Origin of the sequence: Pseudomonas sp. LS-2, from assembly GCF_003605735.1 — a bacterium.
In the GTDB taxonomy this organism is placed as follows: Bacteria; Pseudomonadota; Gammaproteobacteria; order Pseudomonadales; family Pseudomonadaceae; genus Aquipseudomonas.
In genome coordinates this window covers 771,837-828,911 of sequence record NZ_QXTJ01000039.1, presented here as the reverse complement: position 1 = coordinate 828,911, position 57,075 = coordinate 771,837, and the positions used below count along the sequence as shown (strand labels likewise).

The window sequence follows — 57,075 nt, the reverse complement described above, 5'->3', positions numbered from 1 at the left end:
GGGAAATCCACCACGCACCTCGTGCCTGTTAAATGGGGGGAATAGGAAATTGGCGGCAAGTATAGGGACTTCGCCCCCCTGAAAGGAACCTTTTGCGCAAAATTTAACCAGCTGTGGATGAGTGGCGGTTAAAGAAATTAAAAAGAAAGAAATTTATAAAATCTTTGTTTTTATGTTTATGTATGGTGAGCATGATTTCTGTGGATAGATTTACCTAGACCTTTATTTACATGATGTACAGAGGTTTAAAAGTCTGTGGTCATGTGTGGATGAGGCCCTTGGATAACCCGTTTAAGCCTGTGGATTAAAAGGGTAGTTGTCCACAGGGCGGATTATCCTCAGGACCAGGCCCCACTTATCAACTGACCTTAATTGAGGTTATGCACAGGGCTCATTTAATGGTTTGGAGGCGTAGGGCGAGAAAATGCGCACGCGCAGCTGTGTCCCGGCGAGCAGATCGAGCCATTGATTGGATGTCAGAGAAGGAGAGAGCAGGCAGGTCGGGGTTAAGAATGACCTGCCTGTGGACAGCGTAAATGCCTACTTACCGATGCAGAAGCTCGAGAAGATCCGACCGAGCAGGTCGTCGGAGCTGAAAGCGCCGGTGATTTCGCCCAGGGACTGCTGAGCTTGACGCAGATCTTCTGCGAGCAGTTCTCCAGCCCCCGCCAAGGTGAGCTGCGACCGGCCATGCTCAAGCGAAGTGCTGGCCTTGTGCAAAGCCTCCAGATGCCGGCGTCGAGAGCTGAAGCTGCTTTCAGAGGTCTGTTGATAACCCATGCACGCTTTCAGATGATCGCGCAACAGCTCGAGTCCTTCGCCACCCGCCTTGGCACTCAGATTGATAGTGACGTGGCCATCTCCACTGATTTCGAGCCCTACTGAATCGCCGCTGAGATCCGCTTTGTTTCGAATCAATGTCACGCGGGACGGATCGGGACGCTGTTCGAGGAATTCCGGCCACAGCGCAAAGGGGTCTCTGGCTTCGGGAGCCGTTGCATCAACGACAAGCAATATCCGGTCAGCTTCACCAATGGCTTTCAGTGCACGCTCGACACCGATTCTTTCTACCTGATCTTCGGTATCGCGAAGGCCGGCTGTGTCCACGACATGAAGCGGCATGCCGTCGATGTGGATATGTTCGCGGAGGACGTCGCGGGTGGTACCCGCAATTTCTGTCACGATGGCGGCTTCCCTTCCCGCCAGTGCATTGAGCAGACTGGATTTACCAGCATTGGGTCGACCGGCGATCACCACCGTCATGCCGTCGCGCAACAACGCGCCCTGATTGGCTTCTCGCAATACCGTGGATAACTGTTCGCGTACATCGTCGAGCATGCTCAGTACATGGCCATCGGCAAGAAAGTCGATCTCTTCTTCGGGAAAATCGATGGCCGCTTCCACATAGATTCGCAGCCTGATCAATTTCTCGGTGAGGCTATCTACACGTTGAGAAAAAGCACCCTGCAGAGAGCGCAGCGCATTGCGGGCCGCTTGTGCAGAACTGGCTTCAATCAGATCGGCAATCGCTTCAGCCTGGGCAAGGTCGAGCTTGTCGTTCAAGAAAGCACGCTCGCTGAACTCGCCGGGCCGAGCCAAGCGGCTGCCGAGCTGTACAGAGCGTTGCAGCAGCATGTCGAGTACGATCGGTCCGCCGTGTCCCTGTAGCTCGAGGACATCTTCTCCGGTAAACGAATTGGGGCCCGGGAAGTACAGCGCGATCCCTTCATCGATGACCTGGCCGTTTTCATCCTGAAAAGGGCCGTAGTGGGCGAATCGCGGCTGTGGTTGCTTGCCGATGATCGCCTTGGCAGCAGCACTCGCCAACGGGCCGGAGATGCGCACAATGCCGACGCCGCCTCGACCTTGGGCGGTGGCGATGGCGGCGATGGTTTCACGAGGGACGTTCATGGTCCGGCTCCTGAATAACTGACGGATAGCAAAACGCCCCACGAGGGGGCGTTTTGAATTACTTGTTCACAGGGTAGATCATGCAGCCGCTTTCTTGGCCTTGGCCTCGATGCTGCGAGTGATGTACCACTGCTGGGTGATGGACAGGGTGTTGTTAACAACCCAGTACAGCACAAGACCAGCTGGGAACCACAAGAAGAAGAAGGTGAAGATGATCGGCATCAGCTTCATGACCTTCGCCTGCATCGGATCCGGCGGTGTAGGATTCAGACGCTGCTGGATGAACATGGTCGCGCCCATGATGATCGGCAGGATGAAGAACGGATCCTTGATCGACAGGTCGGTTATCCACAGCAGCCACGGTGCCTGTCGCATTTCGACGCTTTCAAGCAGTACCCAATACAACGACAGAAAAACCGGCATCTGCACCAGAATCGGCAAGCAACCACCCAGCGGGTTGATCTTCTCTTTCTTGTACAGCTCCATCATCGACTGCGACAGCTTCTGACGGTCGTCACCATGCTGTTCTTTCAACGCCGCCAGACGAGGAGCCACTGCTCTCATACGCGCCATGGATTTATAACTGGCTGCGGACAGAGGGAAGAAAAGCCCCTTGATAAGCATGGTCAGGAAGATGATCGACCAGCCCCAGTTACCCACAATGCTGTGGATATGTTGCAGCAACCAGAAAATCGGTTGAGCAATGAACCACAGAATGCCGTAGTCGACAGTCAACTCAAGGCCTGGGGACAACTCTTTGAGTACCGCCTGGCTTTTCGGGCCGGCATACAGGGTTGCAGTGGTCTCAGCCTGGGCACCTGGAGCGACGGTCAGGGCCGGACCGGTAAAACCGATGATGTAGTTGCCGGCACTGTCTTTACGGGTGGTAACGGTATTGCTGTCAGCCTTGTTCGGGATCCATGCGGTCACGAAATAGTGTTGTAGCCAGGCTACCCATCCACCTTGAACGGTGTCTTTGAGCGACGCTTTGTCGATGTCCTTCATTGAAACCTTTTTGTAAGGCTCCGAAGGTGTCCACATTGCCGCACCGAGGTAGGTCGCGGTACCCGTAGCAGTGGTTGAGGACGGATCCGCACTTGCATCACGCTTCAACTGTGCAAACAGGTTGCCGTTCCAGGCTTGTGCGCTTTGGTTATCGATCAGGTAGGAAACGGTCAGGTCATACAGGCCGCGTTTGAAACTGAAACGCTTGATGTAGTTGACGCCGGCATCGCTGAATTTCAGGTCGACGATCAGATCGTTCTGACCGTCGGCCAGTTGATAACTTTTCTGCGTCGCGGCGTAGACAGGACGACCGCCGGCACGCGCATCCGGGCCGTTTATGCCAGTAAGGCCGCTCTGTGCGAGAAAGGTACGCTCGCCACCATTATCGAATAGCTGAAACGGAATCTCTGGATGGTCTTGTCGACGCGGATACAGGGGCAAGCGGAGCTGCACCACGTCACCACCTACCGGGTCGATTTCCAGACTCAATACGTCGGTCTTTACCTGAATCAGGTCTTTGCTGACGGCAACCGGCATTTCTGCTGGCGCGGCAACTTCACCTGTAGCGCTTGGAACGTCTGCATTGGCAGGAGCGGAACCCTGTGGGGTATCAGGTAGAGCGGATGAATTGGTGTTGGCGGCAACATTCTGAGTCGGCAAGGCAGCCTGACCATAGTCCTGGTTCCATTTCAGGACACCGACATAGGTCACGATTGCCAGGGCGACGATCAGGATCGTGCGTTTAATATCCATGATTACTCGGCCATCGAAGAGGAACGGGAGGTGGGAGCTGGTGGAACCGGGTCGAAACCACCGGGATTCCACGGATGACAGCGACCTAAACGACGTAAGGTCAGCCAGCCGCCGCGTACCAGGCCATGATTTTCAATGGCTTCGTACGCGTAGCAGGAGCAACTGGGGTAGAAACGACAGTGATTGGCCATCAGGGGACTAATGGCATAGCGGTAAAACTGGATCGGAACGAGCGCCAGTTTACGCATCAGGACTGTCTACCCCCGCAGTTTCGGTTTTGACTTCTGGAGTTGGCCGGCTGCGCGCCAGACGTTTCCAGAGCTTGCCGAAATGCTGAATCAATTCGGGGTTTTCAATGTCACCCAAGCCTTTTCGCGCGACGACCACGATGTCCCATCCAGCCAGGTTGTCCTGGTTGAGACGAAACGATTCGCGCATCAGGCGTTTCAAGCGATTGCGCTCAACGGAAAGCTTTACGCTTTTCTTACCGATCACCAATCCCAATCGGGCGTGATCCAGGTCGTTGTTGCGCACAAGGAGCAGGAGATTTTTCCCCGGAACCTTGCCGGCGGGGGAGTCAAAGACTGCCTTGAAATGCCGGGGTGTCAGCAAACGCTTTTCCCGACTGAAGTCCTGACTCACCACCTGTGCCGATTAATCAAACTGCCAGACGCTTACGGCCTTTGGCGCGACGACGCGACAGAACTGCACGGCCGTTTTTGGTAGCCATACGAGCACGGAAACCGTGGGTGCGGGCGCGCTTGATGGTGCTCGGTTGGAAAGTACGTTTCATGGTGTGTTACCTGGTTCGTCCACAACGGGCCGGAATGACCCCGTTTTAAGAGACCGGGGATTCTAGAGAAAGCAAGCTCGCAGGTCAATTTCCAACCAACGTTTCCTGCAATTACTTCATATATGAATTTCTGAAGGGGTCAGCGGCATTCCTCGAGACCGCGCTGTGCTGTAGACATAGAAATAAAGAAGGAAAGTATTTAAAGCTTTTTTGTAAAGCTTATAGAAGCTTAGGAAACGATCTTCTGTGGATAACACCCGGAAGCCCGCGTCAATCAACGTGTACAGCGAATTGTAACTCTGTCCAAAAGCCGTGCTGAGCCTGTGCTGCACCGTCGGAAAACCTGTGCGTGGAATGGGCATTTATCCACAGGCGGTTTATCCACAGATTTCAGGTGCGAGTTATGCAAAGGGGTCATCATCAGTTATCCACAGAGCTTATCCGCTCGCCGTCGGTCGGCTTTTAGGTGGGTAACATCCTGTTTTTGAGGTGTCTGTTGATGACCTACATGTGGATAAGTCTTCTGTGGATGGTTACAATGGGCGCTTGTTTTTGCCTCACCGGCTTTCGAAACTTAGGGGATATCCGTGTCAGTGGAACTTTGGCAGCAGTGCGTGGAGCTTTTGCGCGATGAGCTGCCTGCCCAGCAATTCAACACCTGGATCCGTCCGCTACAGGTCGAAGCCGAAGGCGACGAGTTGCGTGTCTATGCGCCCAACCGGTTCGTACTCGACTGGGTGAACGAAAAGTACCTCGGCCGCCTGCTTGAGCTGCTGGGAGAGCACGGCCAGGGGATTGCCCCAGCCCTCTCCTTATTAATAGGCAGCAAGCGGAGTTCGGCCCCTCGCGCTGCACCCAACGCACCGCTAGCCGCGGCCGCGGCTGCCTCGCAGGCGCAAGCGACCCAGAAAGCGGCCAGTAACGGAGCTACGGCTCCTGTGCCCGTCAGTGAACCGACGCAGACACCTGCCCCCATCGTGCAAGCTTCACTGGATGTCGACGACGAGCCTTCGCGTGCCAGCTTCGATCCAATGGCCGGGGCCAGCTCCCAGCAGGCGCCCGCTCGCGCGGAACAGCGCAACGTGCAGGTGGAAGGCGCCCTCAAGCACACCAGTTACCTTAACCGCACGTTCACTTTCGAGAATTTCGTGGAAGGTAAATCCAACCAGCTGGCTCGAGCTGCGGCCTGGCAGGTTGCTGATAATCCCAAGCACGGTTACAACCCGCTCTTTCTATATGGCGGCGTGGGTCTGGGTAAAACTCACTTGATGCATGCTGTGGGTAACCATCTGCTCAAGAAGAACCCGAATGCCAAGGTTGTATATCTCCATTCGGAGCGCTTCGTTGCGGACATGGTCAAGGCGCTGCAGTTGAATGCGATCAACGAGTTCAAGCGCTTCTACCGTTCAGTCGATGCGCTGCTTATTGACGATATTCAGTTTTTCGCTCGCAAAGAGCGTTCTCAGGAAGAGTTTTTCCACACCTTCAACGCCTTGCTTGAAGGCGGTCAGCAGGTGATTCTCACCAGTGACCGTTATCCCAAGGAGATCGAAGGCCTTGAGGAGCGCCTCAAGTCCCGTTTCGGTTGGGGCTTGACCGTTGCGGTCGAACCCCCTGAGCTTGAGACCCGAGTGGCCATTCTCATGAAGAAGGCCGACCAGGCGAAGGTCGATCTTCCACATGATGCAGCGTTCTTCATTGCCCAGCGTATCCGGTCCAACGTGCGAGAGCTCGAAGGTGCGCTCAAGCGCGTTATCGCTCATTCGCACTTCATGGGCCGCGACATCACCATCGAATTGATCCGCGAATCGCTCAAGGACTTGCTGGCATTGCAGGATAAGCTAGTGAGTGTGGATAACATTCAGCGCACCGTCGCTGAGTATTACAAGATCAAAATCTCCGACCTTTTGTCGAAACGTCGCTCCAGATCGGTCGCTCGACCGCGTCAGGTAGCCATGGCGTTGTCCAAAGAATTGACCAACCACAGTCTGCCGGAGATCGGCGACGTGTTTGGGGGACGGGACCATACGACCGTCCTTCACGCCTGTCGCAAGATCAATGAACTTAAAGAATCCGATGCGGACATCCGCGAGGACTACAAGAACCTGCTGCGTACTTTGACGACGTGACGCCAGCGCAGCTTATCAAGGCAAGGGACTAGACCATGCATTTCACCATTCAACGCGAAGCCCTGTTGAAACCGCTGCAACTGGTCGCGGGCGTTGTCGAACGCCGCCAGACCTTGCCGGTTCTGTCGAACGTGCTGCTGGTCGTGGAAGGCCAGCAGTTGTCGCTTACGGGTACCGACCTGGAAGTCGAACTGGTGGGCCGCGTGCAGTTGGAAGAGCCTGCAGAGCCGGGCGAGATCACCGTTCCCGCGCGCAAGCTCATGGACATCTGTAAGAGCCTGCCGAACGACGCGCTGATCGACATCAAACTTGATGAGCAAAAACTGGTCGTCAAAGCCGGTCGCAGTCGCTTTACCCTGTCGACACTCCCGGCCAACGATTTCCCTACGGTAGAAGAAGGCCCGGGCTCGCTGACGTTCAATCTGGTTCAGAGCAAGCTGCGCCGTTTGATTGAACGCACAAGCTTTGCGATGGCCCAGCAAGACGTTCGATACTACCTGAACGGTATGTTGATCGAAGTCCATTCCGGTGTGTTGCGTGCAGTGGCCACTGATGGCCACCGTCTGGCGATGTGCTCGATGGCTGCGGAAATCGAGCAAGCTGATCGCCACCAGGTGATCGTTCCACGTAAAGGCATCCTCGAGCTGGCACGGCTGCTGACCGAGCAAGATGGTTTGGTCAGTATCGTTCTCGGTCAGCATCACATCCGAGCGACCACTGGCGAATTCACCTTCACCTCGAAACTGGTAGACGGCAAATTCCCGGACTACGAGCGGGTTTTGCCTAAAGGCGGAGACAAGTTGGTTGTCGGTGATCGTCAGGCATTGCGTGAAGCCTTCAGCCGTACAGCGATTCTATCGAACGAGAAGTACCGTGGCATTCGTCTGCAATTGGCGAGCGGCCAGCTGAAGATTCAGGCGAATAACCCTGAGCAGGAAGAAGCAGAGGAAGAAATCAGCGTCGATTACAGCGGTAGTTCACTGGAAATTGGATTTAACGTTAGCTACCTGTTGGACGTCTTGGGCGTGATGACCACGGAACAAGTGCGTCTGATCCTGTCTGACTCCAATAGCAGTGCGTTGGTCCAGGAATCCGGCAATGACGATTCGGCTTACGTTGTCATGCCGATGCGCCTGTAATCAGCAGCCATTAGATGTCTCTCAGTCGCGTCTCGGTCACCGGGGTGCGCAATCTGCACCCGGTGACCTTCTCCCCCTCTCCTCGCATCAATATCCTGTATGGCGCCAACGGCAGCGGCAAGACGAGCGTGCTGGAGGCGATCCATCTGCTTGGGCTAGCTCGCTCGTTTCGAAGCGCCCGCCTCCAACCCGTCATTCAATACGAACAACCTGCCTGCACAGTGTTTGGTCAGGTTGAATTGGCTGAGGGGGGGAATAGCAATCTGGGAATTTCTCGTGATCGCCAGGGCGAATTCCAGATTCGCATCGACGGGCAGAACGCGAAGAGTGCCGCTCAGCTTGCAGAGACTTTGCCGCTACAACTGATCAATCCAGACAGCTTTCGTCTTCTTGAGGGTGCGCCGAAGATTCGACGGCAGTTTCTGGATTGGGGAGTGTTCCACGTGGAACCTCGATTCATGGCCACTTGGCAGCGCCTTCAGAAGGCGCTGAGGCAGCGAAACTCGTGGCTTCGACATGGTACACTTGACGCCGCTTCGCAGGCTGCCTGGGACCGCGAGTTGTGTCAGGCCAGTGATGAAATCGATGAATTTCGTCGGGCCTATATCAAGGCTCTGAAACCTGTCTTTGAGCAAACTTTGAGCGAGTTAGTCCAGCTTGAAGGTTTGACCCTCAGTTACTACCGCGGTTGGGACAAAGAAAAAGACTTGAGCACTGTGCTCGCCTCTTCTCTCCATCGCGATCAGCAGATGGGTCATACCCAGGCTGGACCTCAGCGAGCCGACCTAAGGCTCAGGCTGGGTGGTCACAATGCCGCGGATATCCTTTCACGCGGACAGCAGAAATTGGTGGTCTGCGCATTGCGTATTGCTCAGGGGCACTTGGTCAGTCAGGCGCGCCGTGGCCAATGTATTTATCTCGTCGATGATCTGCCATCGGAGCTCGACGAGCATCACCGCAGCGCTCTTTGTCGTCTGCTGGAAGAATTACACTGCCAGGTTTTTATCACCTGTGTAGATCATGAATTGTTGAGGGAAGGCTGGCAGACGGAAACGCCAGTTGCTTTGTTCCACGTGGAACACGGCAGTATCACCCAGACCCACGATCATCGGGAGTGAATGCATGAGCGAAAATCAAACGTACGACTCGTCCAGCATCAAAGTGCTGAAAGGACTTGATGCCGTACGCAAGCGTCCCGGTATGTACATCGGCGATACGGACGATGGCAGCGGTCTTCACCACATGGTATTCGAAGTGGTGGATAACTCGATCGACGAAGCACTGGCCGGCCATTGCGACGACATCAGTATCATCATCCATCCGGACGAGTCCATCACCGTCCGTGACAATGGTCGCGGCATTCCAGTTGATGTCCACAAAGAAGAAGGCGTTTCGGCAGCTGAAGTCATCATGACCGTGCTGCACGCTGGCGGTAAGTTCGACGACAACTCCTACAAGGTTTCCGGTGGTCTGCACGGTGTGGGCGTATCCGTTGTAAACGCGCTTTCCGAAGAACTGAATTTGACGGTTCGTCGCAGCGGCAAGATCTGGGAACAGACTTACGTTCACGGTGTTCCACAAGAGCCGATGAAAATCGTTGGCGACAGCGATACCACCGGTACCGAGATTCACTTCAAACCTTCGGCCGATACCTTCAAGAACATCCACTTCAGCTGGGATATCCTGGCCAAGCGGATCAGAGAGCTGTCATTTCTGAACTCCGGTGTTGGCATCGTGCTGAAGGACGAGCGCAGTGGTAAGGAAGAGCTGTTCAAGTACGAAGGTGGTTTGCGTGCATTCGTGGAATACCTGAATACCAACAAGACTCCGGTCAACCAGGTTTTCCACTTCAACATCCAGCGTGACGATGGCGTGGGTGTCGAGATCGCCCTTCAGTGGAACGATAGCTTCAACGAAAACCTTCTGTGCTTCACCAATAACATTCCCCAGCGCGATGGCGGTACTCACTTGGTGGGTTTCCGTTCGGCGCTGACGCGCAATCTGAACAACTACATCGAGCAGGAAGGCTTGGCGAAGAAGCACAAAGTCGCCACCACCGGTGATGACGCCCGCGAAGGTCTGACCGCAATCATCTCGGTGAAAGTACCTGATCCGAAGTTCAGTTCGCAGACCAAAGACAAACTTGTATCGTCCGAGGTGAAGACCGCGGTCGAACAGGAAATGGGTAAATATTTCTCTGATTTCTTGCTGGAAAACCCGAACGAGGCAAAGGCGGTCGTCGGCAAGATGATCGACGCTGCGCGTGCTCGCGAAGCGGCGCGTAAAGCGCGGGAGATGACTCGTCGTAAAGGTGCACTGGATATCGCCGGCCTGCCTGGCAAGCTAGCCGACTGCCAAGAGAAAGACCCTGCCCTTTCCGAGCTGTACCTTGTGGAAGGTGACTCTGCTGGCGGATCCGCCAAGCAGGGACGCAATCGTAAGACTCAGGCCATCCTGCCACTCAAAGGCAAGATTCTTAACGTTGAGAAAGCCCGCTTCGACAAGATGATTTCCTCTCAGGAAGTCGGCACGTTGATTACTGCGTTGGGCTGCGGCATCGGTCGCGAAGAGTACAACATCGACAAGTTGCGTTATCACAACATCATCATCATGACCGATGCTGACGTCGACGGCTCTCACATCCGCACCCTGCTGCTGACTTTCTTTTTCCGTCAACTGCCAGAGTTGGTCGAGCGCGGTTACATCTACATCGCTCAACCTCCGCTCTACAAGGTGAAGAAAGGGAAGCAAGAGCAATACATCAAAGACGACGACGCCATGGAAGAGTACATGACGCAGTCGGCTCTTGAAGATGCGAGCTTGCACCTTAACGAATCTGCGCCTGGTATTTCCGGTCCTGCACTGGAAAAACTGGTCAACGATTTCCGCATGGTGATGAAGACACTTAAGCGCCTGTCCCGGTTGTATCCACAGGAACTCACCGAGCACTTCGTTTATCTGCCGCCTGTTTCGATGGAGCAGTTGTCGGATCACGCAGCCATGCAAGATTGGCTGGCCAGGTTCGACGAGCGCCTGCGCGTTGGCGAGAAGTCCGGTCTGGTCTACAAGGCGAGCCTGCGTGAAGACCGCGAACGTAATGTTTGGCTGCCAGAGGTCGAGCTGATTTCCCACGGCCTGTCCAATTATGTGACGTTCAACCGGGACTTTTTCGGCAGCAACGACTACAAGACTGTGACCGCTCTGGGCGCGCAGATCAGTAGCCTGCTCGAGGAAGGCGCCTACGTGCAACGTGGCGAGCGCAAGAAGCCTGTCACCGAGTTCAAGGAGGCCCTCGCCTGGCTGATGGCCGAGAGCACCAAGCGCCATACCATCCAGCGATACAAAGGTCTGGGTGAAATGAACCCGGACCAATTGTGGGAAACCACCATGGACCCAAGCGTGCGCCGCATGCTCAAGGTCACGATTGAGGATGCGATTGCAGCCGATCAGATCTTCAACACGTTGATGGGCGACGCCGTCGAACCACGCCGCGACTTCATTGAAGCTAACGCACTGGCAGTGTCGAACCTGGATTTCTAAAAGTTTTCGACCGCTGAAAAAACAAAACCCCGGCCGATTTGTCATCGGTCGGGGTTTTTATTTGCTGAGAGCTGTCTCGCTATTGGACAGTCATTCGGCTCATGTATCTAACATGGAAAAGTGCCCCAATATAGAGACTGGTCTTCAAGAAGCGAGTGATGATGGAAGCTGTTTCACCAGGCTGACAATCGTACGTTTGGGTGTTCCATCTTCATTACATGTCTAGAGACCGTTGGTCGAGAGACTCACACAAGTCACAAACCTTGCGCATACTCAGACCGTCGAGCGACGCCGACGGTGACAGCTATCTGTCCCGACGCAATGAATGGTCGCCGGCGCAGTACCCCCGGACGCGACATACGTCGTGACGGCTCAGCAGTCATCGATTTCTCCATGCGCCCCGCATTTCGCATGGTTGATGTGAATCTCCCCTTCTTTGGTTTGCCTCATCCGAGACACCTCGGTGCGGTAGCTATACCAAAAATTTTGTTCCTGCCTGTTGTACCCCTGCCGTCAGACATCTGGCTCGCAGGTGCCACCTGCCCTCGTGCTGTCGTGAGGTCAGTGTCCGGCGCGAATCCCTAGCTTCTTCTCTCCCAGTACCGGCGTTCAGCCGGCAGGGTTGCGGCTCTGTTTTGCCTGTTTTTCTGTCCATTTTTGGCCCTGTCGCGGAAAAGGATTCGTGAATGATCAACCGGAAAAATCTCCTGACGTTGCTCGTGGTCGTTCCCTTCCCGTTGGCCGCAATGGAGAGCAAACCGCAGAGCGTAGAACTGGGTGGTTTTGACTTCACGCCCGGCTTGAAGATCAGCGAGCAGTACGACGATAACTTTCGAACCTTGCCCGACCACGAGGAAGCCTCCTGGATTACTTCCGTGCGCCCGACCTTTCTGCTGCAAACCCAGACCCGCACCAGCGGTTACGAACTGGAATATGCGGTGGACAGCCGGACCTATCAGGATCATGCCGATGCCAATCATGTCGACCAGGCACTCAAGGGCAGAAGCGTCATGGAGTTCGACTCTCGCAATCGCTTGAATCTGGAGTTGGGCTATCGCCGCGCAGAAGACACCGTACAGACCGCCGAACCTCGCGAGAACGACAAGTACACCTTGAAGAACGGCAAAGTCGGCTACACCTACGGTGCCCGCACCGCGATGAATCAGATCGCTGTCTCGGCCGAATATCAGGAACTGCGTTATCGAAACAGTGGCTCGCTCAATGATGACAAAGAGCACGACACCACCACGTACATTGGCACCTGGTATCACCGACTGGGAGGCAGTACTCGCGCATTGGCCGAGTTACGCCACAGCGATTTCGATTACGTGATCAGCAACAGTCCGCGCAACAGCACTGGCGATGCGGCGCTGGTCGGCATCACCCGCGACATCAGCGCCAAACTCAGCGGCAGCGTTCGGGTCGGCTACGAGCGCAAGAACTTCGATAACAGCGACGTCAACGATTACAGCAGCCCGACCTGGGAGGCTAACGTTGAGTACAAACCACGCACCTACTCGACGTTCTCCATCAACGCTCGCAAATCTTTCGAGGAAGGCGATGATGGCGCCAACACCGTACATGACACCAGTACCAGGCTNACCGATACGCCGATCTCGAATACCTGGGTGTCGGTGGTCGAGACGACAAGCTCAATACCTATGGTGCGTCGGTCATCTACTCGCCTACTCGCTGGGCGGATATCTCGCTGGGCTATCAGCGCTGGAAGAACGACTCGGATCTCGACGATCAGACCTACGCCCGCAACGTATACATGCTGACGTTCGCCCTCACCCTTTGAAATCAGCTGGGCTGCAAGGGTCCCTGTGGACCCGTTCCAATCCGCAAAGGAGGTTATCCCATGTCCATCCGCCGCCTATTCATCCTCACCCTGCTCTGGGTATGCAGTACGCCCGCGTTCTCGGCGGCTCAGTACACGCTCAGTTCCGGAGACAGCATCTCCATCAACGTGGTCGGGGAAACCGAATTGACCTTCAAGAAGATTGTTCTCAATGACGCTGGCGCGTTCAGCTACCCGTTCATCGGTGAGGTCATGGCAAAGGGTTTGACGGAGGGACAGGTTGAGCAACTGATCGCCTCGAGGTTGAAGAACGGTTATCTGGTCGACCCGAGGGTGTCGGTGAGCGTGCTGGAGTACAGACCGTTCTACATCGGCGGGGAAGTGAAGTCGCCTGGCGGCTATGCCTTCAAACCGGGTTTGACGATGGACCGGGCAATCGCTCTCGCTGGCGGGCTCACGGAACGGGCATCTGACAAACGCATCAGCATCATTCGCGGGAAGGATCCCAGTCGAGCCGCTGCGAAGGCATCGCTGAATACCCTGGTTGAACCAGGCGACACCATTAACATCGACCAGGGGTTCTTTTGATCATGGGCCAGATCAGTATAAGCAGGCGGAACGAGATCTCACGACACTCAGTGGGTGTGCCGGAGGAAGATCGGGACTTTATCGACTCGCGCAAAATTGGACAGACGTTGTGGGCGAGCAAGTGGAGCATTTTTAGCGTTACCCTCCTCGCCGTGCTACTGGCGGCGGTGGTCATGCAAACCATCACACCGGTGTATCGCGCAGTGGCCTCGTTGGTCATCGAGCCGAAAGGTGCTTCGCTGATTTCATTTCAGCCACTTGCCGATCCGAACAATCCCACAAGCGATTACCTGCAAACCCAGATCAGCCTGATCCAGAGCCGTGGTGTTGCCGAGCGTGCGGTCAAGCAGTTGAACCTGACCGAGCATCCTGAGTTCGACCCCCGCCAGCGGCCGTACCTGATGACGCGCCTGAAGTCGATGATCTCCTCTCTGAGCCCGGGCCTGTTTCCTGCCAGTTGGAGTCAAGGTGAAGCGCTGACCCCGACCCAGGTATTCGACGCGACGGTGATGGAGCTGATGGAGCACACCTCGGTGAGCTCTGTGGGCAAGAGCCAATTGGTGACCATCGGTGTGACGCTCAAGGACAAACAGACCGCCGCGGATGCTGCTAACGCGCTGGCGCGTGGTTATCTGGACAGTCGGCTCGACGCCCAGGTCAATGATTCGCTGACGGCCAGCCGCTGGATGGATACCCGAGTGGTCGAGTTGCGCACCCAGTTGCAGGAGTCGGAGAACAAACTTCAGGCCTATCGCGACGCGCAAGGGTTGGTAGACGTAGGAGGCGTCACGACGATCACTGCCAACGAGTTGGCCAAAACCAGTGATCGCATGATCGATGCCCGTCGTGAACGCGCCGAGGCGCAAAGTCAGTATCAACAGGTTCAGTCCATCGCCGGCAAGAGCGCCAGCCAGCTGTCGACTATTCCAGCGGTCATCAACAACCCGGTCATCCAGCAGTTCCAGGCGGATGTGGCCAAGGCCCAGGCCAAGGTCGACGAGTTGTCCCGGCGTTACGGCGATCTTCACCCGAAAATGGTCGCGGCACGCTCTGATCTGGCGGCGGCCAAGGCAAGCATGGCGACTCAAGTCAATCAGGTGGTCGCGGGTCTGCAGAACAACTATCAGTTGGCACAGGCGAACGAAAATGCACTGCGGGCTTCGGTGAACACCAGCCGTGCGCAGATCCAGGACATCTCGCGCAAGGAGTTCAAGCTGCGCGAGCTGCAACGTGACGTCGACAGTAACCGCTCGTTGTACGAGACCTTCGTCAATCGCCTGAGAGAAACCACCGCCACGGCTGAGATGGGTTCGAGCAATGCGCGGATTGTCGATGAGGCAATCACACCGCTGCTGCCTAATACGCCACGCAAATCGCTGATCTTTTCGCTCGTCGCCGCGTTGGCATTCGGCGTCGCATGCGCGTTGTCGTTGCTGCGCGATGCGATGAAAAACACAGTCAAGTCCAGCGAGGATGTCGAGAAGAAAATGCACCTGCCGGTGTTGGGTGTGGTGCCGTTGCTGCAGAAGAAAAACCGGGGGCGCATTGCCCGACAGTTCGAGCGTAATGACGACACTGCGTTCAGCGAGGCCATCCGGACGACGCGCACCGGGGTCATGCTCAGCGACATCGAAGCCCGCCGTCATGTTCTGGTGATCACCTCCTCCGTGCCTGGCGAAGGCAAAAGCGCGATCGCGGTCAATCTGGCCTGTGCGTTGGGGCGGCTGGAGCGGGTGTTGCTGATCGAGGCCGATCTTCGGCGACCGACCCTGGCGAAAAATCTGGGCTTGAACAACGGGCAGATAGGCCTGGCCAATCTGGTCAATGGCAGCGCACGCAGCGGCGAATGCATTCAGCAGGTAGGCGATATGGATGTTCTGCCAGCCGGTGCAGTGCCTTCCAATCCGCTGGAACTGCTGGCTTCGCCGCGCTTCACGAGCTTTCTCGACTGGGCCAGACAACGTTACGACCGCATCATCATCGACTCACCGGCGAGCCACTCGGTCAGCGATGCGGCGTTGCTCTGCGCGCTGGCCGATGCGGTGCTTTATGTCGTCAAGTCAGACAGCACGTCCACGCCCGTCGTACAGCGTGGTGTCGGGCAGTTGCTGCGAAACGGGGCGCCGGTCATTGGCGTGATTCTCAACCAGGTTTCGGCGGTCAATGCCCGCTACGACCATCAGGGCTATTACGGCTATCTGCCGGGAGAGGCCTACCAGGCAAAGGTGTAACGGGTTAACGGCGAAGATCGCTAAAGGGAAATCAACAGCTCAGCCTGGGCAACGTCTTACAGGCCATGCGACGAACGCTTGGGAGTATCACCATGCTTGCTCGACGCTTACATCCTTCGGTCAATCGAAGGGGCTTGACGTTCTGGGCCCAGTGGTCAAGTGCCACGGTCCTGTCCAATCTGATCATCTGCTATCTGGTCTTTGACCAGTTGGGCTACATCGCCACCGAATACCGGGTACTGGTCCTGCTAGGAGTGTTGGCCTCAGTGCCCATTTACACCGCGCTGCACGTTTATCACAAGCGCTACGGCTATGGTCTTGGCCTGCTGCGTCTGTTGGCAGGCTGGTCAGTGTTGATGGGCGCGTTGTCGGCGGTGGTGCTGGTCTGCCTGAACTATGCCGACCTCGATCAGGATCTATTGGCGAGGATGGCCGTGTTCGGCTTTCTGGCGCAGGCATGCAGTTATTTGCCACTGCGCTATCTGACCAATCTGCATGCACGCTGGCTGCGTTATGAGCGCACGGCCGTGATCGTCGGCACCTGTCCATTGGCGTACAGCCTGGCGCGACAGTTGCGAGAGCGGGTTCCGATATTCGGCATGGTCTCGACCGGCAACGAAGAGGTCGAGCATGTTGCCGATGACAGCGATCTACCCGTGCTTGGTGCCCTGCCCGGCTTGAATGATCTGGTGACACACAACAGCATCAGGCGCGTGTACATCGCTATGCCGCTGAGCAAGGCGGCGCAAATCGAGGCCATTTACCTGGCCTTGCTGGACCTTAATGTCGACGTGGTATGGATTCCCGACTTCAGCAGCATGATGCTGCTCAACCAATCCATTTCGCAGATTGAACAATTCCCCGCGATTTACCTCAACGAGACTCCGCTCAGCTCTCATCCGGCGGCAGCCTTGGGCAAGGAGTTGTTTGATCGGGGGCTGGCCCTGGCGGCGTTGATTGTACTGTTCCCGGTGATGTTCGCCGTGGCGATTGCGGTGAAGCTTTCCTCGCCGGGCCCGGTGTTCTTTCGCCAACCGCGCCATGGCTGCAACGGTCAGGTGATTCTGGTGTGGAAGTTTCGTTCGATGCGTGTGCACGACGACACCGAGGTCAAACAGGCCACTCAGAACGACTCACGCATCACCCGCGTCGGCGCCTTCATCCGACGCACGTCGATCGATGAGCTGCCACAGTTGATCAACGTTCTGCGCGGCGAAATGGCAATGGTCGGGCCCCGTCCTCACGCGGTCGCCCATAATCATTATTACGGCGACAAGATCATTGCCTATATGGCCCGGCACCGGATCAAACCCGGGATCACGGGGCTTGCGCAGATCAGCGGTCTGCGGGGTGAAACCGAGACCCTTGAGAAGATGCAGAAGCGGATCGAAAAGGATCTGGCCTACATCAATCACTGGTCGCTCTGGCTCGACATCAAGATTCTGGTGAAAACGCCCTTTACCCTGTTCTCACGTGACATCTATTAAGCACAGCGGCAAGCGAAGGAGATGGCCATGGCAGATCCCGAATTTACCGCCAACGATTTACTTGGCACAGGGTGGCGCGGCACGGTTCGGCAGTTGTGGCGGGCACGGCTGGTACGCAATATCGTCACGACGATTACGGGCAGCGCCGGGGCGCAGGCGATCAACCTGGCGCTGATTCCGCTGATCATGCGCATCTACGGCCCCGAGGCATTCGGGGTGGTCGGCACGTTCCAGAGTCTGACGATTATCCTCATTCCCTGGTGCGCGCTGACCTATCCGATGGCGATCGTGTTGCCTCAGTCCGATCGAGATGCTCGCGGATTGATTCGTCTGTCGTTGTGGGTGGCGGCGGTGATCTGCGGCGTCACTGCCCTGCTTCTGTACTGTTGGGGTGAGCAGGCGTCCAGGGCATTGGGCATCGATCTGCTGATTCCTTATCTGATGCTGTTGCCCATCGTGATGTTCAGCTCTGCGGTCCTGGAGATTACCCAGCAATGGCTGTATCGCAACCAGCGGTTCAACCTCACCGCGCGCGCCGCGACCTTGCACGCGCTGATCTACAACGCCACCCGCAGTGGAGCGGGTCTGATCCTTGCCACTGCGCCGGTGCTGGTGGTGACCAGCGCGCTTTACTACGTTATCCACAGCGCACTGCTCCTGGTCGGTATTCGCCTGCGACGTGAGCCGAGCATGACGACTCGCGCAGCGAAGAACACCCAGGAAGCCCGAAAAACACTGCGCCAACTCGCCGCTGAGTATCGCGACTTCCCACTGTTCCGCGCCCCGCAGGTTTTGATCAACGCGCTCTCGGTACACATGCCTACGCTCGTTCTGGCATCCGCTTTCGGTGCGGTGCCGGCGGGCTTCTTCGCGCTTTGTCTGCAAGTGCTGGCGATGCCCAGCAACTTCATCGGCAAGGCGGTGGGCAGTGTTTATTACCCGCGTATCACCCAAGCCATTCATGCGCGTGAACCGGTAGCCGGTTTGTTGATTCGAGGTGTGGCGGGCATGTCGCTTGCGGGGCTGGTCCCGTTCGCCGCGTTGGTGATTGCAGGCCCCTGGCTGTTTCATCTGGCCTTCGGCGGCCAATGGGAAACTGCAGGCGAATACGCGCGGTGGCTGGCAATTTCCGAGTTCGCCGGGTTCATCGGCGGGCCTTGCCTGGTCGCGATACCCGCGCTGTCGCTGCAGAAAACTTTCCTGGTGTTCGAGGTCGTCAGCACCAGTCTGCGGATTTCAGCGGTGCTGGCGGGAGCGTTTTTCTTCAAGGATGCCCTGGCAGTGGTCATGGCCTTCGCCGCTGCCAATGTTCTGATCAACCTGTCGATGATTGTCATCGTGCTGTTCGAGGGGCGGCGCTGGCATCGCCGGCTGTTGCTGGAACCGTCCTGATTCAAACTGATTTTTCGCGATCGGGCGGCAGCTACGTCTGCTGTTTGTCTCTTCCTCCGGAGGGTCTCTACCATGAACACTGACAAGGTCTGCGCGATCATCCTCAACTGGAACGGCGCCGAGCAGACGCTCAACTGCATGCGCTCTCTGGCGGCCTGTGGGTCTATTCCCGTCGTGATCATCGACAACGATTCGCAGGTAGCCGATTACCAGAAACTGCACAGTTTCATGCTCGACCAGGACGCAGACGAGACGCTTATCACCACGCAAGACGAGATCGGTCACGAGGCTCGCAAGTATGCTTATTGCCTGATCAGGAATAACGGAAACCACGGGTACGCTGGCGGCAATAACGTCGGGATCGATTACGCGAACCGCGCCGGCTACGAGTATTTCTGGATACTCAACAACGACATCACCGTCGAGCCCCGTGCGCTTGAGGCCTTGATGCAAACCATGGACGGCGACCCTCGTTGTGGTTTCAGTTCGTCGGTGCTGGTTTACGCCGATAACCCCGATATCGTGCAGTGCGTCGGCGGCGGGACGGTCTACCCCTGGCTCGGCAAGACCAAATTGATCGGCAAGAACGCCGAGCGCGCGCAACTTGCGACGCTGAACCTGCCCACCCCGGATTACCTGATGGGGGCCTCGATGCTGGTTTCACGTCGGGTCATCGAGAAGGTCGGTCTGATGGACGACCGCTATTTCATGTATTCCGAAGAGGTCGACTGGCAACGTCGCGCCGCTGCCCGGGGCATTACCTGCCATGTAGCGCTCGGCAGTTTTGCCCGGCATGGCGACAGCGGCAGCACCAAGGGCAAAAGTCATCTGTTCCACTTTTATCGAAACCGTGCGGCGATCATGTACAACCGTAAGTTCCACTCGACCACCTGCTGCGTCGTTTCTTCGCTGGCGTTGGCGTCCATCACGGTTCTGCAAAACAGCCGCAGCCCCAAGAATATTCGTTACGGCCTCAAGGGGATCAGCGAAGGCTTCGCGTTTTCCTGGCACTGACGAATAAGGCTCGCTCCCCTGCTCCAGAGTTTCACCCACGAAGGTATTTCGCTGTGACCAGAAGGCTATTTTCCTACCGGACGCTGTTGTTCGTTCTGCTGTTCCTGAACTCGGCGTGCCTGTTCCTTACCGACAACAAGAAAGCCGGCCTGCCGTATCTGCGCGAGATGTTCATCGTCGCTGTCGTGCTTTCAGCCTTGGCTTTGCTGTTGCTCTGGAAGCGTGCGCATCAGTCCAGAGCTGCCTTTTGGGTGGTGTGTTTTGGTCTGCTGCTGCCGCTGTTGTCGGCGTTCCTGGCCAATGCGAAATTCGGACAACCGATGCTCTTCGGCCTGCTGGAAGAGCGCCGCACTTTTCTCTATCTGTTGTTCTTCCCAGCCTTGTACCTGATGATCAAGGCACGACCGACGCAAGAAGAACTGGAGCGATTCTTTCTGATGTCGGGCCTGGCGTGTGTGCTGGTCGGCTATCTGTATTACCTGGGGATCATTCCGGAAAACAGCGACGTTGCCTTTACCGTCGATGAGAAGGACTACGGGCTCAATCCACTGCGCCCCAACCGTTTCAGTGTCGGCGCGGCGTACGTCAGTGTGTGCGCCTATATGCTGATGTATCGCCTCAGACGCGACTACTCACTGGCATCGGTCGCGCTATTGCTGCTGTTCGCGTCGTATCTGTGGCTGGTACTTCAGACCCGCAACACCATGCTGGTCTGGGCGCTGGCAGGCATATGGATATTTCGCAGCCGCTGGGGCGTCATTCTCAAGTCGGGCGTCGCCGTGGTTGCCATCGTGGCGGTGGCGTATTTCATCGTCCCGGATTTTTTTACCGATCAGTACCAGAAATTCAACGCGCTACTGTTTGAAGCCACCAGCGAAGGCGGCGTTCGGGCGACCACTTCGGACATTGTGCTGCAGGAGATACAGCAGAACTACTACATCGGCATGGGTGCCTTGTCGTTGCAGTGGCAGAACGGCTTCGCGCGGCTTTATAGCGCGTACTTCTACCTGTCGGATGTAGGGCTTCTGGGTGTGCTTTACCGCTTCGGTTTTCTCACCCCGATCATCGCGCTGTTCTACTACGTCGGTTATTGGCGAATCATTCGCCAGTGCCGGCGCAAGGGTGATCTGCTCAGTGCCCTGCAACTCGATTTCCTGCTCAATGCGCTCAACTTCTTCCTGTCCACCTCGATCATGTACGGCGGGGATCTGGCCGGCCTTGCAATTGCGGCGTTCGTTTATTTCGCACGCGCTTCAGCGGTGAACAGTGCAGCCATCCAGCGCCCGGTGGACCCTGAGCGCGTTTATCGACAACCGCTTCAGCCGCATCGCTGACTCAGCGGCGCGCGGGCACTGGTCCGTAATCGCTGCACTTGGGCGCTTCGAGGTACTTGGACAACACCTTCCACTGGGGACGGTCCTTGCCATCGATGGGTTCCAGGTTCATGGGTTCTGGACCCCAGCTCTCGCCTGACGTCCAGTAGGCAACGGGTATGCAGTGCTGGCGCAGGAAACCAAGGAGGCGATCTGCCGCCTCGTTCCATCGCGGGTCATTGTCGGGAAAACCCATTTCGCCGATCTGTCCGCGCCGACCATTTCGTTGAAGCCATTCGATGAAAGGCGTGACTCGTCGTACGCCAATATCCGGATCGATGGGCGCGGTTTTCGCATCCTTGTACACACCGCTGCCGTTCTGATCCATATACAAGTGCGCGGAAAACACCAGGTTATTGGCCGGGTCTTTTAGCGGCAGCAGGGCGTCGTTGTACTGGGGCCAGCGCTCGGCACTGGACCAAGAGCGACCTTCGACAATGATCGGCCGTTTCGAATCGATCTGACGAATCGCATCGATCCCCGCCTGCGCCGCTTGGGGCCAACTGGCGTCGGAGTCGTCATGGGGTTCGTTCATCAAGTCATAGGCATAGAGTGCCGGCGAGTCATGCCAGCGCTCGGCAACGCGCTGCATCAAATTCCGGTAATGGTTGACCGTCACCTGCGAACTGCCAATCACCTGCCCTCGGTACCGAGCATAGTTATGCACATCAATAATCACACCGATGCCTTGCTGGTTCGCCTGCGCGAGCATTTTGTCTATCAACCCGGCATACGTGGCGTCCAGCCCACCGCCCAACACAGGCTGTAAGCGTTCCCACTTCACTGGAAACCGCACCGTGCGGATGCCCCTGGCTTTCCAGCGAGCGAAATACCCTTCGCTGGGGAAGAAGTAGTGCGTGCCGTTCACCCCCGGAAATACATTCTCCGAAGACTCGGCCCCCGAAACGTTGATCAAGACCATCGGCAGGGACGAAGCTTCGGCGCTCACGCACATCCCCTGAATCACCGTCAGCGACAAGCCGGCCAACACCGACTTGCGCAACCACCTCATAGCGCGACTCATCCTCGTCGTCTTTTCGCCACGGAAGACTCCCGAACGGAATTCGTGTTGTTCAAGCAACGCGGGCCTAACGCCTGCCTGCTTGTTACGTCGCTCCAGATGCTTACCGCTGGCCCCGGAGAGGGTCGCAATCGCCGATCCCGCGCTGACATTCAGTGTGAGTCGGCTCTGCACGCGATTATTCATTAGCAGGAGCCCGCCCTATGAAAGTGTTTGGAATCGAGTTCTATCGTGGAAGACAACGAGAGCTCATCGACGAGTTGATCAAACTCAGTGACGCACCTTTCAGGTACCTGGTAACCGCCAACGTCAATCACATCGTACTGCTCGAACATGACGAGCCGTTTCGGGAAGCCTACCGGCATGCCGGACACCGATTATGCGACAGCCGCGTTCTTTACCCGGTATTGCAGCGCCTGGAGGCCGGTATCGCCGAGCCGATCCCCGGCAGTACGCTGACCCGGGCGATGATGAACATTGCGCAACTGCGGCAGTGGTCGGTGACCATTCTGGGTTGCGAGAGGGATGTCATCGCCACCCTGAAAGAAAACTATCCGTCCGTGACCTTTCACCACTACAACCCACCGATGGGGTTCATCAACGACCCTCAGGAGGTGGAGCGTTGTATTTCATTCATTCAAGAGCAACGTTCGCGCATGACGGTTTTCTCCGTGGGCTCGCCTCGTCAGGAGATCCTCGCCTGCGAGTTGTTCAAGCGAGGGGGGGCCACCGGTATCGGTTTGTGCACAGGCGCTTCCCTGGCGTTTCTGTCGGGCAAGGTCAAGCGTGCTCCTGTGTGGGTGCAGCGCCTGTCACTGGAGTGGCTGCATCGGTTGTGCACCGAGCCCAGACGCCTGGGTCGACGTTATGCAGTCGATGCCTACCGGATTCTGCCGATCATCGCTCGGCAGTTCCGGAATCGTTAGGGCACCTGGCGTTCATATTCGAACGTTAGGCACTTTCCCGCGTGGGCCTGTTTTTTACTGCCCGTTATCGCTAGATACGTTTGACCCCGAAACCCCGGCCGGTGTGAATCGTCCGGGGTTTCTGCGTTTCAGACCGTACCTTTTCGCGTCCCGGCCCAATACGCTTTCAAGCTGTGGAACGAGGCCGTGAGGTGCGCAGCAAAGGTGTGTCTGCGCGACATTGCCGGTTTCTCGACAAAGTGCCAGGACAGCATTGCAGCGATCAATACGATCGGAAAAGCTACCAACATCATGCTGACCGGGCCGATGCCTTTGATTTGATGCGCCAGAATTTCCTGAACCGGAAAAGCGTAAATGTAGACCCCGTAGGAGTAATCGCCCAACTCGTTATAGCGATCCGCGACACGGTGAGTGGCGAAACCCAGGTAAAAAATCAGGTAGGTCCAGGCGAACACGAAGCACTCGAAGAAAAATGCCGTCTGATAGGCCCAGCCCGCCAGTGCCGCCAGCGGCAGGAACCAGACGAATCGATGCTGGATGTGCTGCCGATAACGATACAGCGACATGCCGAGCACGAACGGCAGGCTCCACGTAAAGAAAAACTGCGCGCGATGCAGTTCGTTGAGCCAGGTGGTGTTAGCCAGAAGGGCCTTGAACGCGACATAAGCAACGGCGTAGATCAGCAGGAAAACGGCGAAGCGCGGGCCGCGGCCGTAGAACGCGAACGCACCGAGGACCCCCACCAGAATATAGAGCGTGACTTCGTAGAAGAGCGTCCAGAGTGACCCGTTGATGCCTGGCCAAGGGTTATCCGCAAATAGGCCCGGCAGTTGAAATTTCATGCTGAACAGCATCAGGTTATTGCTCAGGTAGCTGTAAATTGCCCCTGAGCGGAAATATTCCAGCGTACCCAGTGTCGTAAAGAGCGGCCCGATCAGAAACACGCTCAACAGCAGCACCAACGTCAGGCCGGGGTAGATGCGCAGGAACCGCGCCGAGAAGAAGTCCAGGTTGCTCGGTGCACGGTCGCGACTCAATGATATGAAGAAACCCGACACGCAGAAAAAGGTGATGACCGCCAATTCGCCCAGCGAGATACCGAGCCAGCTGGAAAGCGGTTCAACGGCAGTATCGCCCTGCGCCAATGGGTAGCTGTGAGAAATGAGCACGGCAGTGGCGGCGAGCATTCTGATCAGGTTGAAGTTATTGTTTCGTCTGGAAGCCAGATCACCCAATGTATTCATAGCGCCTCCGCCCTCGACCCAGGGCAACAACGTCTCGATCCATTCACCGCTGTGATGCTTCACGTCCTGAGCAACGCGTAATACCGAAGAGGCAATGATTGTGGTTCTACGCTGGAACCATACACCGGCGGTGTGCCGCGTCTAATTGCCATCAATAATCGCCCTGTGAATAACCCGGTTGCCAATAATTTGACCAAAGCCACTGCTCGATAGATTTGCTTGTGGCGAGTGCCGGTTTTCAGCTGTTCAACCCGATTTTCTGGAAGCGAAGATGCCTGCCGAGTCCATCCGCAAAACGCTGCAGCACACTGTCGAAGGACAGCGCCTTGAAGGAGACTCGGCCACGCAATGGCGCGAATGGGGGCCGTATGTCAGTGATCGTCAGTGGGGCACTGTGCGCGAGGATTACAGCGCCGATGGTGATGCGTGGGCCTATTTCCCTCATGATCATGCCCGTAGCCGCGCCTATCGTTGGGGCGAGGACGGTCTGGCCGGGTTTTCGGACAAAGCGCAGCACTGGTGTCTGGGGCTGGCGCTGTGGAACGAACGTGACCCGATTCTCAAGGAGCGCCTGTTCGGGTTGAACAACGCCGAAGGTAATCACGGGGAAGACGTCAAGGAGCTGTACTTTCACGTCGATGGGCTACCGAGCCACGCTTACCTGCGCATGCTCTACAAATACCCCCACGCGGCGTTTCCCTACAGTGATCTGGTGGAAGAAAACGCGCGTCGGGGGCTGGACGATCCGGAATACGAAGTGCTCGATACCGGCGTCTTCAACGACAGCCATTATTTCGACGTGAGCATCGAGTACGCCAAGAACACGCCTGACGATGTATTCATGCGGGTGACGGTGGTCAACCGGTCGAACCGCTCGGCCCGCTTGCATGTCCTTCCCCAAGTATGGGCTCGGGATATCTGGAGTTGGGCACCGGGCGTCAAGCGCCCTGCCCTGTCCCGTGTGGATAACCGGATCCTGGCCGTTCACCCGATGCAGGGGGGAAAGGAAGCCACTGCATGGGGTCACGAATCCTGCGATTGGCTGTTCTGCGAGAACATTACCAATACGCCCAAGCTGTTCGATAAGCTCGCGACAGGGCCGTTCAAGGATGGCATCGGCGAATGTGTGGTGGCAGGAGACACAGATGCCATTCGCCGCGACAGTGGAACCAAGGTCGCGGCGCACTTCATCATGGCGCTCGAAGGCGGTGCCGCCCAAGCGGTCTACCTGCGTTTCGCCCCTCCAGATGCCCCCCATGTGAATGCCAAAGCGTTATTCGAACAACGCCGTGCCGAGGCGGACGACTACTACAGCGTTTTGCAGCAGGATCTGCATGACCCCGACGCACGCAATGTTCAGCGTCAGGCGCTGGCCGGGTTGCTGTGGTCCAAGCAGCTCTACTATTTCGACGTCAAAGCCTGGCTCGATGGCGATTCCGGGCAACGCCCACTGCCCCCCGAGCGGTCGCGTATCCGCAACAGCCAATGGCGGCATCTGTGCAATTTCGACATCGTTTCGATGCCGGACAAATGGGAGTACCCGTGGTACGCGTCCTGGGATCTGGCGTTTCAGGCCGTGGCGTTCTCCTTGATCGATATCGACTTCGCCAAGGATCAGTTGCTGTTGCTAGTCAAGGACCGCTTCATGCATCCCAACGGCCAGCTGCCGGCGTATGAGTGGCGATTCGACGACGCCAATCCGCCGGTTCATGCGTGGGCATCGTGGCGCGTCTATCAGATGGAAAAAGCGCAGAAGGGTCAGGGCGATGCGGTTTTTCTCGAAAAGGTTTTCCACAAACTGCTGTTGAATTTCTCGTGGTGGGTCAATCGCAAGGACGCCGAAGGCCACAACATCTTTCAGGGCGGTTTTCTGGGGCTGGACAACATCGGCCTTTTCGATCGCTCGGCGGCCCTTGCGCCGGGTTATCAACTCGACCAGGCAGACGGCACGGCGTGGGTCGCCGGTTACGCCCTGGACCTGATGCGTATCGCACTGGAGCTGGCCCAGCGCAATGAGGTGTATGTCGACATCTCGGTGAAGTTTTTCGAGCACTTCCTTTATATAGCGGGGGCGATCAACGAGGTCGACCAGGAAGACATCGAAGGGCTGTGGAACGATGAAGACGGATTCTTCTATGACGTATTGCACCGCCCGGATGGTCTTCGCGAGTCGGTTAAACTGCGATCGTTCGTCGGCCTCATTCCGCTGTTCGCCGTGCGTGTGCTCGAGCAGCGGGAGCACGAAGGGCTCAAGGGGCTGCGCGAACGTCTGCTGGGATTTCTGGATCACCGCCCCGATCTGGCCGCATTGATCTCGCGCTGGACCGAGCCTGGCAAGGGCAATCGCCTGTTACTGGCGCTGCTGCGGGGTCAACGTACCAAAGACCTGATCAAGCGCATGCTCGATGAGAACGAGTTTCTGTCGGGGTTCGGTGTGCGTTCGTTGTCACGTTTCTATGGCGAAAACCCGTTTAGCATGCAGATCAATGGCACTACGTTGTGCGCGGATTACGAGCCGGCCGAATCGAACTCTCGTCTGTTCGGCGGTAACTCTAACTGGCGCGGCCCGGTCTGGATGCCACTGAACTACATGCTGATCGAATCGCTGCGTGAGTTTCATCGCTACTACGACGAGAATTTTTCCGTGGAATACCCCAGCGGCTCTGGCTATCTGGCGACACTGGGGGAAGTGGCCGACGGGTTGAGCTGCCGCATCAACAGCCTGTTCCTGCGCAATGAAGAAGGTGTTCGGCCTTCGATGGCGGGCTATCCCCAGCTTGAACTGGATCCCGAGAGTCGGGATCTGGTGTTGTTTCACGAGTACTTTCATGGCGAGAACGGCCGCGGCCTCGGCGCTTCTCACCAGACGGGGTGGAGTGCGCTGGTGGCCCTGCTGCTGCAACCGAAGGCGTAAGCTGGCGAGCTGTTACAGGGACGTTGTTGTTCATCCAAAGGACGGACCAAGGAGCTTTTCCCGAATGTCGTTTCGCAAATATCAGAAAGTGCTGGCTATCCCTCGGGTGCTGCCGGCTACGTTGTTCATGTTCGTCGCAGGTTTACCGCTGACGATCATGTCCCTCACCTTGAGTCTGCATGTCCTCAACGAAATGCACCGTGGCTATCTCGATGCCGGGGTCGTGGGCACTGCAACAGCGCTGGGTTTCGCTGTGGGATCGCCGCTGTTGGGGCGCATGATCGACCGCCACGGACTGCGCCCGGTGGTGGCGGTGTGCGGGACGTTATCGACGGTGGCCTGGATGCTGTTGCCCTTGGTGAGCTATCCGATCTACGTGTGTCTGGCATTCATCGCCGGGATGTTCACCGTTCCCACAGGTTCCCTGGCACGCCAGTTCGTGGCGAGCCTCGTGCCCGAAGACCAGCGCCGGCCAGCCTATTCATTGAATATGATGCTGATGGAGCTCGGGTTTGTGATCGGCCCCGCCACCGGCATTTTCCTGATCACGAGTTATTCGGCGACAGCGACCATTTTCGGCATCGGTTTGTGGCGCGCTCTGTCGTATGTCGTGCTCTACAAACTGAATTGGCCGACACGTTCTCTCGATGAGGTTGCCCAGGATCCCGCCCGGGTTCGGCCCAAATTGCGGACCTGGATGAGTGGACGCCTGCTGAGCGTGATGTTTGTCAGCGCCGGGGCGCTGTTCGTGCTGTATGGCACCGAACTGGCGCTCATCGCCGTGCTGCGGGAAAACGGCGACATCGCCTTCACCGGCTACGTTATTGCCGCCATGTCCATCGCCTCCATCGTGGGTGGATTCGTGCATGGCATCGTTCATCGATCCTGGTCCCAGGCACAGCTGGCCTTAGCGATGAGTTTGCTGCTGTTGCCGGTCGCCTTGTTCGATCAGGTCTGGTGGTGGCTGTTGTTGGCGTTGCTGCCGACCAACCTGTTGTGTACGCCGACGCTGGCTGCCGGGTCCGAGGCTGTTGCCAAACTGGCGCCTGCCAGCGTGCGTGGAGAGGTCATGGGATTGCATGACTCAGCGTACCGAATCGGTCAGACGCTTTCCGCGCCTCTGGTGGGGTTTGCCATCGATAGCCTTTCCCCGGCAATGGGGTTCGTGGCGGCGGCTTGCGGAGGGTTAGTGCTGATCGCAATTGCAGCGCTTTGCAATCTGTTGATATCCGAACGGAGGCAAACGGTTTGAGCGGGATTCGATCTTGAGCCGGGAAGGCTCAAGACCGATGTTTTCAGGCTGAAAAAATATCGCTAAGAAAAAACTTATGCACGTTTCTGGGTCGCTCATCGCAGTCAGAAATAAGCAATTAAATTAACGAGTTACCGATGATTATCAAAAATTTCACACATTTGGTGCACAGGTTATCCACAATTCAGACCGGTGATTTCTCGGGTGTTGGCGCGGGCATGGCGGGCGAGCCCAATGCCTTCTGAGTGGCCTCGTTCCAGGCCCAGACCCGGTCGTTGAGCGCTGCGATGGCGCGGGGACCGGTGCCCTCTGCATACATTGGCTCGCCGATCACCACCTCAATGGTCCCCGGCTTCTTGCCCCAGCCTTCTTTCGGCCAGTATCTGCCCGCATTGTGAGCAATGGGCAGGACCGGCAACTCAGCGTTGACCGCCAGGGCCGAACCACTGCGCGAAAACTTGCCGATCTGGCCGTAAGGCACCCGTGTCCCTTCCGGGAAAATCATCACCCAGACGCCATCCTTCAACAACTCATCGCCCTTCTTGGCGACAACTTTCAGTGCGGCTTTCGGGTTGTTGCGATCAATGGCAATCGGTCGCAGCATCGCCATGGCCCAGCCAAAGAACGGCACGTACAACAGTTCGCATTTGAGCACCTGGCTCAGAGGCTGGAAATGCGCCGACAGGAAGAACGTTTCCCAGGTGCTCTGGTGATTGGAAACAATCACGCAAGGCGTCTTGGGGACATTCTCCTGGCCGGTGACATTGACCTTGATGTTGAGCAGCACTTTGGTCAGCCAGACCGCACAGCGACACCAATACACATTGATGAAACGGTAACGAATACGGAATGGCAGGAAAGGCGCGATAAAGAAACTCAGCGAGCACCACAGCAGAGCGCTGGAGCCCAGCAGCAGGTAAAAGAAGAAGATCCTGATGGCCTGCACTATCGACATAGCTGCTTTTACCATTACGGGCATTGCCCGAATTGAGCGTGCCGTTGAACGACTGGTCAGCCGTTCAACGAGGCGCTGTTGTGAATAAGTTCTGCGGCAACCGCCGCCAGATCGTCAAAAATCAACGTTCCTGCGGGCAGTGGAGTGCTCCGCGTCTTTTGACCTTTGCCCGTCATGACCAGAACAGGTTGAGAGTCGACGGCCACCGCCGCCTCCAGGTCACCCTTGCTGTCACCGACAAACCATATTCCGTGCAAATCCACGGCGTAATGGCGGGCAATGGTGTGCAACATGCCCGGTTTGGGTTTGCGACAATCGCATCCCTGATCCGGGCCGTGAGGGCAGTAAACAATCAGACCGACCTCGCCGCCCTGTTCCGCCACCAGCGCTCGCAAACGAGCGTGCATGGCGTCGAGGGTAGCCAGATCGTAATAACCGCGAGCGATGCCGGACTGGTTGGTAGCGACCGCCACCGTCCAGCCGGCCTTGCTCAGTTGCGCGATCGCCTCGATCGAGCCGGGAATCGGAATCCACTCAGCCACCGACTTGATGTAAGCGTCGGAGTCTTCGTTGATCACTCCGTCCCGATCGAGAATCACAAGCTTCAAATCTTTTGCTCCTGCCTCAGCCCGCGCTCAACCCAGCAGGGAAATGTCTGCAACGCCAAGAAACAGATTGCGCAACCGCGCCAGCAACGCATAGCGGTTGGCCCGTACGTTCGCATCTTCAGCGTTGACCATCACCGCTTCGAAGAACGCATCGACGGGTTCGCGCAATGCGGCCAGACGTGTCAGAGCTTCGTTGTACTGACGATTTGCCGACATCGGCGCGACAGCCTGATCGGCCTGCTGAATCGCCGAGTAAAGCGAGAACTCGTTGGCGTTGTCGAAGTACTTGGGCTCGACAGTCTGGGCGATGCTGCCCTCAGCCTTGCTCAGCAGATTCGATACGCGCTTGTTCACGGCGGCCAGTGCAGCGGCTTCTGGCAGCGTGCGGAAGGCTTGAACGGCTTGCACGCGCTGGTCGAAGTCCAGTGCCGAACCCGGTTGCAGGGCACGTACCGATAGATAGACCGAAACATCGACCCCTTCGTCTTCGTAACGCGCGCGCAGGCGGTCGAAGATGAATTCCAGTACCTGTTCGGCCAGACCTGCCGACTTCACCTTGGCACCGAACTGGGTGACGGCGAATTGCACGGTCTTGATCAGGTCCAGATCCAGCTTCTTCTCGATCAGGATGCGCAGGATGCCCAGCGCCGCGCGACGCAGTGCATAGGGGTCCTTGCTGCCGGTTGGCAGCATGCCGATGCCGAAGATGCCGACCAGGGTATCGAGCTTGTCGGCGATGGCGACGGCAGCGCCGGTCAGCGTACCTGGCAACTCAGCGCCAGCGCCACGGGGCATGTACTGCTCGTTCAGCGCCAGTGCGACGTCTTCCGGCTCGCCGTCTGCCAGGGCGTAGTAGTAACCCGCCACGCCCTGCATTTCCGGGAACTCGCCGACCATTTCGGTCGCCAGGTCGCACTTGGACAGCAGGCCTGCACGGCCTGCACGCTGAGCATCGCCGCCAATGCGCGGGGCGATGAACGCGGCCAGCCTGGAAACGCGCTCGGCCTTGTCGAACACGGTGCCCAGTTGAGCCTGGAACACGACGTTCTGCAGACGCTGGTTGAAGGTTTCCAGCTTCTGCTTCTTGTCCTGCTTGAAGAAGAACTCGGCATCGGTCAGGCGTGGGCGAACGACTTTCTCGTTACCCAGCACGATCTGCGACGGGTCCTTGCTGTCGACGTTGGCCACTGTGATGAACCGCGGCAGCAGCTTGCCGTTGGCGTCCAGCAGGCAGAAATACTTCTGGTTGTCCTGCATGGTGGTGATCAGGGCTTCCTGAGGCACTTCGAGGAAACGCTCTTCGAACGAACACACCAGCGGCACCGGCCATTCGACCAGTGCAGTCACTTCGTCCAGCAACGCAGGCGGCACGATTGCCGTGCCTTCGTGCTGGTTCGCCAACTCGTCGACGCGCTTGCTGATCAACTGACGGCGTTCATTGAAGTCGGCCAGTACGTGGGCAGCGCGCAGGTCGCTGGCGTAGTTGGCAGGCGACGAGATGCGCACGTTTTCAGGATGATGGAAGCGATGACCACGGGATTCACGGCCAGCGGTCTGAGCGAGGATGGTGCAGTCGATCACTTGATCGCCGAACAGCATCACCAGCCATTGGGTTGGACGCACGAACTCTTCCTTGCGCGCACCCCAGCGCATGCGCTTGGGGATCGGCAGGTCGTTCAGCGAGTCTTCGATGATAGTCGGCAGCAGGCTCGCGGTCGGTTTGCCGGCGATGCTCTGGCTGTAACGCAGTTTCGGGCCACTCTGATCGATTTCGCTCAGATCGACGCCGCACTTCTTGGCGAAGCCCAGTGCGGCCTGAGTCGGGTTACCTTCGGCGTCGAATGCGGCCTGACGTGGCGGGCCGTCCAGATTGACGCTGCGGTCCGGTTGTTGGGTCGACAGTTCGGTGATCAGCACAGCCAGACGACGCGGTGCGGCATAGACCTGTTTGGCGCTGTACGTCAGACCCGCGGCCTGCAAGCCTTTTTCGATACCGGCCAGGAACGCGTCACCCAGGGTGTTGAGGGCTTTGGGTGGCAGTTCTTCGGTGCCCAGTTCAACCAGGAAATCTTGAGCACTCATTGTGCAGCCTCCAGCTTAGCCAACACTTCGTCGCGAATATCGGGTGCGGCCATCGGGAAACCAAGTTTGGCCCGAGCCATCAGGTACGCCTGGGCCACGGAACGAGCCAGGGTGCGTACGCGCAGAATGTATTGCTGACGCGCAGTCACGGAAATCGCGCGACGGGCATCCAGCAGGTTGAAGGTGTGCGAGGCCTTGAGAACCATTTCATAGCTTGGCAGCGGCAGTTCAGCTGCGATCAGGCGAACGGCTTCGCTTTCGTAGAAGTCGAACAGCTCGAACAGTTTCTCGATGTTGGCGTGTTCGAAGTTATAGGTCGATTGCTCCACTTCGTTCTGGTGGAATACATCGCCGTAGGTGACTTTGCCGAACGGGCCGTCGGTCCAGACCAGGTCGTAAACCGATTCGACGCCTTGCAGGTACATCGCCAGACGCTCGAGGCCGTAGGTGATTTCACCCGTGACCGGGTAGCACTCGATGCCGCCCACTTGCTGGAAGTAGGTGAATTGCGAGACTTCCATGCCGTTGAGCCAGATTTCCCAGCCCAGGCCCCAGGCGCCCAGGGTTGGCGATTCCCAGTTGTCTTCGACGAAGCGCACGTCGTGCACCAGCGGATCGAGACCCACATGCTTCAGCGAGCCAAGATACAGCTCCTGGAAGTTGTCCGGGTTCGGCTTGAGGACCACCTGAAACTGATAGTAGTGCTGCAGGCGGTTAGGGTTCTCGCCATAACGGCCATCGGTAGGACGACGGCTCGGCTGTACGTAGGCGGCGTTCCAGGTTTCCGGGCCGACGGCGCGCAGAAACGTGGCGGTGTGGAAAGTGCCGGCGCCCACTTCCATATCGTAGGGCTGAAGTACCACACAACCTTGCTCAGCCCAGTATTGCTGGAGGGCGAGGATCAAGTCTTGGAAGGTACGCACGGCTGGCGTAGGCTGGCTCACGAAATTCACCTGTACTGGGGGGCTGCGATTTAAAGAGCGGGAGTATACCCGATTCGGCAGCGCCTCCACCCTTGGGAGCCCTATGCCACGCTGCTTTTGGTGCAACGAAGATCCGCTTTACATGGACTACCACGATCAAGAGTGGGGCGTGCCGTTGCGCGACGCGCAGATGCTGTTCGAGTTTCTATTGCTCGAAGGGTTCCAGGCCGGCCTTTCGTGGATCACGATTCTCAAGAAGCGTGCCCGTTATCGGGAAGTGATGTTCAACTTCGATGTACGACGCATCGCCGCGATGACCGATGCAGAAATCGAAGCGTTGATGCTCGAGCCCGGCATCGTTCGCAATCGTCTGAAACTCAATGCGGCCCGCAAGAACGCTCAGGCCTGGCTGCGCCTGGATGACCCGGTGGCGTTCGTCTGGTCCTTCGTGGGCGGCAACCCCAAGGTCAACCATTTCAAGGACCGGAGCGAAGTCCCGGCGATCACGCCAGAAGCCGAGGCGATGAGCAAAGCGCTGAAGAAAGCCGGCTTTACCTTCGTCGGCCCGACCATCTGCTACGCCTATATGCAGGCGACCGGGATGGTCATGGACCACACAGTTGATTGCGACCGGTATGCGCAATTATCAAGATGAAACACAGATCCCTTGTAGCCGTACTGCTACGAGGCGGGGTGGATAGTTCGAATTTCACCGGTGATGGTTACAATGCCCACCTCATCGATTCAGGAGTGATCTGTGGATAAGTTCAAAGGCGCCATGATGGTCGGGGCGTTGCGGTTATTCGCCCTGTTGCCGTGGCGTGCCGTGCAGTGGGTAGGGACCGGCATCGGTTGGTTGATGTGGAAGCTGCCCAATCGTTCTCGCGAGGTCGCGCGGATCAATCTTTCCAAATGCTTCCCCGAGCTTGGCCCGGCCGAGCTTGAGGCGCTGGTCGGTCGCAGCCTGATGGACATCGGCAAAACGTTGACCGAAAGTGCCTGCGCCTGGATATGGCCTGCTCAAAAATCGATCAACCTGGTGCGTGAGGTCGAAGGTCTCCAGGTGTTGAAAGACGCCTTGGCATCGGGCAAGGGCGTGGTCGGCATCACCAGCCATCTGGGCAACTGGGAAGTGCTCAATCACTTCTATTGCAGCCAGTGCAAACCGATCATTTTCTATCGCCCGCCCAAACTCAAGGCGGTGGACGAGTTGCTGCGTAAACAGCGGGTGCAACTGGGCAACCGCGTGGCCGCGTCGACCAAGGAAGGCATCCTGAGCGTCATCAAGGAAGTCCGCAAAGGCGGCTCGGTGGGGATTCCAGCTGATCCTGAGCCCGCGGAATCAGCGGGCATCTTCGTTCCGTTCTGCGGCACCGTAGCGCTGACCAGCAAGTTCGTGCCAAACATGCTGGCAGGCGGCAAGGCCGTCGGTGTGTTCCTGCATGCCATGCGGCTGGAGGACGGTTCCGGCTACAAGGTGGTACTCGAAGCAGCCCCCGACGACATGTACAGCACCGACACCGAAACCTCGGCGGCCGCGATGAGCAAGGTGGTGGAGAAGTACGTACGGGCTTATCCGAGCCAGTACATGTGGACCATGAAACGCTTCAAGAAGCGGCCCGAGGGTGAGAAGCGCTGGTACTGATACACCACGAATCCCTGTAGCAGTCCGGCTTGCCGGCGGCAGCGATTCCACTGACGCCACCGCTGGCAAGCCGTGCTGCTACAGAGGCAACGTCTTTTCAGGGCGTCAGGTCTTGCGATCCAGCTTTTTCAAAAACACCGTCATTTCCTTCTCGGCCTGTTTATCGCCATGCCCGATGGCAGCCTGAATCCCCTGTTCCCATGCCGAGCGAGCCTGTGCATTGTCACCCGCTCCCAGCCAGGCCTTGCCAAGCAGCTTCCACGCCGCCGAATACGTGGGGTCGAATTCAACGCAGCGCTGCAGATGTTCGGCTGCCTTCTGGTGTTCTCCAGCATCCAGATAACCCTTGCCCAGTCCAAACCTGAGCAAGGCGTTGTCCATGCCTTTGGCGAGCATCTTTTCCAGTGATTCGAGCATGCCGTTCCCTCCTTAAAAAAAGCTCAGCCCCACCTGAAACAGCTTTTCCACATCACGGATGTGCTTTTTATCCACCAGAAACATGACCACATGATCGCCGGATTCGATGACCGTGCTGTCGTGGGCGATGAGCACTTTTTCGTCGCGGGTGATGGCGCCGATGGTGGTGCCCGGCGGCAGGTTGATGTGCATGATGGCCTTGCCGATCACCTTGCTCGATTTTGCGTCGCCGTGGGCCACAATCTCGATGGCTTCCGCCGCCCCGCGCCGCAACGAATGTACACTGACGATATCGCCCCGTCGCACATGGGCCAGCAAGGTGCCAATGGTCGCCAACTGCGGGCTGACCGCGATGTCGATTTCCCCGCCCTGCACCAGATCGACATAGGCCGGGTTGTTGATGATGGTCATGACTTTCTTCGCCCCTAGCCGCTTGGCCAGCAGCGAAGACATGATGTTGGCCTCGTCGTCGTTGGTCAGGGCCAGGAACAGGTCGGCATTGTCGATGTTCTCTTCCATCAACAGGTCGCGGTCCGAAGAGCTGCCTTGCAGGATCACCGTATTGTCGAGGGAGTCCGACAGATAGCGGCAGCGCGCCGGGTTCATCTCGATGATCTTGACCTGATAGCGGTTTTCGATGGCCTCGGCCAGTCGCTCACCGATCTGACCACCGCCGGCGATGACGATGCGCTTGTAGCTCGCATCGAGCTGGCGCATCTCGCCCATCACTGCGCGGATGTCGGCCTTGGCCGCGATGAAAAACACCTCGTCATCGGCCTCGATGACAGTGTCGCCCTGGGGGATGATCGGCCGATCACGGCGGAAGATCGCGGCAACGCGGGTGTCGACATTCGGCATGTGTGCGCGCAACTGACGAAGTTGCTGACCCACCAACGGGCCGCCGTAGTAGGCCTTGACCGCCACGAGTTGCACCTTGCCGTCGGCGAAGTCGATCACCTGCAATGCGCTGGGGTACTCGATCAGACGCTTGATGTAGTTGGTGACCACCTGCTCCGGGCTAATCAGCACATCTACCGGAATCGCTTCGTTGTTGAACAGCCCGGCGCGGGTCAGGTAGGCCGACTCCCGAACCCGGGCAATCTTGGTCGGGGTGTGGAACAGGGTGTAGGCGACCTGGCAGGCGACCATGTTGGTTTCGTCACTGCTGGTCACGGCAACCAGCATGTCAGCATCGTCCGCGCCGGCCTGACGCAGCACGGTTGGAAACGAACCGCGGCCTTGCACGGTGCGGATGTCCAGACGATCACCCAACGCCCGCAGACGATCCGGATCGGTGTCGACCACAGTGATGTCGTTGGCTTCGCTGGCCAGATGCTCAGCCAGCGTGCCGCCAACCTGTCCTGCACCGAGAATGATGATCTTCAATCAGTCTCTCCTTGAAGTGATTGTGTCTTCAGGCGGAAAACGCCTCTGTAGCAGTCCGGCTTGCCGACGGTGGCATTTTTGATATTACTGCCGCCGGCAAGCCGGACTGCTACAGGTCGAGGTTCAGCCGAAAAAATCAGGTGTTCGCCGAGATCTTGATCAGTTTGGCGTAATAAAAGCCGTCATGGCCGCCTTCCTGTGCCAGCAACTGGCGGCCATGGGGCTGTTTCAGTCCCGGTGGCGGGTTACCTTGCTGGCCGGCGATGTCCAGCTCTCTTGCGCCGGGCGTGCGCGCGAGGAAGGCGTCGATCACTTCGGTGTTCTCGGTCGGCAGCGTTGAACAGGTGGCATACAGCAGCATGCCGCCCACTTGCAGCGTCGGCCACAGCGCATCCAGCAATTGGCCTTGCAGCTCCGCCAGCGCGGGAATGTCGTCGGCCTGGCGCGTCAGTTTGATGTCCGGATGACGACGGATGACCCCGGTCGCCGAACACGGCGCGTCGAGCAGGATGCGCTGGAACGGCTTGCCATCCCACCATTGATCAGTGGCGCGAGCGTCAGCGGCGATGAGCTCTGCGCTCAGGCCGAGACGGTCGAGGTTCTCCCTCACACGGACCATGCGCTTGGCTTCCAGATCCACGGCGACGACGCCCGCCAGGCCCGGTTGAACTTCCAGCAGGTGGCAAGTCTTTCCACCCGGCGCGCAGCAAGCATCGAGCACGCGCTGCCCCGGTGCCAGCTCCAGCAGGTCCGCCGCCAGTTGCGCGGCTTCGTCCTGCACGCTGATCCAGCCTTCGGCAAAACCCGGCAGCGAGCGGACGTCGCCCGGCTCGGCGAGCACGATCCCGTCCTGACTGAACGAGCTGGCAGTCGCAGCGATGCCTGCCTCTTGCAGCAACTGGAGATATTGATCACGGGTTTTGTGGCGGCGGTTGACGCGCAGGATCATGGGCGGATGCGCGTTGTTCGCTGCGCAGATTGCTTCCCAATGCTCAGGCCATGCGGCTTTTAGCGCCTTCTGCAACCAGCGCGGATGAGCCGTGCGCACCACCGGGTCATGCTCCAGTTCGGTCAGCAGCGCTTCGCCTTCACGTTGCGCGCGACGCAGCACAGCATTGAGCAGCGCCTTGGCCCACGGTTTTTTCAGTTTGTCGGCGCAGCCCACGGTTTCGCCGATGGCAGCGTGGGCCGGGATGCGTGAGTAGAACAGCTGATACAGACCCACCAGCAGAAGCGCCTGGACGTCGTTGTCTGCAGCCTTGAACGGCTTCTGCAGAAGTTTTGCGGCCAGGGCGGACAGACGAGGCTCCCAGCGTGCGGTGCCGAAGGCCAGGTCTTGAGTCAGGCCGCGATCACGGTCTTCGACCTTGTCCAGTTGCGTCGGCAGCGAACTGTTGAGCGAGGCCTTGCCACTCAGTACGGCAGCCAGGGCCTTGGCGGCAGCCAGACGCGGATTCATTGGCTATCCGCCGCTTGGCCGAGCACAGTACCGAGCGCGAATTTCTCGCGGCGGCTGTTGAACAGGTCAGTGAAATTCAGCGGTTTTCCGCCTGGCAATTGTAAACGGGTCAGGCGTAGTGCGCCTTGGCCACAGGCGACCGTCAGGCCGTCCTTGCTGGCGGCGAGAATAGTGCCCGGCTCGCCGTTGCCTTCTGCAATCTGAGCGGCCAGCACTTTGAGCGCTTCGCCGTTGAGGGTGCTGTGGCAGATCGGCCAAGGATTGAAAGCGCGAACCAGTCGCTCGAGTTCGTCAGCCGGACGCGTCCAGTCGATCCGCGCCTCGTCCTTGTTCAGCTTGTGGGCGTAGGTCGCGAGGCTGTCGTCCTGCACCTCGCCCACCAGCGAGCCGTCAGCCAGACCGGCAATGGCTTGCAACACAGCCACAGGGCCCAATTCGGCCAGTCGGTCGTGCAGCGTGCCGCCGGTGTCCTCGCCAGTGATCGGGGTAATGGCCTTGAGCAGCATCGGGCCGGTATCCAGACCCGCCTCCATGCGCATCACCGTCACACCGCTTTGGGCATCGCCCGCCTGGACCGCGCGCTGGATCGGCGCCGCACCACGCCAGCGTGGGAGCAGCGAGGCGTGACTGTTGATGCAGCCCAGGCGCGGAATATCCAGCACCACTTGCGGCAGGATCAACCCGTAGGCGACGACGACCATGAGGTCGGGCTTGAGCGCAGCGAGTTCGGCCTGAGCGTCCGGCGCGCGCAGCGTCGGCGGTTGCAATACCGTAATGTCGTGTTGCACAGCGAGTTGCTTGACCGGGCTTGGCATCAGCTTCTGACCGCGGCCCGCCGGGCGATCGGGCTGGGTGTAGACCGCGATCACGTCATACGGGCTGTCGAGCAGGGCTTTGAGGTGTTCGGCGGCAAATTCCGGGGTGCCGGCGAAGACGATGCGCAGTGGCTCAGTCATGGGCTTCTCGTTCTGTAAATGACTGTAGGAGCGCGCTTGCCCGCGATTGCATTGTGTCAGTCGACGAATAGGTCACAGACAAATCGCAATCGCGGGCAAGCGCGCTCCTACAAGGTATTGAGAGGTTTTGCCCGATCAAGCGTTCTGCTTGTGCAGTTTTTCGAGCTTTTTCTTGATCCGGTCACGCTTGAGATTAGACAGGTAGTCGACGAACAGCTTGCCGTTCAGGTGATCGCATTCGTGCTGGATGCACACCGCGAGCAGGCCTTCGGCGATAAGTTCGTAGGGCTGGCCTTCGCGGTCCAGCGCCTTGACCTTCACACGCTGTGGGCGGTCGACGTTCTCGTAGAAACCGGGAACGGACAGGCAGCCTTCCTGATACTGGTCCATCTCGTCGGTCAGCGGCTCGAGTTCAGGGTTGATGAAAACCCGTGGCTCGCTGCGATCTTCCGAGAGATCCATTACAACGACGCGCTTGTGTACGTTAACCTGCGTCGCGGCAAGCCCGATGCCAGGCGCTTCGTACATGGTTTCAAACATGTCGTCGACCAACTGGCGAATGCCGTCGTCCACAGCAGCCACCGGCTTGGCGATGGTGCGCAGGCGCGAATCGGGGAATTCGAGAATGTTTAAAATGGCCATATACGTAAGAGCTGCACTTGTAGGGTAAATTCAAAGTCGGCTGCTAGGCTGTGGACGTCACAAGCTTGCACCCCTTGTAAAACCTGAGTCTCGCAGGACTCAACGTTTCACGCGAAGCCAACATGATAAAGGGATTCACCGCATGAGGAAATCACTACTCGCCCTGCTGCTGTTGGCCGCGACAGGCCTGGTTCAGGCGCAAGTACAGCTTAAGGACGGCCATCCACAGAGTTACACCGTTGTCGCCGGTGACACACTCTGGGACATTTCCGGAAAGTTTCTTAGCCAGCCATGGAAGTGGCCGCAGCTCTGGCGCGCCAATCCGCAGGTGCATGACCCGGATCTGATCTACCCCGGTGATACCCTGAATCTCATTTATGTCGACGGTCAGCCACGGATCGTCGTCAATCGGGGCGAGTCCCGTGGCACCATCAAATTGTCGCCGCGTGTGCGCAGCACGCCGATCGCCGACGCCATCCCCACCATCCCGCTGGGTGCGATCAATGCGTTTCTGTTGAATAACCGGATCATGGACACCGCCGAGCAGTTCGAGGCCGCCCCTTACATCGTCGCCGGCAACGGTGAGCGCGTGCTCAGCGGTGCAGGAGATCGAATCTATGCCCGTGGCAGTTTCGATCCCGGCCATGTCTCCTACGGGATCTTCCGCAAGGGCAAGACCTACTTCGACCCGGTCACTCAGGAACCGCTGGGCATTAACGCCGATGACATCGGCAGCGGTGAAGTCGTCGCCAGCGAAGGCGATATCGCCACCTTGCAAATGCAGCGTTCGACTCAGGAAGTGCGGTTGGGTGATCGTCTGTTCGTCAGCGAGGAGCGCGCGATCAACTCCAATTTCGTTCCCAGCGAACCGCAGCAACCGGTGAGCGGCACGATCATTGATGTTCCGCGCGGCGTAACGCAGATCGGCGAGCTGGACGTGGTCACGCTGGATCGCGGTCAGCGTGATGGGCTGGGCGAGGGGAACGTGCTCGCAATCTACAAGGCCGGCGAAACGGTGCGCGACCGTATCACGGGCGAGCAGGTAAAGGTTCCGGACGAGCGTGCGGGTCTGTTGATGGTATTTCGCGTCTACAACCGGCTGAGCTATGCGATGGTTTTGCATGCGTCCAGATCTTTGGCGGTAAACGACAAGGTGCGTAATCCGTAATGCTATGTATCAGCTCCAACACACTTTTTTCCACCGGCATGCTTCACTTATCAAATTGTTGTTAACAGAGTTATCCACAGGTTTGCCCACTGCTTGAAGTGGGCCGGGGATCAGGGAAGATCTTATGCCGTTGTTCGAAAAAATCGGGCAGTCACCTGCCGAGCTGGAGGCGCGTCTGCGTCTTCATCGATTGCCCGAGATTGGTCCCAAGCGTTTTCAAACCCTCATCGACGCCTTCGGCAGTGCCTCTGCCGCACTCAGCGCTCCCGCCTCTGCCTGGCGCTCGTTGCGACTTCCCGCCGCCAGTGCCGATGCGCGACGAGACCCCGGCGTGCGAGATGGCGCAAGCGCTGCATTGGGCTGGCTAGAGCATCCGGGCCAGCATTTACTGATGTGGGACGACCCTGACTACCCTGCGCTTTTGGCGGAAATCCCCGACCCGCCCCCGCTACTTTTCATCGCCGGAAACCGCTCGTTGCTCGAGCGGCCACAGCTTGGAATGGTCGGCAGTCGCCGCGCTTCCAGGCCCGGTCTGGATACCGCCACCGCGTTCGCCCGCAGTCTTGCAGGCGCCGGTTTTGTCGTGACCAGTGGCCTTGCATTAGGGATCGATGGTGCCGCGCATCAGGGCGCTCTCGATGCAAATGGGGCCACGATCGGAGTGCTCGGTACCGGTATCGAAAAACTTTATCCACAGCGGCACCGTCAACTTGCAGCGCGTATGGTGGCTCAAGGTGGCGCGGTGATTTCCGAACTGCCGCTGGACGCAGGTCCCCACGCCAGTAACTTCCCACGACGCAACCGGATCATCAGCGGGTTATCGCTGGGCGTCCTGGTGGTCGAGGCCAGTGTCGCCAGTGGCTCGTTGATCACCGCGCGCCTTGCGGCCGAGCAAGGCCGCGAGGTGTACGCCATTCCCGGCTCGATTCATCATCCCGGTGCGCGCGGTTGCCACCAACTGATTCGTGAAGGCGCGGTTCTGGTCGAGACGATCGATCATATTCTCGAAGGGCTTCAGGGCTGGAAGAATCTGCCGCCAGACACTGATTCAGTGCAAAGCGCTCCGAGGTCCGATCACCCTTTGCTGGCACTGTTGCATGCGGCTCCGCAGACCAGCGAAGCGTTGGCACTCAACAGCGGGTGGCCGTTGCCAAAGGTGCTGGCCGCGCTGACCGAGCTGGAACTCGACAACAGCGTGGCCTGTGAAGCCGGGCGATGGTTTGCTCGGGCGCCCTGAGGTTAAACTGCCGTCCAGCGTTAATTCGGAGAGTGAGCGATGGTCAGCAGTTGGCGTGTGCAACAAGCCGCACGAGAGATTCGGGCCGGGGCGGTGATTGCCTATCCAACCGAAGCGGTCTGGGGTCTGGGGTGCGACCCCTGGGATGTCGAGGCGGTGTACCGTTTGCTGGCGATCAAGGCGCGGCCTGTTGAAAAGGGCCTGATCCTGATTGCCGACAACATCCGTCAATTCGACTTCCTGTTCGAGGATTTCCCTGAGCTGTGGATCGACCGCATGGCCAGCACCTGGCCTGGGCCGAACACCTGGCTGGTGCCCCATCAGGGCCTGCTGCCAGACTGGATCACCGGGGGACGCGATACGGTGGCGTTGCGTGTCAGCGATCATCCGCAGGTACGCGAACTTTGCGCGTTGACCGGTCCGCTGGTGTCGACCTCGGCCAACCCCACCGGGCGACCTGCCGCTCGTTCACGGTTGCGCGTCGAGCAATATTTCCATGACCAGCTAGACATGGTGCTCGGCGGCGCGCTGGGGGGGCGTCGGAATCCGAGTGTGATTCGGGATCTGGTGACTGCCGAAGTAGTGCGCGCCGGCTGAGAGTGATTGGACAGCCGGTAGCAGTCCCGCTTGCCGGCGATGGCGGTCAGTCAGAAGAATGTGCATCGACTGACACAACGCCTTCGCGGGCAAGCGCGCTCCTGCACACTCACGAGCCAGTGACCGTCATCACGGCACCAGAATGATCGATCCCGTCGTGCGTCGTGCCGACAGTTCGGTATGCGCCTTCGCAGCATCCTTCAGGCTGAATTTCTTCAGCTCATCTACCTTCACCTTGCCGGTAATCACCATGTCGAACACCTCGTCGGCCATGGCTTGCAGGGTTTCCGGGCTGTTGGCGTAGGAGCCCAGCGTGGGGCGGGTGACGTACAACGAGCCCTTCTGCGCCAGAATTCCCAGATTCACACCTGCCACAGGACCCGAGGCATTGCCGAAACTGACCAGCAAGCCGCGCAACTCCAGACAGTCCAGCGAAGTCTCCCAAGTGTCCTTGCCGACGCCGTCATAGACTACCGGGACTTTCTTGCCGTCAGTCAGCTCGCTGACACGCTTGACCACATCTTCTTTGCTGTAGTCGATCACTTCCCATGCACCGTTGGCCTTGGCGTGGGCGGCTTTTTCCGGCGAACTGACAGTGCCGATCAGCTTCACGCCCATGGCGCTGGCCCACTGACAGGCGATAGAGCCCACGCCCCCGGCTGCGGCGTGAAACAGAATGGTTTCTTCTGGACGAATTTCGTACGTCTGGCGAAACAGGTATTGCACGGTCAGACCCTTGAGCATGATCGCGGCAGCCTGTTCGAAGCTGATCTCGTCCGGGAGCTTGACCACGTTCGCAACTGGCGTGAGGTGCAGATCCGCATAACTGCCCAGCGGGCCCGTGCCGTAGCCCACGCGATCGCCGACCTTGACGTGCGTCACCTCGGCACCGACGGCTTCGACCACGCCTGCCCCTTCATTGCCCAGACCCGACGGCATCGCGGCGACCGGGTACAGGCCAGTGCGGAAATAGGTTTCGATGAAGTTGACGCCAATCGCTTTGTTGCGCACGAGCACTTCTTTCGGACCCGGAGCGGCCGGTTCGAAGTCAACGTATTCGAGAACTTCAGGGCCGCCGTGGGTGCGGAACTGGATACGCTTTGCCATTTGCTTTCTCCGTCATGGATCGAAACTTGATGTACGAAAGGGCTCTATCGGACTCCTTCGTTGGGTCTTCGTCAACTGCGGCACCGATCGCGCCGGTGATATGCTACGCGCCAATTTCGGGCCTTCATTTGGGGCTATGGCGGTCTTGCTCCCGTGTAAGCGCCATCGAAGTCGACGCTCGAAAATACCGTTTCACCTTATTCAAGGTACTGTCATGTCCTTTCGCACCGATGCTGTCAAAGCCTACTTGCTTGATCTGCAAGACCGGATCTGCGCCGTTCTGGAAGAGGAAGACGGCGGCGCCCGCTTCGTCGAAGACGCCTGGGAACGCCCGGCCGGCGGTGGCGGCCGGACCCGCGTGATCGAGAACGGCGATGTCATCGAAAAAGGCGGCGTCAACTTCTCCCATGTCTTCGGTGCGGGTCTGCCGCCCTCGGCCAGCGCTCACCGCCCGGAATTGGCCGGTCGCGGCTTTGAGGCGCTCGGTGTGTCGCTGGTGATGCATCCGCATAACCCACATGTTCCGACCTCCCACGCCAACGTGCGTTTCTTCATTGCCGAAAAAGAAGGTGAAGAGCCTGTCTGGTGGTTCGGCGGCGGCTTCGATCTGACGCCTTACTACGGCGTCGAAGAAGACTGTGTGCACTGGCATCGAGTCGCCGAGCAGGCCTGCGCTCCGTTCGGGGCCGACGTCTACCCGCGTTACAAAGCCTGGTGCGATCGCTATTTTCACATCAAGCACCGCGACGAGCCGCGGGGCGTGGGCGGTCTGTTCTTCGACGATTTGAACGAGTGGGATTTCGACACCAGTTTTGCCTTCCTGCGCGCCATCGGTAATGCCTTCGTCGACGCCTATCTGCCGATCGTGAAGCGCCGCAAAGCCACGCCCTACACGCCGCAGCAACGCGAGTTCCAGGAATACCGTCGTGGTCGTTACGTGGAGTTCAACCTGGTCTATGACCGGGGCACGCTATTCGGGCTGCAGTCCGGTGGTCGTACCGAATCGATCCTCATGTCACTGCCGCCGCAAGTGCGTTGGGGCTATGACTGGAAAGCCGCGCCGGGCAGCGAGGAAGCGCGCCTGACCGAGTACTTTTTGCGGGATCGCGACTGGCTCGCTGAGGAACGGAAATAATGACCGATCACTACGTGGTCTTCGGCAATCCCATCGCGCACAGCAAGTCACCGTTGATCCATCGCCTGTTTGCCGAGCAGACAGGCCAATCACTGGATTACCAGACGGCACTGGCGCCGCTCGACGACTTTACTGCGTTCGCCAGACAGTTCTTTGAAACCGGTCGTGGCGCCAACGTTACCGTGCCGTTCAAGGAAGAGGCTTATCGTCTGGCCGACCAACTGACCGAACGCGGACGTCGCGCCGGCGCAGTCAATACGTTGGCGAAGCGGGCTGACGGTAGTTTGCTGGGCGACAACACCGATGGAGCGGGTCTGGTGCGTGATCTGCAGGTCAATCACGGCGTGACCCTCAAGGACAAACGCATCTTGTTGCTGGGGGCTGGCGGCGCGGTGCGCGGGGCCTTGGAGCCGTTGCTCGCCGAGGAGCCGTATGTGCTTGTCGTCGCCAATCGTACCGTCGAGAAAGCTGAGCGACTGGCGCAGGAATTCGCTGAGCTGGGGCCGGTTCTGCCTGCCGGTTATGACTGGCTGGAAGAGCCGGTGGATATCATCATTAACGCGACGTCGGCGAGTCTGTCCGGCGAGCTGCCGCCGATTGCGCCGAGCCTGATCCAGCCAGGTGAAACCTTCTGCTACGACATGATGTACGCCAAGGAGCCGACCGCGTTCTGTCGCTGGGCCACAGAACACAAGGCGGGTCAGGCGGTGGATGGTCTGGGGATGCTGGTGGAACAAGCCGCCGAGGCGTTCTTGCTATGGCGCGGTGTGCGCCCGGATTCGGCGCCGGTGCTGGCGCAGCTACGGCGGTTGATGGCTGAGGGGTGATCTGTAGCAGTCCGGCTTGCCGGCGGTGGCGATCTCAGGGAGGTCACCGCCGGCAAGCCGGACTGCTACAGGTTCAGGCGCGGCGTTGGGATCGGTTTACAACTTGGCCTTCACCGCTGGCAACGCATCTTTGTCGTCGATGGTTTTAACACCACTCAACCACTTCTCGAGCACTGCAGGGTTTTCCTTGAGCCAGGCTTTTACGGCCTCGGTGTTGCTGATCTTGTTGTCCACTACGTTTTTCATGATGGTGTTTTCCATGTCCTGAGTGAACGTCAGGTTGGAGAACAGCTTGGCCACGTTCGGGCAGGCGTCGGCGTAACCCTTGCGGGTCACGGTGTAGACGCTGCCGGTGTCACCGAAGTATTTCTCGCCGCCCTTGAGGTAGTGCATGCCCTTGATCTGCACGTTCATCGGGTGCGGAGTCCAGCCCAGAAAGACCACGAACTCCTTCTTCTTCACGTTGCGCTGTACTTCGGCCAGCATGGCCTGCTCACTCGACTCGACCAGCTTCCAGTCACCCAGGTCGAACTCGTTCTTCTTGATGATCTCCTGAATCGACGCGTTGGCCGGAGCCCCCGAGCCGATCCCGTAGACCTTCTTGTGGAACTTGTCGGCGAACTTGTTCAGGTCGGCGAAGTTATGCACACCCGCGTCGTAAACGTAGTCCGGCACGGCGAGGGTGAACTCGGTGCCTTCCAGGTTCTTCGCGTATTGCGTGACATCGCCGGTGGCGATGAACTTGTCATAGAAGCCCTGCTGCGCAGGCATCCAGTTGCCCAGAAAAACGTCCATTTGACCGTCTTTGAGACCACCATAGGCAATTGGCACTGCCAGCGTATCGACCTTGGCCTTGTAGCCCATGCCATCGAGCAAAAAGCCCGCCGTGGCGTTGGTTGCAGCGATGTCGCTCCAACCTGGATCGGCCATCTTCACCGTACTGCAGCTGGCGGCATCAGCGGCATACGCCGCCACGCCGCCCATGCTCATGACCCCAACCGCCAGCGTTGCGAACAACTTCATCATGGTGTGCCCCTTTTTTGGTTTTCTAGGTGTTGGCAGGGTTCAAGGTTGTGGATAACGGGCCTTGCGCTCCAGATCGTCTAGATCGATATGGTTGCGCATGTATTGCTGACTGGCGTCTACCAGCGGCTGGTGATCCCAACTCTTCAGCTTGCCGAGGGCCAGCGACTGGGCGACGAAACGCCGACGACGCTGGCTGGCGAGCACCTGATGGTGTATCGCCGGAATGTCCCATTTGGCCTTTGATTCAGCCAGGAACGCATTGAACAGGTCGCGATGAGCCTCTGAATGGCTCAGCTCTTCCTGCTCTTTCGGATCGTTGTACACGTCATACAGCAGACATGGGTCCTGTTCCGAATAGATGAATTTATAAGCGCCGCGACGAATCATCATCAGCGGGCTGTTGGTGCCCTCCGCCATGTATTCGCCGAATACCTCGTCGTGACCGCCAGTGCCTTCCAGGTGCGGCAGCAGCGAGCGACCATCCAGCGGCATGCCGGCATCCAGTTCGCCGTCAGCCATCGCTACGAAGGTAGGCAACAGGTCAGCGGTGGACACAGCCGCCTTCACGCGGCCTGCCTTGAACTGACCCGGAGCGTACACCAGCAACGGTACACGGGCGGACATTTCAAACCAGTGCATTTTGTACCAGAGGCCACGCTCACCGAGCATGTCGCCGTGATCGCCGGAGAAGACGATGATGGTGTCGTCGGCCAGGCCGGTGTCTTCCAGCGTCTTGAGCAACTTGCCGACATTGTCGTCGATGTAGCTGCACGCGCCGAAGTAAGCACGGCGGGCATCTCGTATCTTGTGTTCCGGCAGCGGCTTGTCCCAGAGGTCATAGACCTTGAGCAGTCGCTGGGAATGCGGGTCCTGATCGGCCTGGGCGGGTGGCGCAGGCGGCATTGGAATCTCGTCATCGTTGTAGAGATTCCAGTACTCCTTGGGGATGGTGTACGGGTCGTGCGGATGCGTCATCGATACCGTCAGGCAGAACGGTTGGTCGCCGTCCTCTCGAACGTGATCGAACAAATATTGCTGGGCCTTGAATACCACTTCTTCGTCGAAGTCCAGCTGGTTGGTGCGTACGCACGGGCCGGCCTGCAGCACCGATGACATGTTGTGGTACCACGTCGGGCGGACATCGGCCTCGTCCCAGTTCACCGCCCAGCCATAGTCGGCGGGGTAAATATCGCTGGTCAGACGTTCTTCGTACCCGTGCAATTGATCAGGCCCGCAGAAATGCATCTTGCCCGACAGCGCAGTGCGATAGCCGAGTCGGCGCAGGTAATGGGCGTAAGTCGGGACGTCAGCAGGGAAATCAGCAGCGTTGTCGTAGGCGCCAATCTTGCTCGGGAGCTGACCGCTGACCAAGGTAAAACGGGAGGGTGCGCACAGCGGGCTGTTGCAATAAGCGGCGTCGAACACCACGCCTTCAGCGGCGAGGCGACTCAAATTGGGCATCTTGATTGGAGATGAGGCGTAAATCGGCAACATCGGCGCGGCCATCTGATCGGCCATGATGAAAAGAATATTCTTGCGCTTCATGTATTCGCGGCATTCCATAGTGAATATTTATGCGAAATTGCTGCTCCAGAGAATGAGACCCATGGGATCAGCGGTAAAGCCCATACAACGCAATGCCTAGGATAAGCCACGCTTATGTTTGAAGCCCTTGGTAACATGTCGCTGGATCTGCTTCGCGGTTTCGAAGCTGCCGCCCGTCTGCGCAGCTTCACCGCAGCAGCCGTCGAGCTCGGCACGACCCAACCGGCGATTAGCCAGCAAATCAAAAGGTTAGAAGAACAACTGGCAACGCGCCTGTTTGATCGCATTTATCGAGGTATCGAACTCACCGACGCCGGGGAGATTCTCTTCAATCATGTGCAGACCGGATTGCAGTCGATGGATGCGGGGTTGAGCCTGATCACTGAACAGCATCAGCACGAGGTGCTGCAGGTCGCTACCGACTTTGCCTTTGCTGCCTATTGGTTGATGCCGCGTCTGCACCGCTTCCACAAGGACAACCCCGATGTGGACGTCAGCCTGGTGACTAGCGAGCGCAGTCACAACATGTTGCGAGCGGACATCGACGTGGCCGTGCTGTTTGGCGATGGACGCTTCAAACAGGGTGAAAGCCATTGGCTGTTCAGCGAGGAGGTGTTCCCGGTGTGCAGCCCGAAGTTGTTGGACGACCGCCCTCTGCCATTGAAGACCGAAGCGCTGAAAGAGTACCCGCTGCTCCACCTGCGCGGTGAGTCCAGCACCAACTGGTTTGACTGGGGTGGCGTGTTCCGGGCCTTGAACATCGCTCAGGCCCCTGCACCAGGGCAGCTGCGATTCGACAACTACACGCTACTGATTCAGGCGGCGATTGGAGGGCAAGGCGTCGCGATCGGCTGGCGGCATCTGGTGGATGACTTGCTGGAGCAGGGCCTGTTGTGCCGCCCGATCGAAGCCACGGCGATCTCGGCTTATGGGTATTACATCGTCCTGCCGCAGCGCAAACGGCGTGTGCAGATCGTGCAGCGTTTTGTCGATTGGTTAAAAAGTGAACAGGCGCTGAGCGGGGATTCACTGGTGGGCAAGCCGATGCCGTCCATCGCTGTGTAGAGGGGCAAAGGCGACGCAGATAGGGGCGTTCACGCTTGGCTGCGTTCAAACAACGAAATTCACGTACTGACGCACGTGCTGATTCAGCTTGAGCTCATCGGCGATCCCTGCCGCGACACGCCCGAGAACCTCAAGCGGTATTTCAAGCCCTGGCTCGACCGTCCCGCCAGTCTGGCTGAAATGCTCGATAGTCAGACCCGCAACACCCTGTGGCGCACTGACCAACGTCCAGTCGGCGTCGCTCTTGCGCAATGAGTCGACGATCAACGCAGATGCCTGGAATTGATCGAGATTCGGGTCCTGATAATCGGCCAGCGGCTGGCCTTGTAGCAGTTGGATGTCCGCGACGAGAATCAGCCGCTTGATCTGCATGCGCGTCAGGCAGGTCAAGACGGTCTGCGCAGCGATCAGTTGCTCTTCAGGGGTCAGGTTTATGGGCGCTCGGTTGCGTTCGGGGCCGACGGGGATGATCTTGGCGTCAAGCAGGCAGATTACCGCCGAACAGCCGGCGATGCTTTCGCAGACCCGATCAGCGCTGAAAAGATTACCCGCCTTGGTACGCAAACCCGGCCGCGGCGCCAGCGCGTTGAGATCATCGAGTATTGCGATGACCTCGTGTTGGCGTCGCAGCAACTCGGCCATCAACGCGCTGCCAAAGCTGCTCATGGCACCAAACAATGCGACTTTCATCACCGGCGTTTCTGCATTCTTCATGGCAATTGATCCGGGACTGTGGATAACTCTCTCTGTCTGAGACTAGCAGCGCATCGGGCTGTTCCACGTTTAAGGAGGACCGGACATGTCACCTGTCGAGGGCTACCACGCCCACGTTTATTTTGACGCCCAGACCCTCGAGCAGGCACGCGCCCTGTGCGACAGCGTCGCGGCGAAGTTCGATATCCGCATGGGGCGGGTACACGAGCGCCCGGTCGGGCCGCATCCTGACTGGAGCTGCCAATTGGCGTTCGAGCATGAGAAGTTTGCTGACGTGATGCTGCATCTGGCACTGCATCGCGACGGCCTGGTGATCTTCACCCATCCGAATACTGGGGATGATTTGGCCGACCACACCCGACATGCGATCTGGATGGGCGGGATTCGGGAGTTGAATGTGGGGATGTTCAGGCGCTGACGGACCAATCACTGTCGCGGTCCGGCTTGCCAGCGGCGGCGGTCTAAGACGCCACCGCCGGCAAGCCGTGCTGCTACATCGGGGTCGATGTCTAATTCAACACACCCTCCAGAATCTCGTAAACGATTCCGCTGCCGATGGCGACAAGCACTACGTCAGTGCCCAGACGACGCCATTCATAGCCGTCATACCGCGGCAGGTACTGCAGCGAACGCTCATCCAGACTACGACCATAGCCGCGCGGCAGTGGGTGACCCTTCACCACATGAATGTTCGGCGGCAGCGGCTGGCCGCGACCAATGACTTCGCGATGCTCCTGAATCGTGCGGCGAACGTCGCCGAAGTCTTGCGGCGGACGTCCCCCACGGTGGTCGTTGCCACGGTTGTCAGCGTGCTGGTCATTGCGATGATCGTTGCCGTGATCATTGCCTCGATTATCCTGCGGACCCCCTTGCGGGCCATGGTCCTGATGCTGGCCGGGGCCGTTGTCGTCATGACCACCGCGTTGATCGGGCGGCGCGGCCTGAACCATCGCACTGGCGCTGAGCATCAGTACGCCGAGACCGGCGATCAAACGATTCGAGACTTTCATGTAGCGCGCTCCTGAGCAAATTCGAGACGGCAAAAAGGGGTTCACGGAACGGGTCCTGAACCCCTTTGCTGTACTGCTTAGTCTGCTAACAAAGGCTTAGATTCCTCTGTATCAGAAACTTTACCTTCAGGACACACGGGCCTTACGCACGCCTTCGGACAATTCCGAACACAGCTTCAGAACGCCGCTCACTGCTTGATCCGGGGATTGCGCGTTGGCGATCTGGTCGATCAACGCCGATCCGACCACGACGCCGTCAGCGACGCGCGCGATAGCGGCAGCCTGGTCCGGGGTGCGGATGCCGAAACCGACGCTGATCGGCAGATCGGAGTGACGGCGCAGACGTGCGACCGCCTCTTTGACGTGCTCGATGGTGGCCGAGCCTGCGCCGGTCACACCGGCCACCGACACGTAGTAGACGAATCCCGAGCTGCCGTTGAGAACCGTTGGCAGACGCTTGTCATCGGTGGTCGGAGTGGTCAGGCGAATGAAATCCAGACCGGCGTCCTGCGCAGGGTTACACAGCTCGTTGTTGTGCTCTGGTGGCAGGTCGACAACGATCAGGCCGTCAACGCCGGATTCATGGGCTTCAGCGATGAAACGCTCTACGCCGTAGTTGTGGATCGGGTTGTAGTAACCCATCAGTACCAATGGCGTGTCGCTGTTATCGGTGCGGAACTCGCGGACCATCTGCAAGGTTTTCGCCAGGTTCTGTCTGGCGTCCAGCGCGCGAATGTTCGCCAGCTGGATCGCCGGACCATCGGCCATCGGATCGGTGAACGGCATGCCCAGTTCGATCACATCGGCGCCCGCTTTCGGCAGACCCCTGAGGATCGCCAGCGAGGTCTCATACGCCGGGTCGCCTGCGGTGATGAAGGTCACCAGAGCGGCCCGGTTTTGTTCTTTCAGCTCGGCAAAGCGCGTTTGCAGGCGGCTCATCAGTGTTTCTCCTGCTTGGACAGATCCAGATGGTGCATGACGGTTTGCATGTCCTTGTCGCCGCGACCGGACAGGTTGACCACCATCAGGTGATCTTTAGGCAACGTTGGTGCGCGCTTGAAGACTTCAGCGAGGGCGTGGGCACTTTCCAGCGCCGGAATGATGCCTTCCAGGCGGCAGCACTGGTGAAACGCAGCCAGGGCTTCGTCGTCGGTGATGGAGGTGTACTCGACACGGCCGATGTCATGCAACCAGGCGTGTTCAGGGCCGATGCCCGGATAATCAAGACCGGCGGAAATCGAGTGGGCGTCGATGATCTGCCCATCGTCGTCTTGCAACAGGAACGTGCGGTTGCCGTGCAGAACGCCGGGAACGCCGCCGTTGAGGCTCGCTGCGTGTTTGCCGGTTTCGATGCCGTGCCCGGCCGCTTCGACGCCGATGATGCGTACGGTGGTGTCATCCAGGAACGGGTGGAACAGGCCCATGGCGTTGGAGCCACCCCCAATGCACGCCACCAGACTGTCCGGCAGACGGCCTTCCTGCTCTTGCAGCTGCACGCGGGTTTCCTTGCCGATCACGGCCTGGAAGTCGCGAACCATCGCTGGATACGGATGTGGACCGGCGACGGTGCCGATCAGGTAGAACGTGCTGTCGACATTGGTTACCCAGTCACGCAGTGCTTCGTTCATCGCGTCTTTCAGGGTACCGGTGCCGGCAACGACCGGGATCACGGTGGCGCCCAGCAGCTTCATGCGGAACACGTTCGCCTGCTGACGCTCGATGTCAGTGGTCCCCATGTAGATCACGCACTCCAGACCGAAACGCGCAGCCACGGTGGCAGTTGCCACGCCGTGCATGCCAGCGCCGGTCTCGGCGATGATGCGTTTCTTGCCCATGCGGCGCGCGAGCAAAATCTGGCCGATGCAGTTGTTGATCTTATGCGCGCCGGTATGGTTCAGCTCTTCGCGCTTGAGGTAAATCTTCGCCCCGCCGCAATGCTCGGTCAGGCGTTCGGCGAAGTAGAGCGGGCTTGGACGGCCCACGTAGTCGCGCTGGAAGTAGGCCAGTTCCTTAAGGAAGGCTGGGTCTTCTTTCGCGGCCTCGTACTCGCGATTGAGGTCGAGGATCAGCGGCATCAGGGTTTCGGCAACATAACGACCGCCAAAGGCGCCGAACATGCCGCGGTCATCCGGGCCGTTCCTGTATTGGGTCTGAGTCATGGTGAAGACCTCCGGGGTGACGAATGGATTTAGCCGTTGAGGCAGTGAGCACACTTTAACCAGCGCATACCTGGATGAAAACCGATAAGATCGGCGCAACCTGTCAGGAAAACTCACATATTCCATGAGCCGAGACCTCCCCCCGCTCAATGCCCTTCGTGCCTTCGAGGCCACTGCCCGCCTGAACAGCGTCAGTCAGGCGGCGGAACAACTGCACGTCACCCATGGCGCCGTCAGTCGACAGCTGAAAGTTCTGGAGGAACACTTGGGTGTGAGTCTCTTCAGCAAAGATGGGCGCGGCCTGAAACTCACAGATGCAGGTGTTCGTTTGCGGGATGTCAGCGGTGAGGCGTTCGACCGACTGCGCGGGGTCTGCGCCGAACTGACCCAAGGCGGCGCCGATGCACCCTTCGTGCTGGGTTGCTCGGGAAGCCTGTTGGCGCGCTGGTTCATTCCGCGAATGGGGCGTCTGAATGCCGAGTTACCGGATTTGCGGCTGCATCTGTCTGCTGGAGAAGGCGATCTCGATCCCCGTCGTCCCGGCCTTGATGCATTGCTGGTGTTCGCCGAGCCGCCTTGGCCCGCCGACATGCAGGTATTTGAATTGGCGAGCGAACGTATCGGTCCGGTGTTGAGCCCGCGTTTCCTGCGCTTTGAGTCGTTGCGTCAGGCGCCGCCGCAAGCGTTGCAGAACGAGCCGTTGCTGCAAACCATGTCGCGGCTGCAGGCTTGGCCGAGTTGGGCCAGACAAAACTGTATCGATCCCGACGCGTTGCATTACGGTCAGGGTTTCGAGCATCTGTATTACTTGCTGGAGGCCGCCGTCGCGGGACTCGGCATTGCCATCGCACCGGAACCGCTGGTGGTCGACGACCTGAAGGCAGGACGCCTGGCTGCGCCATGGGGTTTCAGCGAAACCCCGGCGCAACTGGCATTATGGGTGCCCAAGCGTGCCGCCGACGGGCGAGCCGGACAACTTGCCCACTGGCTCAAACAGGAGCTGGCGCGCTCGGGACAGGCGTGATCAGTTGCCGCGCTTGCACAGCAAGTAAGCTGCCAGCAGACCGATTGCACCTACCGCAACGCCTGCGGTAGTCCATGGGTGTTCCTGTGCATAGTCACGAGTGGCAACGCCGGTTTCGCGGGTCTTCACTTTGACGTCTTCATAGACATCGCTCAGCAGGCTGCGCGAATGGCTCAGCGCGCTTTCAGCGTTAGCCTTCAGGGTCTTCAAGGTTTTGCGCGACTCGTCCGAAGCATCCGACTTCAAGCTCTCCAACGACTTGAGCAGACTTTCGATCTCCGCTTCCATGCTTTGCAAAGACGCTTTACGGGATGACGTGAATGCCATGATTTGACTCTCCTGCTGTGATGAGTGGCGTGTGTTGTTTCCGACTACAGGGTTCTCAGAAAGTGCAGTGCGTGTTTCGAACTGCGGTTTTTTATGAACTTTTCGGCCGCTTTCCGCCACAGACATAAGGAGTAAATATTCACTGCTACCCTGCTAATTGAAGACCACTTGAGGAGTACTGCCATGACAGATCACCACACCTACAAGATGCTCGAACTGGTCGGTTCTTCGACCACCAGCACGGACGATGCGATTCAGAACGCAATTGCTCAGGCCGCCAAAAGCGTGAAGTTCATGGAGTGGTTCGAGGTGCTGGAAACCCGCGGGCACATCAATGACGGTAAGGTGGCGCACTTCCAGGTGACGATCAAAGTGGGCTTCCGCATCGATAACAGCTGATGAACTTTTGCGCTGGCTGAATGCCACAACCTTCGCTATACATACCCCCGCCGTTCGTGAATTCGGACGCGAGGACAATGTGACGGGCCGCTCGTATCGGGCGGCCTCTTACGCTTGAAAAGCGCCTGACGAGGGAGTGTGACCGATGAAGAAGATTCTTTTAGCGGTAGGGTTGTTGAGCATTGCGGGCACTACCCTGGCAGCCGGGAAGTCGTGCGATGACGTGAAAGCGGAGATCGACGCGAAGATCAAGGCCAAGGGCGTGGCGTCTTACACGCTGGAGGCTGTGGACAAAGGCAGCGCCGCAGATGGAAAAGTCGTTGGCACTTGCGAAGGTGGCAGCAAGGAAATCGTCTACAAGCGCGGCTGACTCAGCCCTTAGGCCAATAAAAACCGACGCATTTGGCGTCGGTTTTTTTATGCACGAACACAATTCCTGTAGGCGCTTGCTTGCCGGCGATTGCGCGGTCTCGGCAAACACATCGTCATAGACGGGACGCCATCGCGGGCAAGCGCGCTCCTACAGGTGGTGTGGTGACTAGCCTTTCGCGGCTTGCGCCAGAATCTCGTACGAGCGCAAACGGTCAGCATGTTCGTACATATCGCAGGTGAAGATCAGCTCATCGGCGTCGGTCTGTTCCAGCAGCACGTCGAGCTTGGCGCGGATCTTCTCCGGGCCGCCTACCATCGCAAGGCCAAGGAAATCCATCACCGCTTCACGCTCATGGGGCAGCCATAGTCCGTTCATGCTATCCACGGGCGGTTTCTGCATCAGGCTCTGCCCGCGCATCAGGTTGAGAATGCGCTGATACACCGACGTCACCAGGTATTCGGCCTGCTCGTCGGTGTCGGCAGCGGCCAGCGGTACACCCAGCATCACATAAGGCTTGTCGAGCACCTCGGATGGCTGGAAATGGTTGCGATAAACCCGAATCGCCTCATGCATGTAACGCGGCGCAAAGTGCGAAGCGAAGGCGTAAGGCAGTCCGCGCTGCCCGGCCAATTGGGCGCTGAACAGGCTTGACCCCAACAGCCAAACCGGCACGTTGGTGTTGCTTCCCGGTACGGCGATCACTCGCTGATGCGGCTGGCGCGGGCCGAGATAACTCATCAGTTCCGCGACGTCATCGGGGAAGTCGTCGGCGCTACCAGAGCGTTCGCGGCGCAGCGCGCGGGCGGTCATCTGATCAGAGCCCGGTGCGCGACCCAGACCCAGATCGATGCGGCCGGGAAACAGACTGGCCAGGGTGCCGAACTGTTCGGCAATCACCAGCGGCGCATGGTTGGGCAGCATGACGCCACCGGAGCCGACCCGAATACTCGAGGTGCCGCCGGCGAGATACGCCAGCAGCACAGACGTCGCAGAGCTGGCGATGCCATCCATGTTGTGGTGTTCAGCGACCCAGAAACGGTTGTAACCCCATTTCTCGACGTGTTGCGCCAGATCCAGTGAATTGCGCAGGGACTCGGCCGGGCCTTTATCCTCGCGCACGGGAACCAGGTCGAGAGTGGAAATCTTCACATCAGCTAATCGTTTCATAGGCCGCCGTTGATCCTCTTGGGGGGCTCGGTCAGACGCCAGGGTGGTGCCTGGCGCAAAAGCAAAACCCGCGTTAAGCCTAAATATTTGCGTTAAGGCCTTAGGATAAGGCCGGATTTTGAGGTTGCAATGGGCAAGAAGAAATTTCCTACTAATTTGGTCGGATTTTCGGTGCGCAAATTCAGCAAATAAAGCACGAGCGTCACAACCGTTGAACTAAGTCCCGCCTACACTCCTCAGACTTTTGGTCCATGTGCGAGGCAATCGCACTTTTTTTCATGAGGAGACACCATGAGCATCGTCAAGAAAGCATCCGCCCACTGGGAAGGTGACCTGAAAACAGGTATTGGCAGCATCTCCACTGAAACTGGCGTGCTGCGCGAAGCGCCGTATGGTTTCAAGGCTCGTTTCGAGGGCGGCAAAGGCACGAACCCCGAAGAGCTGATCGGCGCTGCCCACGCGGGCTGCTTCTCGATGGCCCTGTCGATGATTCTCGGCGGCGAAAACCTGAAAGCCGACAGCATCGATACCACCGCCGATGTCACCCTGGATCAGGTCGACGGCGGCTTTGCGATCACCGCCGTGCACCTGACCCTCAAAGCCAAAGTG

52 protein-coding genes and 1 pseudogene (2 of these 53 running past the window's edge) are annotated in these 57,075 nt (G+C 58.4%); 27 read left to right on the top strand and 26 right to left on the bottom strand.

Annotated features, from left to right (window positions below; translation table 11 throughout):
* From mnmG to rpmH, 6 genes are all read right to left on the bottom strand, one after another.
* Positions 1-11 carry the 5' portion of a tRNA uridine-5-carboxymethylaminomethyl(34) synthesis enzyme MnmG gene (gene mnmG, locus D3M70_RS25060; RefSeq protein ID WP_120128291.1) on the bottom strand. The gene continues 1,888 nt to the left of window position 1, outside the view, so the window shows 11 of its 1,899 coding nt (coding positions 1-11); its start codon is at positions 9-11; the stop codon falls past the left edge of the window.
* A 529-nt stretch (positions 12-540) separates the two neighbouring features.
* Entirely contained in the window at positions 541-1,911 is a 1,371-nt protein-coding gene (gene mnmE / locus D3M70_RS25055) for a tRNA uridine-5-carboxymethylaminomethyl(34) synthesis GTPase MnmE (protein WP_120128290.1), read from the bottom strand.
* Between the two features lie 78 nt (positions 1,912-1,989).
* The gene (yidC, locus tag D3M70_RS25050) at positions 1,990-3,669 is read right to left on the bottom strand and encodes a membrane protein insertase YidC (RefSeq protein ID WP_120128289.1); all 1,680 of its coding nucleotides are present in this window, start codon (positions 3,667-3,669) and stop codon (positions 1,990-1,992) included.
* Positions 3,670-3,671: 2 nt separating this feature from the next.
* On the bottom strand, positions 3,672-3,917 hold the full coding sequence (yidD, locus tag D3M70_RS25045; RefSeq protein ID WP_081564616.1) for a membrane protein insertion efficiency factor YidD: 246 nt from the start codon (positions 3,915-3,917) through the stop codon (positions 3,672-3,674).
* Positions 3,910-4,311 carry a ribonuclease P protein component gene (rnpA, locus tag D3M70_RS25040; protein ID WP_120128288.1) on the bottom strand — a complete coding sequence of 134 codons (402 nt, stop codon included), beginning with the start codon at positions 4,309-4,311 and terminating at the stop codon, positions 3,910-3,912. Before rnpA ends, yidD begins: the two co-directional genes overlap by 8 nt.
* Before the next feature lie 16 nt (positions 4,312-4,327).
* Entirely contained in the window at positions 4,328-4,462 is a 135-nt protein-coding gene (gene rpmH, locus D3M70_RS25035) for a 50S ribosomal protein L34 (protein WP_002551315.1), read from the bottom strand.
* 587 nt (positions 4,463-5,049) lie between these two features.
* Here rpmH and dnaA point away from each other — a divergent pair.
* The 11 genes and pseudogenes from dnaA (at position 5,050) to D3M70_RS24980 (ending at position 21,117) form a co-directional block, all read left to right on the top strand.
* Positions 5,050-6,591, top strand: a complete 1,542-nt coding sequence (gene dnaA / locus D3M70_RS25030; protein ID WP_120128287.1) for a chromosomal replication initiator protein DnaA — start codon at positions 5,050-5,052, stop codon at positions 6,589-6,591.
* A gap of 35 nt (positions 6,592-6,626) precedes the next feature.
* The gene (dnaN, locus tag D3M70_RS25025; RefSeq protein ID WP_120128286.1) at positions 6,627-7,730 is read left to right on the top strand and encodes a DNA polymerase III subunit beta; all 1,104 of its coding nucleotides are present in this window, start codon (positions 6,627-6,629) and stop codon (positions 7,728-7,730) included.
* A 14-nt stretch (positions 7,731-7,744) separates the two neighbouring features.
* Positions 7,745-8,848 (top strand): DNA replication/repair protein RecF, encoded by a 1,104-nt coding sequence (gene recF, locus D3M70_RS25020; RefSeq protein WP_120128285.1) that lies wholly within the window; start codon positions 7,745-7,747, stop codon positions 8,846-8,848.
* Between the two features lie 4 nt (positions 8,849-8,852).
* Entirely contained in the window at positions 8,853-11,270 is a 2,418-nt protein-coding gene (gyrB, locus tag D3M70_RS25015) for a DNA topoisomerase (ATP-hydrolyzing) subunit B (protein ID WP_120128284.1), read from the top strand.
* Positions 11,271-11,956: 686 nt separating this feature from the next.
* Positions 11,957-12,870 (top strand): annotated as a pseudogene (locus tag D3M70_RS25010) (outer membrane beta-barrel protein); the annotation flags it as partial.
* Positions 12,871-13,131: 261 nt separating this feature from the next.
* Positions 13,132-13,659, top strand: coding sequence for a polysaccharide biosynthesis/export family protein (locus D3M70_RS25005; protein WP_120128283.1), 528 nt, complete (start codon positions 13,132-13,134; stop codon positions 13,657-13,659).
* Between the two features lie 2 nt (positions 13,660-13,661).
* Positions 13,662-15,890: a polysaccharide biosynthesis tyrosine autokinase gene (locus D3M70_RS25000; protein ID WP_120128282.1), complete on the top strand. Its 2,229-nt coding sequence runs from the start codon at positions 13,662-13,664 to the stop codon at positions 15,888-15,890.
* Between the two features lie 92 nt (positions 15,891-15,982).
* Positions 15,983-17,377 (top strand): undecaprenyl-phosphate glucose phosphotransferase, encoded by a 1,395-nt coding sequence (locus tag D3M70_RS24995; protein WP_120128281.1) that lies wholly within the window; start codon positions 15,983-15,985, stop codon positions 17,375-17,377.
* 27 nt (positions 17,378-17,404) lie between these two features.
* Positions 17,405-18,769 carry a lipopolysaccharide biosynthesis protein gene (locus D3M70_RS24990; RefSeq protein WP_120128280.1) on the top strand — a complete coding sequence of 455 codons (1,365 nt, stop codon included), beginning with the start codon at positions 17,405-17,407 and terminating at the stop codon, positions 18,767-18,769.
* A gap of 72 nt (positions 18,770-18,841) precedes the next feature.
* Positions 18,842-19,783: a glycosyltransferase family 2 protein gene (locus D3M70_RS24985; protein WP_120128279.1), complete on the top strand. Its 942-nt coding sequence runs from the start codon at positions 18,842-18,844 to the stop codon at positions 19,781-19,783.
* 53 nt (positions 19,784-19,836) lie between these two features.
* On the top strand, positions 19,837-21,117 hold the full coding sequence (locus tag D3M70_RS24980) for a hypothetical protein (protein ID WP_133306513.1): 1,281 nt from the start codon (positions 19,837-19,839) through the stop codon (positions 21,115-21,117).
* A 1-nt stretch (position 21,118) separates the two neighbouring features.
* Here D3M70_RS24980 and D3M70_RS24975 read toward each other — a convergent pair whose 3' ends face one another.
* The gene (locus D3M70_RS24975; protein ID WP_120128277.1) at positions 21,119-22,180 is read right to left on the bottom strand and encodes a glycoside hydrolase family 5 protein; all 1,062 of its coding nucleotides are present in this window, start codon (positions 22,178-22,180) and stop codon (positions 21,119-21,121) included.
* A gap of 200 nt (positions 22,181-22,380) precedes the next feature.
* On the opposite strand from D3M70_RS24975, the gene D3M70_RS24970 reads away from it, so the two are divergent.
* The gene (locus D3M70_RS24970; RefSeq protein ID WP_120128276.1) at positions 22,381-23,103 is read left to right on the top strand and encodes a WecB/TagA/CpsF family glycosyltransferase; all 723 of its coding nucleotides are present in this window, start codon (positions 22,381-22,383) and stop codon (positions 23,101-23,103) included.
* Between the two features lie 128 nt (positions 23,104-23,231).
* Here D3M70_RS24970 and D3M70_RS24965 read toward each other — a convergent pair whose 3' ends face one another.
* A complete protein-coding gene (locus D3M70_RS24965) occupies positions 23,232-24,347 on the bottom strand; it encodes an acyltransferase (RefSeq protein ID WP_120128275.1) in 1,116 nt (371 codons plus the stop codon).
* A 271-nt stretch (positions 24,348-24,618) separates the two neighbouring features.
* Here D3M70_RS24965 and D3M70_RS24960 point away from each other — a divergent pair, with 271 nt between their 5' ends.
* Together D3M70_RS24960 and D3M70_RS24955 are read left to right on the top strand one after the other, a co-directional pair.
* On the top strand, positions 24,619-27,261 hold the full coding sequence (locus D3M70_RS24960) for a glucosidase (protein ID WP_120128274.1): 2,643 nt from the start codon (positions 24,619-24,621) through the stop codon (positions 27,259-27,261).
* 64 nt (positions 27,262-27,325) lie between these two features.
* Entirely contained in the window at positions 27,326-28,513 is a 1,188-nt protein-coding gene (locus D3M70_RS24955) for an MFS transporter (RefSeq protein WP_165869874.1), read from the top strand.
* A 184-nt stretch (positions 28,514-28,697) separates the two neighbouring features.
* Here D3M70_RS24955 and D3M70_RS24950 read toward each other — a convergent pair whose 3' ends face one another.
* Genes D3M70_RS24950 through glyQ form a run of 4 tightly spaced genes read right to left on the bottom strand, consistent with a single transcriptional unit; the run spans position 28,698 to position 33,102 of the window.
* Positions 28,698-29,468 (bottom strand): 1-acyl-sn-glycerol-3-phosphate acyltransferase, encoded by a 771-nt coding sequence (locus D3M70_RS24950; protein WP_120128272.1) that lies wholly within the window; start codon positions 29,466-29,468, stop codon positions 28,698-28,700.
* Positions 29,469-29,524: 56 nt separating this feature from the next.
* Positions 29,525-30,076, bottom strand: coding sequence for a D-glycero-beta-D-manno-heptose 1,7-bisphosphate 7-phosphatase (gene gmhB / locus D3M70_RS24945; RefSeq protein WP_120128271.1), 552 nt, complete (start codon positions 30,074-30,076; stop codon positions 29,525-29,527).
* Positions 30,077-30,103: 27 nt separating this feature from the next.
* On the bottom strand, positions 30,104-32,158 hold the full coding sequence (gene glyS / locus D3M70_RS24940; RefSeq protein WP_120128270.1) for a glycine--tRNA ligase subunit beta: 2,055 nt from the start codon (positions 32,156-32,158) through the stop codon (positions 30,104-30,106).
* Complete coding sequence (glyQ, locus tag D3M70_RS24935; protein WP_120128269.1) at positions 32,155-33,102, bottom strand: glycine--tRNA ligase subunit alpha; 948 nt, start codon at positions 33,100-33,102, stop codon at positions 32,155-32,157. Before glyQ ends, glyS begins: the two co-directional genes overlap by 4 nt.
* Positions 33,103-33,184: 82 nt before the next feature.
* On the opposite strand from glyQ, the gene D3M70_RS24930 reads away from it, so the two are divergent.
* Positions 33,185-33,736, top strand: a complete 552-nt coding sequence (locus D3M70_RS24930; RefSeq protein ID WP_120128268.1) for a DNA-3-methyladenine glycosylase I — start codon at positions 33,185-33,187, stop codon at positions 33,734-33,736.
* Between the two features lie 102 nt (positions 33,737-33,838).
* Entirely contained in the window at positions 33,839-34,726 is an 888-nt protein-coding gene (locus D3M70_RS24925) for a lysophospholipid acyltransferase (RefSeq protein ID WP_120128267.1), read from the top strand.
* Between the two features lie 105 nt (positions 34,727-34,831).
* Here D3M70_RS24925 and D3M70_RS24920 read toward each other — a convergent pair whose 3' ends face one another.
* The 5 genes from D3M70_RS24920 to def form a co-directional block, all read right to left on the bottom strand.
* Positions 34,832-35,143, bottom strand: a complete 312-nt coding sequence (locus tag D3M70_RS24920; protein WP_120128266.1) for a tetratricopeptide repeat protein — start codon at positions 35,141-35,143, stop codon at positions 34,832-34,834.
* 12 nt (positions 35,144-35,155) lie between these two features.
* A complete protein-coding gene (trkA, locus tag D3M70_RS24915) occupies positions 35,156-36,529 on the bottom strand; it encodes a Trk system potassium transporter TrkA (protein ID WP_120128265.1) in 1,374 nt (457 codons plus the stop codon).
* A 136-nt stretch (positions 36,530-36,665) separates the two neighbouring features.
* On the bottom strand, positions 36,666-37,988 hold the full coding sequence (rsmB, locus tag D3M70_RS24910; protein WP_120128264.1) for a 16S rRNA (cytosine(967)-C(5))-methyltransferase RsmB: 1,323 nt from the start codon (positions 37,986-37,988) through the stop codon (positions 36,666-36,668).
* On the bottom strand, positions 37,985-38,944 hold the full coding sequence (gene fmt / locus D3M70_RS24905) for a methionyl-tRNA formyltransferase (RefSeq protein ID WP_120128263.1): 960 nt from the start codon (positions 38,942-38,944) through the stop codon (positions 37,985-37,987). The genes rsmB and fmt overlap by 4 nt, the downstream gene beginning before the upstream one ends.
* Before the next feature lie 135 nt (positions 38,945-39,079).
* Positions 39,080-39,586, bottom strand: coding sequence for a peptide deformylase (gene def / locus D3M70_RS24900; protein ID WP_120128262.1), 507 nt, complete (start codon positions 39,584-39,586; stop codon positions 39,080-39,082).
* 142 nt (positions 39,587-39,728) lie between these two features.
* Here def and D3M70_RS24895 point away from each other — a divergent pair, with 142 nt between their 5' ends.
* From D3M70_RS24895 to D3M70_RS24885, 3 genes are all read left to right on the top strand, one after another.
* Entirely contained in the window at positions 39,729-40,754 is a 1,026-nt protein-coding gene (locus D3M70_RS24895; protein ID WP_120128261.1) for a LysM peptidoglycan-binding domain-containing protein, read from the top strand.
* Between the two features lie 124 nt (positions 40,755-40,878).
* Positions 40,879-41,991: a DNA-processing protein DprA gene (gene dprA / locus D3M70_RS24890; protein WP_120128260.1), complete on the top strand. Its 1,113-nt coding sequence runs from the start codon at positions 40,879-40,881 to the stop codon at positions 41,989-41,991.
* A gap of 39 nt (positions 41,992-42,030) precedes the next feature.
* A complete protein-coding gene (locus D3M70_RS24885; protein WP_120128259.1) occupies positions 42,031-42,588 on the top strand; it encodes an L-threonylcarbamoyladenylate synthase in 558 nt (185 codons plus the stop codon).
* A 129-nt stretch (positions 42,589-42,717) separates the two neighbouring features.
* Here D3M70_RS24885 and D3M70_RS24880 read toward each other — a convergent pair whose 3' ends face one another.
* A complete protein-coding gene (locus D3M70_RS24880; protein ID WP_120128258.1) occupies positions 42,718-43,695 on the bottom strand; it encodes an NADPH:quinone reductase in 978 nt (325 codons plus the stop codon).
* 214 nt (positions 43,696-43,909) lie between these two features.
* Between D3M70_RS24880 and hemF the strand changes: the two genes are divergently transcribed.
* Positions 43,910-44,830, top strand: coding sequence for an oxygen-dependent coproporphyrinogen oxidase (gene hemF, locus D3M70_RS24875; RefSeq protein WP_120128257.1), 921 nt, complete (start codon positions 43,910-43,912; stop codon positions 44,828-44,830).
* The gene (gene aroE, locus D3M70_RS24870; RefSeq protein ID WP_120128256.1) at positions 44,830-45,657 is read left to right on the top strand and encodes a shikimate dehydrogenase; all 828 of its coding nucleotides are present in this window, start codon (positions 44,830-44,832) and stop codon (positions 45,655-45,657) included. The genes hemF and aroE overlap by 1 nt, the downstream gene beginning before the upstream one ends.
* 96 nt (positions 45,658-45,753) lie before the next feature.
* Here aroE and choX read toward each other — a convergent pair whose 3' ends face one another.
* Together choX and betC are read right to left on the bottom strand one after the other, a co-directional pair.
* Positions 45,754-46,683, bottom strand: a complete 930-nt coding sequence (gene choX / locus D3M70_RS24865) for a choline ABC transporter substrate-binding protein (protein WP_120128255.1) — start codon at positions 46,681-46,683, stop codon at positions 45,754-45,756.
* A 39-nt stretch (positions 46,684-46,722) separates the two neighbouring features.
* Positions 46,723-48,228, bottom strand: a complete 1,506-nt coding sequence (betC, locus tag D3M70_RS24860; RefSeq protein ID WP_120128427.1) for a choline-sulfatase — start codon at positions 48,226-48,228, stop codon at positions 46,723-46,725.
* Positions 48,229-48,342: 114 nt separating this feature from the next.
* Between betC and D3M70_RS24855 the strand changes: the two genes are divergently transcribed.
* On the top strand, positions 48,343-49,293 hold the full coding sequence (locus D3M70_RS24855) for a choline sulfate utilization transcriptional regulator (RefSeq protein WP_120128254.1): 951 nt from the start codon (positions 48,343-48,345) through the stop codon (positions 49,291-49,293).
* A 45-nt stretch (positions 49,294-49,338) separates the two neighbouring features.
* On the opposite strand, the gene D3M70_RS24850 is transcribed toward D3M70_RS24855, so the two are convergent.
* Positions 49,339-50,007 carry an NAD(P)-dependent oxidoreductase gene (locus tag D3M70_RS24850; RefSeq protein WP_120128253.1) on the bottom strand — a complete coding sequence of 223 codons (669 nt, stop codon included), beginning with the start codon at positions 50,005-50,007 and terminating at the stop codon, positions 49,339-49,341.
* Positions 50,008-50,092: 85 nt separating this feature from the next.
* Here D3M70_RS24850 and D3M70_RS24845 point away from each other — a divergent pair, with 85 nt between their 5' ends.
* Entirely contained in the window at positions 50,093-50,425 is a 333-nt protein-coding gene (locus D3M70_RS24845) for a DOPA 4,5-dioxygenase family protein (RefSeq protein WP_120128252.1), read from the top strand.
* Positions 50,426-50,516: 91 nt separating this feature from the next.
* Here the strand turns inward: D3M70_RS24845 and D3M70_RS24840 are convergent, their stop codons facing one another.
* The 3 genes from D3M70_RS24840 to trpB form a co-directional block, all read right to left on the bottom strand.
* Entirely contained in the window at positions 50,517-51,017 is a 501-nt protein-coding gene (locus D3M70_RS24840; protein WP_120128251.1) for an anti-virulence regulator CigR family protein, read from the bottom strand.
* A 126-nt stretch (positions 51,018-51,143) separates the two neighbouring features.
* On the bottom strand, positions 51,144-51,956 hold the full coding sequence (gene trpA, locus D3M70_RS24835) for a tryptophan synthase subunit alpha (protein ID WP_120128250.1): 813 nt from the start codon (positions 51,954-51,956) through the stop codon (positions 51,144-51,146).
* Positions 51,956-53,176, bottom strand: a complete 1,221-nt coding sequence (gene trpB / locus D3M70_RS24830) for a tryptophan synthase subunit beta (protein ID WP_120128249.1) — start codon at positions 53,174-53,176, stop codon at positions 51,956-51,958. Before trpB ends, trpA begins: the two co-directional genes overlap by 1 nt.
* Before the next feature lie 124 nt (positions 53,177-53,300).
* Here trpB and D3M70_RS24825 point away from each other — a divergent pair, with 124 nt between their 5' ends.
* Positions 53,301-54,200 carry a LysR family transcriptional regulator gene (locus D3M70_RS24825; protein ID WP_120128248.1) on the top strand — a complete coding sequence of 300 codons (900 nt, stop codon included), beginning with the start codon at positions 53,301-53,303 and terminating at the stop codon, positions 54,198-54,200.
* On the opposite strand, the gene D3M70_RS24820 is transcribed toward D3M70_RS24825, so the two are convergent.
* Entirely contained in the window at positions 54,201-54,527 is a 327-nt protein-coding gene (locus D3M70_RS24820) for a YqjD family protein (RefSeq protein WP_120128247.1), read from the bottom strand.
* Positions 54,528-54,710: 183 nt separating this feature from the next.
* Between D3M70_RS24820 and D3M70_RS24815 the strand changes: the two genes are divergently transcribed.
* Positions 54,711-54,926 (top strand): dodecin, encoded by a 216-nt coding sequence (locus tag D3M70_RS24815; protein ID WP_120128246.1) that lies wholly within the window; start codon positions 54,711-54,713, stop codon positions 54,924-54,926.
* Positions 54,927-55,071: 145 nt separating this feature from the next.
* Positions 55,072-55,296 (top strand): DUF1161 domain-containing protein, encoded by a 225-nt coding sequence (locus D3M70_RS24810; protein ID WP_120128245.1) that lies wholly within the window; start codon positions 55,072-55,074, stop codon positions 55,294-55,296.
* Between the two features lie 168 nt (positions 55,297-55,464).
* On the opposite strand, the gene D3M70_RS24805 is transcribed toward D3M70_RS24810, so the two are convergent.
* Positions 55,465-56,466: an LLM class flavin-dependent oxidoreductase gene (locus tag D3M70_RS24805; protein ID WP_120128244.1), complete on the bottom strand. Its 1,002-nt coding sequence runs from the start codon at positions 56,464-56,466 to the stop codon at positions 55,465-55,467.
* 291 nt (positions 56,467-56,757) lie between these two features.
* On the opposite strand from D3M70_RS24805, the gene D3M70_RS24800 reads away from it, so the two are divergent.
* Positions 56,758-57,075, top strand: partial view of an OsmC family protein gene (locus tag D3M70_RS24800; protein ID WP_081564570.1) — the 5' portion only. It continues 114 nt past the right edge of the window; the window shows 318 of its 432 coding nt (coding positions 1-318); it begins with the start codon at positions 56,758-56,760; its stop codon lies off the right edge, out of view.

Excerpts from the sequence above, each read along its gene's own strand:
- betC (WP_120128427.1), bottom strand. The coding sequence starts at position 48,228 with ATGAAGCGCAAGAATATTCTTTTCATCATGGCCGATCAGATGGCCGCG.
- D3M70_RS24845 (WP_120128252.1), top strand. The coding sequence starts at position 50,093 with ATGTCACCTGTCGAGGGCTACCACGCCCACGTTTATTTTGACGCCCAG.
- D3M70_RS24950 (WP_120128272.1), bottom strand. The coding sequence starts at position 29,468 with ATGTCGATAGTGCAGGCCATCAGGATCTTCTTCTTTTACCTGCTGCTG.
- D3M70_RS25005 (WP_120128283.1), top strand. The coding sequence starts at position 13,132 with ATGTCCATCCGCCGCCTATTCATCCTCACCCTGCTCTGGGTATGCAGT.
- glyS (WP_120128270.1), bottom strand. The coding sequence starts at position 32,158 with ATGAGTGCTCAAGATTTCCTGGTTGAACTGGGCACCGAAGAACTGCCA.
- rsmB (WP_120128264.1), bottom strand. The coding sequence starts at position 37,988 with ATGAATCCGCGTCTGGCTGCCGCCAAGGCCCTGGCTGCCGTACTGAGT.
- D3M70_RS24820 (WP_120128247.1), bottom strand. The coding sequence starts at position 54,527 with ATGGCATTCACGTCATCCCGTAAAGCGTCTTTGCAAAGCATGGAAGCG.
- D3M70_RS24895 (WP_120128261.1), top strand. The coding sequence starts at position 39,729 with ATGAGGAAATCACTACTCGCCCTGCTGCTGTTGGCCGCGACAGGCCTG.
- trpA (WP_120128250.1), bottom strand. The coding sequence starts at position 51,956 with ATGAGCCGCCTGCAAACGCGCTTTGCCGAGCTGAAAGAACAAAACCGG.
- recF (WP_120128285.1), top strand. The coding sequence starts at position 7,745 with ATGTCTCTCAGTCGCGTCTCGGTCACCGGGGTGCGCAATCTGCACCCG.
- D3M70_RS24850 (WP_120128253.1), bottom strand. The coding sequence starts at position 50,007 with ATGAAGAATGCAGAAACGCCGGTGATGAAAGTCGCATTGTTTGGTGCC.
- D3M70_RS24855 (WP_120128254.1), top strand. The coding sequence starts at position 48,343 with ATGTTTGAAGCCCTTGGTAACATGTCGCTGGATCTGCTTCGCGGTTTC.
- hemF (WP_120128257.1), top strand. The coding sequence starts at position 43,910 with ATGTCCTTTCGCACCGATGCTGTCAAAGCCTACTTGCTTGATCTGCAA.
- gyrB (WP_120128284.1), top strand. The coding sequence starts at position 8,853 with ATGAGCGAAAATCAAACGTACGACTCGTCCAGCATCAAAGTGCTGAAA.
- D3M70_RS24810 (WP_120128245.1), top strand. The coding sequence starts at position 55,072 with ATGAAGAAGATTCTTTTAGCGGTAGGGTTGTTGAGCATTGCGGGCACT.
- D3M70_RS24825 (WP_120128248.1), top strand. The coding sequence starts at position 53,301 with ATGAGCCGAGACCTCCCCCCGCTCAATGCCCTTCGTGCCTTCGAGGCC.
- def (WP_120128262.1), bottom strand. The coding sequence starts at position 39,586 with ATGGCCATTTTAAACATTCTCGAATTCCCCGATTCGCGCCTGCGCACC.
- D3M70_RS24955 (WP_165869874.1), top strand. The coding sequence starts at position 27,326 with ATGTCGTTTCGCAAATATCAGAAAGTGCTGGCTATCCCTCGGGTGCTG.
- D3M70_RS24965 (WP_120128275.1), bottom strand. The coding sequence starts at position 24,347 with ATGAATACATTGGGTGATCTGGCTTCCAGACGAAACAATAACTTCAAC.
- D3M70_RS24880 (WP_120128258.1), bottom strand. The coding sequence starts at position 43,695 with ATGGCAAAGCGTATCCAGTTCCGCACCCACGGCGGCCCTGAAGTTCTC.
- D3M70_RS24930 (WP_120128268.1), top strand. The coding sequence starts at position 33,185 with ATGCCACGCTGCTTTTGGTGCAACGAAGATCCGCTTTACATGGACTAC.
- D3M70_RS24885 (WP_120128259.1), top strand. The coding sequence starts at position 42,031 with ATGGTCAGCAGTTGGCGTGTGCAACAAGCCGCACGAGAGATTCGGGCC.
- D3M70_RS24805 (WP_120128244.1), bottom strand. The coding sequence starts at position 56,466 with ATGAAACGATTAGCTGATGTGAAGATTTCCACTCTCGACCTGGTTCCC.
- D3M70_RS24960 (WP_120128274.1), top strand. The coding sequence starts at position 24,619 with ATGCCTGCCGAGTCCATCCGCAAAACGCTGCAGCACACTGTCGAAGGA.
- D3M70_RS24970 (WP_120128276.1), top strand. The coding sequence starts at position 22,381 with ATGAAAGTGTTTGGAATCGAGTTCTATCGTGGAAGACAACGAGAGCTC.
- rpmH (WP_002551315.1), bottom strand. The coding sequence starts at position 4,462 with ATGAAACGTACTTTCCAACCGAGCACCATCAAGCGCGCCCGCACCCAC.
- D3M70_RS24975 (WP_120128277.1), bottom strand. The coding sequence starts at position 22,180 with ATGAGTCGCGCTATGAGGTGGTTGCGCAAGTCGGTGTTGGCCGGCTTG.
- aroE (WP_120128256.1), top strand. The coding sequence starts at position 44,830 with ATGACCGATCACTACGTGGTCTTCGGCAATCCCATCGCGCACAGCAAG.
- D3M70_RS24995 (WP_120128281.1), top strand. The coding sequence starts at position 15,983 with ATGCTTGCTCGACGCTTACATCCTTCGGTCAATCGAAGGGGCTTGACG.
- D3M70_RS25000 (WP_120128282.1), top strand. The coding sequence starts at position 13,662 with ATGGGCCAGATCAGTATAAGCAGGCGGAACGAGATCTCACGACACTCA.
- D3M70_RS24985 (WP_120128279.1), top strand. The coding sequence starts at position 18,842 with ATGAACACTGACAAGGTCTGCGCGATCATCCTCAACTGGAACGGCGCC.
- D3M70_RS24920 (WP_120128266.1), bottom strand. The coding sequence starts at position 35,143 with ATGCTCGAATCACTGGAAAAGATGCTCGCCAAAGGCATGGACAACGCC.
- yidD (WP_081564616.1), bottom strand. The coding sequence starts at position 3,917 with ATGCGTAAACTGGCGCTCGTTCCGATCCAGTTTTACCGCTATGCCATT.
- mnmE (WP_120128290.1), bottom strand. The coding sequence starts at position 1,911 with ATGAACGTCCCTCGTGAAACCATCGCCGCCATCGCCACCGCCCAAGGT.
- fmt (WP_120128263.1), bottom strand. The coding sequence starts at position 38,944 with ATGACTGAGCCACTGCGCATCGTCTTCGCCGGCACCCCGGAATTTGCC.
- yidC (WP_120128289.1), bottom strand. The coding sequence starts at position 3,669 with ATGGATATTAAACGCACGATCCTGATCGTCGCCCTGGCAATCGTGACC.
- choX (WP_120128255.1), bottom strand. The coding sequence starts at position 46,683 with ATGATGAAGTTGTTCGCAACGCTGGCGGTTGGGGTCATGAGCATGGGC.
- dnaN (WP_120128286.1), top strand. The coding sequence starts at position 6,627 with ATGCATTTCACCATTCAACGCGAAGCCCTGTTGAAACCGCTGCAACTG.
- dprA (WP_120128260.1), top strand. The coding sequence starts at position 40,879 with ATGCCGTTGTTCGAAAAAATCGGGCAGTCACCTGCCGAGCTGGAGGCG.
- D3M70_RS24990 (WP_120128280.1), top strand. The coding sequence starts at position 17,405 with ATGGCAGATCCCGAATTTACCGCCAACGATTTACTTGGCACAGGGTGG.
- D3M70_RS24840 (WP_120128251.1), bottom strand. The coding sequence starts at position 51,017 with ATGAAAGTCTCGAATCGTTTGATCGCCGGTCTCGGCGTACTGATGCTC.
- trpB (WP_120128249.1), bottom strand. The coding sequence starts at position 53,176 with ATGACTCAGACCCAATACAGGAACGGCCCGGATGACCGCGGCATGTTC.
- D3M70_RS24815 (WP_120128246.1), top strand. The coding sequence starts at position 54,711 with ATGACAGATCACCACACCTACAAGATGCTCGAACTGGTCGGTTCTTCG.